General features: G+C 73.0%; 51 protein-coding genes and 1 pseudogene (1 of these 52 only partly in view). 20 read left to right on the forward strand and 32 right to left on the reverse strand.

The window, feature by feature from the left end; translation table 11 throughout:
* Positions 1 to 208 precede the first annotated feature (208 nt).
* The 4 genes from ACFZAM_RS22290 to ACFZAM_RS22305 form a co-directional block, all read right to left on the reverse strand.
* Positions 209 to 1,609, reverse strand: coding sequence for an aldehyde dehydrogenase family protein (locus tag ACFZAM_RS22290; protein WP_355333606.1), 1,401 nt, complete (start codon positions 1,607 to 1,609; stop codon positions 209 to 211).
* A 301-nt stretch (positions 1,610 to 1,910) separates the two neighbouring features.
* Positions 1,911 to 4,151 carry a molybdopterin-dependent oxidoreductase gene (locus ACFZAM_RS22295; protein WP_391048523.1) on the reverse strand — a complete coding sequence of 747 codons (2,241 nt, stop codon included), beginning with the start codon at positions 4,149 to 4,151 and terminating at the stop codon, positions 1,911 to 1,913.
* Positions 4,152 to 4,323: 172 nt separating this feature from the next.
* Positions 4,324 to 4,929, reverse strand: coding sequence for a TetR/AcrR family transcriptional regulator (locus ACFZAM_RS22300; protein WP_355333401.1), 606 nt, complete (start codon positions 4,927 to 4,929; stop codon positions 4,324 to 4,326).
* A 7-nt stretch (positions 4,930 to 4,936) separates the two neighbouring features.
* Entirely contained in the window at positions 4,937 to 5,590 is a 654-nt protein-coding gene (locus ACFZAM_RS22305; protein ID WP_391048525.1) for a TetR family transcriptional regulator, read from the reverse strand.
* A gap of 142 nt (positions 5,591 to 5,732) precedes the next feature.
* On the opposite strand from ACFZAM_RS22305, the pseudogene ACFZAM_RS22310 reads away from it, so the two are divergent.
* From ACFZAM_RS22310 to ACFZAM_RS22330, 5 genes and pseudogenes are all read left to right on the forward strand, one after another.
* Positions 5,733 to 7,147: pseudogene (locus ACFZAM_RS22310) on the forward strand (DHA2 family efflux MFS transporter permease subunit).
* A 1-nt stretch (position 7,148) separates the two neighbouring features.
* Complete coding sequence (locus ACFZAM_RS22315) at positions 7,149 to 7,958, forward strand: GDSL-type esterase/lipase family protein (RefSeq protein ID WP_391048527.1); 810 nt, start codon at positions 7,149 to 7,151, stop codon at positions 7,956 to 7,958.
* 67 nt (positions 7,959 to 8,025) lie between these two features.
* Complete coding sequence (gene hmgA / locus ACFZAM_RS22320) at positions 8,026 to 9,366, forward strand: homogentisate 1,2-dioxygenase (protein ID WP_355333410.1); 1,341 nt, start codon at positions 8,026 to 8,028, stop codon at positions 9,364 to 9,366.
* Positions 9,363 to 10,109: a UTRA domain-containing protein gene (locus tag ACFZAM_RS22325; protein ID WP_391048531.1), complete on the forward strand. Its 747-nt coding sequence runs from the start codon at positions 9,363 to 9,365 to the stop codon at positions 10,107 to 10,109. The genes hmgA and ACFZAM_RS22325 overlap by 4 nt, the downstream gene beginning before the upstream one ends.
* Before the next feature lie 14 nt (positions 10,110 to 10,123).
* Positions 10,124 to 11,392 (forward strand): type ISP restriction/modification enzyme, encoded by a 1,269-nt coding sequence (locus tag ACFZAM_RS22330; protein WP_391048534.1) that lies wholly within the window; start codon positions 10,124 to 10,126, stop codon positions 11,390 to 11,392.
* Between the two features lie 277 nt (positions 11,393 to 11,669).
* On the opposite strand, the gene ACFZAM_RS22335 is transcribed toward ACFZAM_RS22330, so the two are convergent.
* Positions 11,670 to 11,933, reverse strand: coding sequence for a hypothetical protein (locus ACFZAM_RS22335; protein WP_188283793.1), 264 nt, complete (start codon positions 11,931 to 11,933; stop codon positions 11,670 to 11,672).
* A gap of 390 nt (positions 11,934 to 12,323) precedes the next feature.
* Between ACFZAM_RS22335 and ACFZAM_RS22340 the strand changes: the two genes are divergently transcribed.
* Positions 12,324 to 13,493: a DUF5925 domain-containing protein gene (locus tag ACFZAM_RS22340; RefSeq protein WP_355333418.1), complete on the forward strand. Its 1,170-nt coding sequence runs from the start codon at positions 12,324 to 12,326 to the stop codon at positions 13,491 to 13,493.
* A gap of 134 nt (positions 13,494 to 13,627) precedes the next feature.
* On the opposite strand, the gene ACFZAM_RS22345 is transcribed toward ACFZAM_RS22340, so the two are convergent.
* From ACFZAM_RS22345 to ACFZAM_RS22365, 5 genes are all read right to left on the reverse strand, one after another.
* Entirely contained in the window at positions 13,628 to 13,894 is a 267-nt protein-coding gene (locus ACFZAM_RS22345) for a hypothetical protein (RefSeq protein ID WP_391048538.1), read from the reverse strand.
* 335 nt (positions 13,895 to 14,229) lie between these two features.
* Entirely contained in the window at positions 14,230 to 14,601 is a 372-nt protein-coding gene (locus ACFZAM_RS22350) for a GntR family transcriptional regulator (RefSeq protein ID WP_188283791.1), read from the reverse strand.
* Positions 14,598 to 15,728 carry a methyltransferase domain-containing protein gene (locus tag ACFZAM_RS22355; protein ID WP_391048541.1) on the reverse strand — a complete coding sequence of 377 codons (1,131 nt, stop codon included), beginning with the start codon at positions 15,726 to 15,728 and terminating at the stop codon, positions 14,598 to 14,600. Before ACFZAM_RS22355 ends, ACFZAM_RS22350 begins: the two co-directional genes overlap by 4 nt.
* 36 nt (positions 15,729 to 15,764) lie before the next feature.
* A complete protein-coding gene (locus ACFZAM_RS22360) occupies positions 15,765 to 17,426 on the reverse strand; it encodes a carboxyl transferase domain-containing protein (RefSeq protein WP_391048543.1) in 1,662 nt (553 codons plus the stop codon).
* Positions 17,427 to 17,493: 67 nt separating this feature from the next.
* The gene (locus ACFZAM_RS22365) at positions 17,494 to 17,940 is read right to left on the reverse strand and encodes a MarR family transcriptional regulator (protein WP_355333428.1); all 447 of its coding nucleotides are present in this window, start codon (positions 17,938 to 17,940) and stop codon (positions 17,494 to 17,496) included.
* Positions 17,941 to 18,026: 86 nt separating this feature from the next.
* Between ACFZAM_RS22365 and ACFZAM_RS22370 the strand changes: the two genes are divergently transcribed.
* On the forward strand, positions 18,027 to 18,401 hold the full coding sequence (locus tag ACFZAM_RS22370; protein ID WP_391048546.1) for a cupin domain-containing protein: 375 nt from the start codon (positions 18,027 to 18,029) through the stop codon (positions 18,399 to 18,401).
* Here ACFZAM_RS22370 and ACFZAM_RS22375 read toward each other — a convergent pair.
* The gene (locus ACFZAM_RS22375) at positions 18,394 to 19,254 is read right to left on the reverse strand and encodes an alpha/beta fold hydrolase (protein WP_355333432.1); all 861 of its coding nucleotides are present in this window, start codon (positions 19,252 to 19,254) and stop codon (positions 18,394 to 18,396) included. The genes ACFZAM_RS22370 and ACFZAM_RS22375 overlap by 8 nt on opposite strands.
* A gap of 435 nt (positions 19,255 to 19,689) precedes the next feature.
* Between ACFZAM_RS22375 and ACFZAM_RS22380 the strand changes: the two genes are divergently transcribed.
* The 4 genes from ACFZAM_RS22380 (at position 19,690) to ACFZAM_RS22395 (ending at position 25,920) form a co-directional block, all read left to right on the forward strand.
* Positions 19,690 to 20,388: a hypothetical protein gene (locus ACFZAM_RS22380; protein WP_391048548.1), complete on the forward strand. Its 699-nt coding sequence runs from the start codon at positions 19,690 to 19,692 to the stop codon at positions 20,386 to 20,388.
* A gap of 6 nt (positions 20,389 to 20,394) precedes the next feature.
* Positions 20,395 to 21,936 (forward strand): DNA polymerase Y family protein, encoded by a 1,542-nt coding sequence (locus tag ACFZAM_RS22385; protein ID WP_391048551.1) that lies wholly within the window; start codon positions 20,395 to 20,397, stop codon positions 21,934 to 21,936.
* The gene (locus ACFZAM_RS22390) at positions 21,929 to 25,249 is read left to right on the forward strand and encodes an error-prone DNA polymerase (protein WP_391048552.1); all 3,321 of its coding nucleotides are present in this window, start codon (positions 21,929 to 21,931) and stop codon (positions 25,247 to 25,249) included. Before ACFZAM_RS22385 ends, ACFZAM_RS22390 begins: the two co-directional genes overlap by 8 nt.
* Before the next feature lie 107 nt (positions 25,250 to 25,356).
* Complete coding sequence (locus ACFZAM_RS22395; protein ID WP_391048555.1) at positions 25,357 to 25,920, forward strand: 2'-5' RNA ligase family protein; 564 nt, start codon at positions 25,357 to 25,359, stop codon at positions 25,918 to 25,920.
* Here the strand turns inward: ACFZAM_RS22395 and ACFZAM_RS22400 are convergent.
* Complete coding sequence (locus ACFZAM_RS22400; RefSeq protein ID WP_391048558.1) at positions 25,804 to 27,165, reverse strand: MFS transporter; 1,362 nt, start codon at positions 27,163 to 27,165, stop codon at positions 25,804 to 25,806. The two genes, ACFZAM_RS22395 and ACFZAM_RS22400, sit on opposite strands and share 117 nt — an antisense overlap.
* 80 nt (positions 27,166 to 27,245) lie before the next feature.
* Here ACFZAM_RS22400 and ACFZAM_RS22405 point away from each other — a divergent pair, with 80 nt between their 5' ends.
* The 3 genes from ACFZAM_RS22405 to ACFZAM_RS22415 all read left to right on the forward strand — a co-directional run bounded on the left by ACFZAM_RS22405 (position 27,246) and on the right by ACFZAM_RS22415 (position 29,403).
* A complete protein-coding gene (locus tag ACFZAM_RS22405) occupies positions 27,246 to 27,929 on the forward strand; it encodes a helix-turn-helix domain-containing protein (RefSeq protein ID WP_391048560.1) in 684 nt (227 codons plus the stop codon).
* Positions 27,929 to 28,396 (forward strand): TIGR03618 family F420-dependent PPOX class oxidoreductase, encoded by a 468-nt coding sequence (locus ACFZAM_RS22410; protein WP_391048563.1) that lies wholly within the window; start codon positions 27,929 to 27,931, stop codon positions 28,394 to 28,396. The genes ACFZAM_RS22405 and ACFZAM_RS22410 overlap by 1 nt, the downstream gene beginning before the upstream one ends.
* 83 nt (positions 28,397 to 28,479) lie before the next feature.
* Positions 28,480 to 29,403 (forward strand): transglutaminase domain-containing protein, encoded by a 924-nt coding sequence (locus ACFZAM_RS22415; RefSeq protein ID WP_391048565.1) that lies wholly within the window; start codon positions 28,480 to 28,482, stop codon positions 29,401 to 29,403.
* 7 nt (positions 29,404 to 29,410) lie between these two features.
* On the opposite strand, the gene ACFZAM_RS22420 is transcribed toward ACFZAM_RS22415, so the two are convergent.
* The 5 genes from ACFZAM_RS22420 to ACFZAM_RS22440 form a co-directional block, all read right to left on the reverse strand.
* Entirely contained in the window at positions 29,411 to 30,400 is a 990-nt protein-coding gene (locus ACFZAM_RS22420; RefSeq protein ID WP_391048568.1) for a WYL domain-containing protein, read from the reverse strand.
* 173 nt (positions 30,401 to 30,573) lie between these two features.
* Positions 30,574 to 31,599, reverse strand: a complete 1,026-nt coding sequence (locus tag ACFZAM_RS22425; RefSeq protein ID WP_391048571.1) for an alpha-lytic protease prodomain-containing protein — start codon at positions 31,597 to 31,599, stop codon at positions 30,574 to 30,576.
* A 239-nt stretch (positions 31,600 to 31,838) separates the two neighbouring features.
* A complete protein-coding gene (locus ACFZAM_RS22430) occupies positions 31,839 to 32,582 on the reverse strand; it encodes a DUF1684 domain-containing protein (RefSeq protein ID WP_391048572.1) in 744 nt (247 codons plus the stop codon).
* Between the two features lie 214 nt (positions 32,583 to 32,796).
* Entirely contained in the window at positions 32,797 to 33,873 is a 1,077-nt protein-coding gene (locus tag ACFZAM_RS22435; RefSeq protein WP_391048574.1) for an FMNH2-dependent monooxygenase, read from the reverse strand.
* A 588-nt stretch (positions 33,874 to 34,461) separates the two neighbouring features.
* Positions 34,462 to 35,703 (reverse strand): DUF5685 family protein, encoded by a 1,242-nt coding sequence (locus ACFZAM_RS22440; RefSeq protein ID WP_355333465.1) that lies wholly within the window; start codon positions 35,701 to 35,703, stop codon positions 34,462 to 34,464.
* 457 nt (positions 35,704 to 36,160) lie between these two features.
* Here ACFZAM_RS22440 and ACFZAM_RS22445 point away from each other — a divergent pair, with 457 nt between their 5' ends.
* The gene (locus ACFZAM_RS22445; protein WP_188283772.1) at positions 36,161 to 36,604 is read left to right on the forward strand and encodes a cell division protein SepF; all 444 of its coding nucleotides are present in this window, start codon (positions 36,161 to 36,163) and stop codon (positions 36,602 to 36,604) included.
* Positions 36,605 to 36,757: 153 nt separating this feature from the next.
* On the opposite strand, the gene ACFZAM_RS22450 is transcribed toward ACFZAM_RS22445, so the two are convergent.
* Both ACFZAM_RS22450 and ACFZAM_RS22455 read right to left on the reverse strand, forming a co-directional pair.
* Positions 36,758 to 37,957, reverse strand: coding sequence for an acyl-CoA dehydrogenase family protein (locus ACFZAM_RS22450; protein ID WP_391048577.1), 1,200 nt, complete (start codon positions 37,955 to 37,957; stop codon positions 36,758 to 36,760).
* A 164-nt stretch (positions 37,958 to 38,121) separates the two neighbouring features.
* Positions 38,122 to 39,714 (reverse strand): MFS transporter, encoded by a 1,593-nt coding sequence (locus ACFZAM_RS22455; protein ID WP_391048579.1) that lies wholly within the window; start codon positions 39,712 to 39,714, stop codon positions 38,122 to 38,124.
* Between the two features lie 388 nt (positions 39,715 to 40,102).
* Between ACFZAM_RS22455 and ACFZAM_RS22460 the strand changes: the two genes are divergently transcribed.
* The gene (locus ACFZAM_RS22460) at positions 40,103 to 41,173 is read left to right on the forward strand and encodes a phosphatase PAP2 family protein (RefSeq protein ID WP_391048582.1); all 1,071 of its coding nucleotides are present in this window, start codon (positions 40,103 to 40,105) and stop codon (positions 41,171 to 41,173) included.
* A gap of 18 nt (positions 41,174 to 41,191) precedes the next feature.
* On the opposite strand, the gene ACFZAM_RS22465 is transcribed toward ACFZAM_RS22460, so the two are convergent.
* The 4 genes from ACFZAM_RS22465 to ACFZAM_RS22480 form a co-directional block, all read right to left on the reverse strand.
* Entirely contained in the window at positions 41,192 to 41,425 is a 234-nt protein-coding gene (locus ACFZAM_RS22465; protein WP_188285797.1) for an I78 family peptidase inhibitor, read from the reverse strand.
* 210 nt (positions 41,426 to 41,635) lie between these two features.
* Positions 41,636 to 42,913 carry a glycosyltransferase gene (locus ACFZAM_RS22470; RefSeq protein ID WP_391048584.1) on the reverse strand — a complete coding sequence of 426 codons (1,278 nt, stop codon included), beginning with the start codon at positions 42,911 to 42,913 and terminating at the stop codon, positions 41,636 to 41,638.
* A 137-nt stretch (positions 42,914 to 43,050) separates the two neighbouring features.
* Positions 43,051 to 43,752, reverse strand: coding sequence for a transglycosylase family protein (locus ACFZAM_RS22475; protein ID WP_355333479.1), 702 nt, complete (start codon positions 43,750 to 43,752; stop codon positions 43,051 to 43,053).
* 217 nt (positions 43,753 to 43,969) lie between these two features.
* The gene (locus ACFZAM_RS22480; RefSeq protein ID WP_391048586.1) at positions 43,970 to 44,599 is read right to left on the reverse strand and encodes a transglycosylase family protein; all 630 of its coding nucleotides are present in this window, start codon (positions 44,597 to 44,599) and stop codon (positions 43,970 to 43,972) included.
* Positions 44,600 to 45,076: 477 nt separating this feature from the next.
* Between ACFZAM_RS22480 and ACFZAM_RS22485 the strand changes: the two genes are divergently transcribed.
* Entirely contained in the window at positions 45,077 to 45,889 is an 813-nt protein-coding gene (locus ACFZAM_RS22485; RefSeq protein WP_355333484.1) for a hypothetical protein, read from the forward strand.
* A 196-nt stretch (positions 45,890 to 46,085) separates the two neighbouring features.
* Positions 46,086 to 46,334, forward strand: coding sequence for a hypothetical protein (locus ACFZAM_RS22490; protein WP_355333486.1), 249 nt, complete (start codon positions 46,086 to 46,088; stop codon positions 46,332 to 46,334).
* Positions 46,335 to 46,373: 39 nt separating this feature from the next.
* On the opposite strand, the gene der is transcribed toward ACFZAM_RS22490, so the two are convergent.
* The 5 genes from der to ACFZAM_RS22515 form a co-directional block, all read right to left on the reverse strand.
* Complete coding sequence (gene der, locus ACFZAM_RS22495; protein ID WP_355333489.1) at positions 46,374 to 47,840, reverse strand: ribosome biogenesis GTPase Der; 1,467 nt, start codon at positions 47,838 to 47,840, stop codon at positions 46,374 to 46,376.
* Positions 47,841 to 47,930: 90 nt separating this feature from the next.
* Positions 47,931 to 48,626, reverse strand: coding sequence for a 1-acyl-sn-glycerol-3-phosphate acyltransferase (locus ACFZAM_RS22500; RefSeq protein ID WP_391048590.1), 696 nt, complete (start codon positions 48,624 to 48,626; stop codon positions 47,931 to 47,933).
* A complete protein-coding gene (gene cmk, locus ACFZAM_RS22505) occupies positions 48,584 to 49,261 on the reverse strand; it encodes a (d)CMP kinase (protein WP_391048593.1) in 678 nt (225 codons plus the stop codon). Before cmk ends, ACFZAM_RS22500 begins: the two co-directional genes overlap by 43 nt.
* Before the next feature lie 308 nt (positions 49,262 to 49,569).
* On the reverse strand, positions 49,570 to 50,655 hold the full coding sequence (locus ACFZAM_RS22510) for a prephenate dehydrogenase (protein WP_355333494.1): 1,086 nt from the start codon (positions 50,653 to 50,655) through the stop codon (positions 49,570 to 49,572).
* A gap of 261 nt (positions 50,656 to 50,916) precedes the next feature.
* Positions 50,917 to 51,393, reverse strand: a complete 477-nt coding sequence (locus ACFZAM_RS22515; RefSeq protein WP_391048595.1) for a YidB family protein — start codon at positions 51,391 to 51,393, stop codon at positions 50,917 to 50,919.
* 136 nt (positions 51,394 to 51,529) lie between these two features.
* Here ACFZAM_RS22515 and ACFZAM_RS22520 point away from each other — a divergent pair, with 136 nt between their 5' ends.
* Positions 51,530 to 51,892, forward strand: a complete 363-nt coding sequence (locus ACFZAM_RS22520) for a DUF952 domain-containing protein (protein WP_391048597.1) — start codon at positions 51,530 to 51,532, stop codon at positions 51,890 to 51,892.
* Between the two features lie 135 nt (positions 51,893 to 52,027).
* Complete coding sequence (locus ACFZAM_RS22525) at positions 52,028 to 52,741, forward strand: DNA polymerase beta superfamily protein (protein ID WP_391048599.1); 714 nt, start codon at positions 52,028 to 52,030, stop codon at positions 52,739 to 52,741.
* 100 nt (positions 52,742 to 52,841) lie between these two features.
* Here the strand turns inward: ACFZAM_RS22525 and ACFZAM_RS22530 are convergent, their stop codons facing one another.
* From ACFZAM_RS22530 to ACFZAM_RS22545, 4 genes are all read right to left on the reverse strand, one after another.
* Positions 52,842 to 53,975, reverse strand: coding sequence for a pseudouridine synthase (locus ACFZAM_RS22530; protein WP_188285806.1), 1,134 nt, complete (start codon positions 53,973 to 53,975; stop codon positions 52,842 to 52,844).
* Positions 53,975 to 54,667, reverse strand: a complete 693-nt coding sequence (gene scpB, locus ACFZAM_RS22535) for an SMC-Scp complex subunit ScpB (RefSeq protein ID WP_391048602.1) — start codon at positions 54,665 to 54,667, stop codon at positions 53,975 to 53,977. The genes ACFZAM_RS22530 and scpB overlap by 1 nt, the downstream gene beginning before the upstream one ends.
* Positions 54,664 to 55,743, reverse strand: coding sequence for a segregation/condensation protein A (locus ACFZAM_RS22540; RefSeq protein WP_391048605.1), 1,080 nt, complete (start codon positions 55,741 to 55,743; stop codon positions 54,664 to 54,666). The genes scpB and ACFZAM_RS22540 overlap by 4 nt, the downstream gene beginning before the upstream one ends.
* An 85-nt stretch (positions 55,744 to 55,828) precedes the next feature.
* Positions 55,829 to 56,095, reverse strand: the 3' end of a protein-coding gene (locus ACFZAM_RS22545; RefSeq protein WP_391048607.1) for a hypothetical protein. Its footprint extends 450 nt past the window's final position; only the last 267 of its 717 coding nucleotides appear in the window; its start codon lies off the right edge, out of view — the gene reads right to left on this strand; the stop codon is at positions 55,829 to 55,831.

The raw sequence follows: 56,095 nt of genomic DNA on the forward strand, positions 1-56,095 counted from the left end.
ACGGATGCGGTCGGGGGCTGACGGATGCGGACGGGTGCGGATGCGGGTGCGGACGAGCGGGCGTGAGCGGGGTGGGGCAACGGGCCGGTCGGACCGGGTCGGCCGGGGTGATCCCGGTCGACCGAGTCGGCCCGAACAGGTCGGGAGGGGCGGGCGGTTCGTGCGGTTCAGGCGGGTCGGGCGGTCCTGCGGTCCTGGGGTCCTGGGGTCAGAACTGGAGGGACTTGGTCTGGAGGTACTCCGCCAGCCCGTGCGCGCCCAGCTCGCGGCCGACTCCGGACTGCTTGTAACCGCCGAAGGGCGCCAGCGGGTTGAACCGGCCGCCGTTGATGTCGACCTGTCCGGTGTCCATCCGGCGGGCGAAGGCGACGGCCTCCGCGTCGTCGGCGCCCCAGACCGCGCCCGCGAGCCCGTACACCGTGCCATTGGCGATGCGCAGGGCGTCGTCCTCGTCCTCGTACCTGATCAGGGCGACGACCGGGCCGAAGATCTCCTCCTGGGCGATCGTCATACCGGGGTCGACGTCGGCGAAGACGGTGGGGCGTACGTAGTAGCCGGTCTCCAGTCCGTCCGGCGCGTCGGGGCCGCCGACGACGATCCGCGCGCCTTCCGCGGCGCCGCGCCGGATGTAGCCGCGCACCCGCTCGCGCTGCTTGGCGTTGACGACCGGGCCGAGCCGTTCGCCGGGTACGTACTTGGCGGCTGCCGCGGTGGCCGCCTCGACGGCTTCGTCGTAGCGCGCGGAGTCGACGAGGATCCGGGTCCAGGCGCTGCATGTCTGGCCGGAGTTGGCGAAGACGTTGGCGATGCCGACGTTGACGGCGCGGGCGAGGTCGGCGCCGGGGAGGATGACGTTCGCGGACTTTCCGCCCAGTTCGAGCGCGACGCGCTTGACGGCCGCGCCCGCGGTGGCGCCGATCTGCCGTCCGACCGCAGTGGAACCGGTGAAGGAGACCATGTCCACGCCGGGGTGCTCGGCGAGCGCCTGTCCGGCGACCGGGCCGAGGCCGGTGACCAAGTTGAAGACTCCGGCGGGGAGCCCGGCCTCGTCGAGGATCGCGGCGAAGAGCTGGGCGACCAGCGGGGTGTCCTCCGCGGGCTTGAGCACCACGGTGCAGCCCGCGGCCAGCGCGGGGGCGGCCTTGGCGACGACCTGGTGCAGCGGGTAGTTCCACGGGGTGATCGCGCCGACGACGCCGACCGGCTCCTGGAACACCCGTGAGTTGCCGACCTGTTCCTCGAAGCCGTACCCGGCGGCGAGCGCGGCGAAGCTGCCCATGACGGCGGTGGGCATGTCGGTGTGGACGGCGGCGGCGAAGGCGGGCGGGGCGCCCAGCTCGGCGGCGACGGTCGCGGCGATCTCCTCGCGGCGCGCCGCCATCAGGTCGCGTACCGCGCCGAGTATCGCGCCGCGTTCCGCGGGCGGGGTGGCCGCCCAGCCGGGCAGGGCGGCGCGCGCGGCGCGTACGGCCTCGTCCACGTCCTCCGCGGTGCCCGCGGGCACCTGTCCGATGACCTTCTCGGTCACCGGGTTGACGACGTCGATCCGGCCGCCGCCCGCGGCGGGGCGCCACTTCCCGCCGATGTACTGGGCGTCGCGCGATGTCACCAGGTCCTGTGCGCCCTCTGCCGTACCGTCCACCGTTGCTGCCCTCCGGGGTCACCGCTCTGCGTCCGACGCCCAAACTAGCGCCGTTAGTTTTTTGTGGCCAGGGTGTGTCGCGTGCCGTCAGTCACGTCGCGCCGGGAACACCCGACGACCCGGGCTCCGCGCGGGGCCGGGCCGGGCCCGTGACGTCCGGCCGCCCTCCCCGGGCGACCCGCGCCCAGGGGTCCCGTGCCCCGCTGTCCGGGTGTCACACCACTCGGCGGCGCCGTGTCACCCGGCCGTGTCACGGGCGCGGCGCGGGTCAGCGGACGGCCTCCATCCGTATCGGGAATCCGTTGAGCAGGGCCGTGCCGGAGAGCGGGTCGAGCCGCGTGCCGTCGAGCAACTGATTGACGTTGACGCCCGGCTCGCGGGCCGCCTCGGTCAGCCGGGTGCCCTCGCGGTCGTGACCCCAGCCGTGCGGCACGCTGACCACTCCGGGGCGCAGCGCGTCGGTGATCTCGACGGCCGCGGTGATCTCCCCGCCGTCGCCCTTGATCAGGGCGAGCGCCCCGTCGGCCAGCCCGAGCCGGGCCGCGTCGACGGGGTGTATCTGCGCCGTGCAGCGGTTGGTGCCGCCGGTGAGCGCGGGCACATTGTGCATCCAGGAGTTGTTGGACCGCAGATGGCGGCGCCCGATGAGGACCAGCCCTTCGCCGTCCGCGCCGCGCGTCACCGCGGCCCGCAGCCGCGGCAGATCGGCGGCAACGGCCTCGGGCGCCAGCTCGACCGTGCCGGACGGTGTCCGCAGCACCTCGGGCACGCGCGGGCGCAGCGGGCCGAGGTCGATGCCGTGCGGCCGGTCCAGGACCCTCGCCAGGGTGAGGCCGTCGGGGTCGGCGCCGAAGCCGTCGCCGTACGGGCCGAGGCGCAGCATCATGTCGAGCCGCCGCTCGTATCCGGTGCTCCCGCCGAGCGCGGCGGACAGCTCCGCGACGTCCCGGCCGTGGACCGGCGAGTGCGGGTCGCCGGTCTCGGCGGTGAGCTTGCGGACCACCGCCTGTTCGTCCACGAGCGCGGGGTCGGCTCCCTGCTCCCGGGTCTGTCCCAGGACGGCGAGGATCAGCCGGGCGTGGATCTCCGGTTCGTCCAGCAGTCCGTCCTCCAGCGGCACCGCGGGCGGGCTGTAGCGGACGGTGTTGCGGACCGCGAGCGTGCTGAAGGCGAAGTCGTAGTGCGCGCTCTGCGCGGGCGGGGGCGGCGGCAGCACCACATCGGCGTGGCGCGAGGTCTCGTTGAGGTACGGATCGACGCTGACCATGAAGTCCAGGCCGTCCAGGGCGCGGTCGAGCCGCAGGCCGTCGGGGGCGGACAGCACCGGGTTGGCCGCGACCACGACGAGGGCGCGCAGGCGGCCGTCCCCGGGAGTGTCGATCTCCTCGGCGAGGGCGGCGGCGGGCAGTTCGCCCTTGACCTCGGGGTGTCCCGAGACCCGGCTGTGCCAGCGGCCGACACGGAATCCCTTGCCGGGGCCGGGCGGTCGGGGTGCCCGCGCGGTGGCCGCGAGCGGGAACATGGCGCCGCCCGGCCGGTCCAGATTGCCGGTCAGCGCGTTGAGCACGTCGACCGCCCAGCTCGCCAGGGTGCCGAATTCCACGGCGGTGCTGCCGAGCCGCCCGTAGACCACGGCGCGCTCGGCCGCCGCCAACTCGCGTGCCAGGGCCCGGATGTCGTCGGCCGGGATGTCGCAATACGCGGCGACCGCCTCCGGCGCGAAATCCGTCACCAGGTCGCGTACTTCGGCCACGGCGCTGAGCCACGGGGTCAGTTCGCCGGGGTCCGCGAGCCCTTCGGCGAACAGTGTCCTGACCATGGCGAGCAGCAGGGCCGCGTCGGTGCCGGGCCTGGGCGCCACATGGCGGTCGGCGGCGCGGGCGGTCCTGGTGCGGTGCGGGTCGATGACGACGAGTCTGCCGCCGCGCCGCCGCAGCGCCTTGAGCTTGCCGGGGAAGTCGGCGGCGGTGGCCAGACTGCCGTTGGACACCAGCGGGTTCGCGCCGATGAGCAGCAGATGGTCGGTGCGGTCCAGGTCGGGCACCGGGATCGCGTTCGGGTCGCCGAAGAGGTAGCCGCAGGACACGTGCTTGGGCATCTGGTCGAGCGTGCTCGCGGTGAAGACGCGGCGGGTGCGCAGCGCGCCGATGAGCTGCGCGGGGTAGAGGCCGCCCGCCATCGTGTGCACATTGGGGTTGCCGAGGACGACGCCGACCGCGTCACCGCCGTGCGCGCCGGTGACCGCGCCGATCCCGGCGGCGACGGCCGCGTACGCCTCGTCCCACGTCGCCTCGGTCAGCCGGCCCTCGCGGCGCACCAGGGGGCGCCGCAGCCGGTCGGGGTCGGAGTCGAGCGCGCCGAAAGCGGCGCCCTTGGGGCAGATGAAGCCCGCGCTGAACACGTCGTCCCGGTCGCCGCGGGCATGCGTCACCCGTCCGTCGTCGACGGACAGCGTGAGGCCGCAGGTGGCCTCGCAGAGCGGACAGATGCGCAGGGCGGTTCGGGTCATCGGGGACTCCCCTGGACGGGCGGCGACGTTGGCGCGCGGTCGTCTTCGACATTACCCGGCGGTACTGACAACGACCCCTGGAGCGGGCATCGGGCCCTCGCGAGGGCGGGTGCGGGAGATCCGGGAAGGGGCGGGGAGGCCAGGGGACCTGGGGGCCTGGGGGCCTGGGAGGTCAGTCCAGGACGGTCGCGAGATAGGCCCGGATCAGCTCCTTCGTCTCGGAGATCACCCCGGGGTCGCCCGACGGGTCGGTGCGGAAGGCGAGTTGCAGCGCGGCGTCCGCCGTCTCGACGGCGATCACCAGGGCCAGCCGCAGCCGGGGTTCCGAGGGGTCGACCGAGAGCCGTTCCCCGAGCAGCGCGGGCAGCCGGTCGGCGAGGTCGTGGTTGGTCTCGCCCGGCACGCCGAAGTCGACCAGCGCGAAACCGGGCGCGGTGCGCTTCATGGCGGTGTACTCGTCGACCAGGATGTTGACTGCCGTGCGCCAGTCGGGGTCGGTGCCGGGCTCCGCGAGACGCGCGGCCGTACGGTCGAGGAATTCGTCGAGGTTGCGGTGGGCGAGGGCGTCCGCGAGGGCGCGCTTGTCGGAGAAGAAACGGTAGACCGACCCGATGGGGACGCCCGCGCGGGCGGCGACGGCGCGGGTGCTGAGACGCTCGTAACCGCCCTCGTCCAACAGCCGGGCGCAGGCGTCGAGGATGCGTTCCAGGCGTTCGGTGCTGCGCTGCTGCACCGGTGCGCGGCGCAGTCCGCTGTCGGCGCCCACGGCCCGTGGCACGGCTCCCTCAGCCCTTCGCGGCGAGCGCGTCGAAGAGCTTGCGCAGGTCGGCGAGGGCTTCCGCCAGGGCGGCCGGCGGGTCGTCGGCCCTGACGATCGCCATCGCGCTCTCGCTGAGTCCGCCGTAGAGCATCGACGTCAGCGGGTCGGCGGGGCGCTGCGAGATCGCGCCCGCCTTGATGGCGTACTTCACGCCGCGCAGGGTGAGTTGGCGGCAGTTGACGCCGAGGTCGCGCATCGCCTCCCAGCCGAGCGCGCCCGGAGCGTCGAAGAGCGTGATGCGCTGGACCTCGGGGTCCAAGGACGCCTCCAGATAGGCGCGGCTGCCCTCGTAGACCGCCTCCCACGGGTCGGCGACCTGGAGATACGCGGTCGAGATCCGGTGGGCGAGACGTTCCTGCTCGCGGGTGTAGACGGCGCTGAAGAGCTGCCTCTTGCCGGAGAAGTGGTGGTACAGGGCGCCTTTGGTGACACCCGCCCGCTCGCAGACCGCGTCCAGCGAGGTGGCCGCGTAGCCCTCGGCGGCGAACAGCGCGCGGGCCGCGGTGAGCAGGTCCTCGACGGTGGCGTCCGACCGCTCGCGCTGCGTGGGGCGTGCCGCCGCCCTGCGGGCCGGGACGGTGCCCGTCCCGCTTCCGGTGCCTGTGCGCGGTGCTGCCACGGCGGCGCCCTCCTGTCGTTCGCGATGCCCTCCCCACCCTAGGGCCTGCCCACTCTTGACACGCACATACCTTCGGTATGTATTTTCATACCGTCAGTATGTACTCCCAGTATGTTTCTCGCTGCCAAGGCAAGGACGGCCCATGTCCTCCCCCGCTTCCACCCTCCCCGCACCGCCCGGCTCAGGACGGACCCCGGACGTCAGACCGGGGCGCGTCCTGCTGCTCAGCGCGGGCGCCACCTTCATCGCGTTCCTCGACGCCACCGTGGTCAACGTCGCTTTCCCCGACCTGGCCGAGAGCTTCCCCGCCGACCGCGTGTCCGACCTGTCGTGGGTCGTGAGCAGCTACGCGGTGCTCTTCGCCGCGCTGCTCACCCCCGCGGGACGGATAGCCGACGCCTTCGGCCGCAAGCGCGTCTTCCTGCTGTCGCTCACCGGCTTCACGGTCGCCTCCGCCTTGTGCGCCGCCGCGCCCGGCCTGCCCTGGCTGATCGCCGCCCGCGCCCTCCAGGGCGCCGCCGCGGCCGGGATGATCCCGGCCGCGCTCGGGCTGCTGCTCGCCACCACGCCCCCGCCGGGCTCGCGGCGGCGATCGGCGTCTGGGGCGCCGCGGGCTCGATGGCCAGCGCCGCCGGGCCGAGCCTGGGCGGTCTGCTGGTCGACGCCTTCGGCTGGCGCTCCGTTTTCCTCATCAATGTGCCGGTGGGCATCCTCCTGGTGGCCGCGGGACTGCGCGGCCTGCCGGAACGCGTCGGCGCGGAACGGCGGTTGCCCGACCCGCTGGGCACGCTCGCCGTCACCCTGGGCATCGGCCTGCTGGTGCTCGGCCTCAGCAAGGGCAGCGACTGGGGCTGGGCGTCCGCGGCCACTGTGGGCAGCACATTGTGCGGCGCGGCACTGCTCGTCGTGGCGCTCGTCCGTTCCACGCACCAGGTGACGCCCGCCGTCGAGACCGGCCTGTTCCGCGACCGCGCCTTCGCCGTCGCCTCCGCCGCAGCCGCTTTCGCCGGGGCCGCGCTCTTCGCCTGGATGCTCTGCGGACCGCTGTTCCTCACCACCGTGTGGCACTACTCGGTCCTCAAGGCGGGCTTCGCCCTCACACCCGGCGCGCTCACCTCCGCGGTGGCCGCCCTGGTGGTCGGCAAGCGCGCCCGGCCGCACCATCTGCCCGCCGTCGTGGCCGTGTCCATGGCCGCCTTCGCCGCGGTGAGCGTCTGGACCTGGTGCCAACTCGGCGCCGACACCCGTTTCCTGGCGCTGTGGCTGCCCATGGGCCTGATCGGCGGCGCCGCCTTCGGGGCCACGCTCACCGCCCTGTCCACCGCCGCCGCGACATCGCTGCCGCCCCGGCAGTTCGCCTCGGGCGTCGGCATGACCACCACCGCGCGGCAGTTGGGCGGCGCGCTCGGCGTCGCCGCGACCGCCTCGGTCATCGCCGCCCACGGCCTGGACGGGACGCGGGCGTTCCGCGAGGTGTTCCTCGTCTGCGCCGCGCTTGCCGCCGTCGCCGCCGTGGTCGGCCTCGGCCTGACCCGCACCCTTGCCAAGGAGTCCTGAGATGACGCAGTACGGCGACGCCGTTCCCGTTCCCCTCCCCGATCCCGATCCCGATCCCGCTCAGAGTCCCGTCCCCGCTCCCGGTCCCGATCCCGTCCGCAGCGCGGTCAGCGCCTTCTCCGCCACCTATGCGGCCGATCACCCGGCGGAGGCCGCCGACCCCCACTGCCTGTCACCCGAGGAGAGCGACCGGCTGCTGCGCGGCGCGCCCTGGAAGCGCTTCGCGGTCGTCGGCGACAGCATCGCCGAGGGCCTGGGCGACCCCGTGCCCGGCTACCGCACCGTGCCCTGGGCCGACCGCACCGCGGAGGCCCTGCGCCGGGTCGTGCCGGAGCTGACGTATCTCAACCTCGGCATGCGCGGTCTCACCGCGGGCCAGGTACGCGCCGACCAGGCCGAGCGCGCCGCGCGCTTCGCGCCCGACCTGGTCGCGATCGTCTGCGGCGGCAACGACCTGCTGCTGCCCGGCTTCTCCCCCGAGGTGCTGGAGAAGGAGCTCGACCTGCTCTTCTCCCGGCTGGCCGCGCCCGGCAGGACCCTGTTCGCGTACGCGCTGGTGAATGTCGCGGCAGCCGTGCCGGAACTGCGCGGCGGCCCGCTGGAGAGCGGCGTCGCCGTCCTCAATCAGGTGACCCGGACGGTCGCGGAGCGCTACGGCGCGGTGGTCGTCGAGATGTACGACCATCCCGCCGTCGCCGACCGCGACCTGTACAGCGCCGACCTGGTGCACGCCTCGGCGCGCGGCCACGCGGTCTCGGCCGCGGCCACCGTCCGGGCCCTGGCAGCGGAGTTTTCCACAGGCTCGGGCTGAGGGTTGCCGCCGTGATTCCTATGGTTCAGCATAGGAATCACGGACGAGACCCCACCGGGAGCAGACCATGAACGCCACGAACGCCGTGAACGGGCCGGGCGGCGCCGACGCCGAGGACGGCAAGGACCTGCCGTACTCCTCGGGCTTCGGCAACGAGCACAGCAGCGAAGCCGTGGCGGGCGCGCTCCCGGAGGGGCGCAACTCACCGCAGCGCGCCCCCTTCGGGCTCTACGCGGAACAGCTCAGCGGCACCGCGTTCACCGAGCCGCGCGCCCGCAACCGACGGAGCTGGCTCTACCGGATCAGGCCCTCGGCCGCCCATCCGCCCTTCCGCCGGGTCCCCAACGGCCAGGTGCGCAGCGCCCCGTTCCTCGACGTGGAGCCCGACCCCAACCGGCTGCGCTGGGGCCCGCTGCCGATGCCGCAGGAGCCGACGGATTTCGTGACCGGCCTGGTCACGGTCGGTGGCAACGGCGATGTGCTGCGCCGTGAGGGCATCGGCATCCACTGGTACGCGGCCAACCTCTCGATGCACGACCGGGTGTTCTCCTCCTCGGACGGCGAGTTCCTGATCGTGCCGCAGCGGGGCGCCCTGCTGCTGCGGACCGAGTTGGGGCTGATCCGCGCCGATCCGGGCGAGGTCGCGCTGATCCCGCGCGGCGTCCGCTTCCGCGTCGAGCTGCCGGACGGCACGGCGAGCGGCTACGTCTGCGAGAACTACGGCCAGCCCTTCCAGCTCCCCGAGTTGGGCCCGATCGGTGCGAACGGACTCGCCAACGCGCGGGACTTCCGCGCCCCGGTCGCCGCCTACGAGGACCGGGACGAGCAGACGGAGGTGGTCAACAAATTCGGCGGCAATCTCTGGGCCGCGGTCTACGACCACTCGCCGCTCGACGTGGTCGCCTGGCACGGCAGCCATGTGCCGTACGTGTACGACCTGCACCGCTTCAACGTGCTGGGGTCGCTCAGCTACGACCACCCCGACCCGTCGATCTTCACGGTGCTCACCTCGCCCTCGGACACGCCGGGGCTCGCGGGCGCGGACTTCGTGGTCTTCGCCCCCCGCTGGCTGGTCGGCGAGGACACCTTCAGGCCGCCGTACTTCCACCGCAATGTGATGACCGAGTTCATGGGCCTGATCGAGGGGGCGTACGACGCGAAGGCCGAGGGCTTCGTGCCCGGCGGCGCCTCGCTGCACAACATGATGTCGGCGCACGGACCTGACCGGGCCACCTTCGACAAGGCGAGCGCCGCCGAACTGGCGCCGCAGCGCGTGGACGACGGGCTGGCGTTCATGTTCGAGACCCGTTGGCCGGTCGTGCCCACCGAGTTCGCGCTGAACGGGAGGCACCGGCAGGGGGGCTACGACCGGGTGTGGGAGGGGCTTGCGAGAAACTTCCGGCCGTGACGTCCTTCGCCCCCGACTCCCTCGTCCTGAACCGCAAGCTGCCGCTGTGGTACCAGGTCTCGCAGTCGTTGCGCGCCTCGATACTGGGCCGCCACGCGCAGGTCCCGCTGCGGCTGCCCACCGAGGACGAGTTGGCCGGGCACTACGGGGTGAGCGTCCTCACCATGCGGCAGGCGCTCAAGGAGCTGGAGGACGAGGGCCTGATCAGCCGGCACCGCAGGCGTGGCACCTTCATCGAGCCGACGGCGCTGCGCGGGGCGCCGGTGAAGCTGCTCGGCTCGGTGGACGCGATCGTGGCGCAGCAGTCCGGCGGCCGTACGGCGGTGCTGCGCTACGGTTCCGAGCCGCTGCCGCCGGGGGCCGCCGAGCACTTCCCCGACCTCGACCGGGCCATGGCCTACCGCAGGCTGCGCTGCGACGAGAGCGGTGAGCCCACCAACTGGGCGGAGAATTTCGTACGTCCGGAACTCGGCGCCCGGATCGACCTCGCCGACCTGGAGCGGTGGCCGATGACGAAGGTGCTGCGGGACGTGCTCGGCGTGCGGATCAGCCGGATCACCGACACCGTGGAGGCGCGGCTGGCCGATCCCGAGACGGCGCGGCTGCTGCAAGTGCCGCTGCTGAGCCCGATATTGCACTACACCGGGGTGACCTACGACGAGTCGGGCCGGGCGGTGGACGTGGTGCGCATCCATTACCGGGGTGACCGCTTCTCGTTCACGGTGACGATGGAGGCGCCCTGAGGGTCGTCAGTAGCATGCGTGCGGTGAGCAATGACGCGCCTTTGCTGCACGACGTGATGCCGTGGTCCGTACGCCCGTTGCGGATCGGCCGCGGCTGGCCGATGGCCGCGGAGCCTTCCTGTCTGCGTGCCCGGTGGGCGCTGTTCACCGGCACCGCGGACCAGGACGCCCGGTCGGCGCTGCTGCATCCGACGCGGGCCAGGAATCTGCACACGCCCGTCGCGCAGTTGCCGGGCCACCGCACCCCGACCACCGCGCTGGCCGGCGAGACCGGTCGCTGCCCCGAGCCGGTGCGGGTGCAGCACGGCCCGTACGACCGGCAGTGGCTGATACCCGACCACCGGCTGATCGACGTGGCGCGGGCCGAGATATGGCGGACGGCCGACGACCGGCAGGTCTTCGCACTGGAACAGGCGTATCAGGCGCGGCCCGCGTCAGTGGCGGAGTCCGGGGCGCCGGAGCCCGCTGTGGTGTTCTGCGCGCTCCTGCCCGACGGGCGCTCCCCTGCCGGGCGGCCGGGCTGGATACGGCCGCTGTTCCGGCAGCCGGGCGGCCGGGACCCCAACATCGCGCCGGGGCTGACCGCCCTGCTCTCCGCGCGGCTGGGCACCGAGGTCGCCGCCGCGGACGTGCTGGCCTGGATCGGCGCGGCGGCGCGGCCGAGCCCCGGCGGCGCCCTCGTACCGCTGCCCCGTGATCCCGCGCTCTGGCAGGAGGGGCTGGCGCTCGGGCGCCGGACGCTGTGGCTCCAGACCCACGGGGCGCGGTTCGCCGATGCCGCCGAGGGACGCGACGCCGGTCGGCTCCGGCTGCCCGGAGGAAGCCGCCCTTACGTCCGCTCGCCGCTGCCGGACACCCCGGCCGCCGGGGAGTTGTCGTACGACCCGGACGAGCGGGCGCTGCTGATCGGTGACGGCCGGATCTCGCCGGTCTCACCGGCCGCCTGGGAGGTCACCGCGGGTGGGGTGCGGGTGATCGAGGCGTGGTTCGAGCGGCGTACGGCGCCGGGTGCGCCGGGGACCCTGGAGGCGCTGCGACCCGCCGCGTGGACGCGGGCCACCACGTCGGAACTGCTGGAACTGATCAGTGTGCTGACGCTGCTGGCCGGTCTGCGCGCGGACCGCGAGGGTCTGGCGCGCCGCCTGGCGGTGCGCGGCGAGACGGTCACGACGGCCGAACTGCGGGCCGGCGGCGTACTGCCGGTGCCCGCCGCCAGGCGCAGGCCCGCCTCCGTGCTGGAACACCACGAGGAAGGGCCGGACGGGCAGTTCGCCCTGCTGTGACCAGCCGTTGTGACCAGCCGTGCCGTGAACGACACTGCCGTAAGCGGTCCTGCTGCGGCCGGGTGAAGGGTGTCCGCGCGACCTGGTGTCGCGGCGGACCGTCCGGTGGGGAGGGACGGCCGCGGCGGGCACACACCGAAGCGCCGCGCGAAGCAGCGCCGAGCCGGGACGGTGTGGCCGCCGGACGATCCGAGCACCTGGCCGGTCCGCGGCCCCGACCGAGGTCAGGGGACGGCGGGACCTGGGAGTCCGAGTCCTGGGAGAGGGCGGAGCGGACTCAGCCTCGGTTGCCGAACAGCGATCTCCGCAGCCGTCGCAGCGGCGCGAAGAGCGACACCCTCGCACCGCGGTTGGCCTTGGTGTGCACGGTGTTGCGCGAGGTCAGCTCCTGCATCAGCACAGTCGCTTCCTCTGTGTCGCGCTGGGGCAGGGCAGGCCCGGCCAGTATCGCGAGGTGCCGGTCGAGGCGCGCACTGGACGCGCCTGTACCGCAGTTGATGGCAGGCACTCGTGGCCTGCTGTGCATCGCTATCTGTTCCATTACTCTCCCCACCCTTACGAGGGCACCCGGCTCGGGCAGGCTAACCCTATCGCCCCGCCACGTCACGTGCGCATCCTGGACTCTTTCGCGACGCCGTATTCACCTTCTCCTCAAGGGCGTTGACATTCCAAGGGCATGTGCCCAGCTCGGCCGCCCGATCGGCGGCGACCGCTGTGACCTGGCAACAGTGCCGTTCCCGTGGGTCTCCCCCGCCGCCCCGCCGGGGACACCCACGAGCGTGGACGTACGCTTGTACGAGAAGTTCAAGCCGCCCGGCACCTCGCTCGCCAAATACTGACAAGACGGTATGAATCCACCAACGGCGTGGTGGGAGGCCCGGCATGGAAAAAGACTGGGCGAATCGGGCCCGCGTGCCGGATCATGGGCCGCATGTCCGCGACACCCAGTGAACCGAGGAGGCAAGTGCCGCCCACCACCGGAACCGGCAAGGGACCGGCCGCCAAGCCGACCGCCGCCACCGCCCCGCACCAGGCACTCCCCGTCCATCTGCGACTGGACGACAGCGACTCCCCGTCCGATGTCGTGGACGCCCTCTTCCTGGGCCGGTTCACCTCGGGCGAGCAGCCGTTCTCGCGCGGCGCCTCGCTGGAGAATGTGAAGTCCGGCCTCACACTGCTGCCGCCGGACGCGGTGGTACTGCGCCAGGCCCGCGACAAGGACCGCAGCGCCACCCTCGCCGAGGGCGACGGCTGGACCGTCCTCATCTCCCGCTGGAACCGGGGCGCCGACGTCACCGTGGCCGCCGTCACGGACGAACTGGCCGAGCAGGTGCTGAAGTCCTCCGTCGACGACGCCGAGGACGAGCCGGAGCCGCAGCCCGAGAACGTCACCATGGGCTTCTGGTACGTCTCGCCGCGCCGCGGACCGCACCGCACCACCCGGCAGATCTCCGCCGCCACGTGGGAGGAGCTGCGCGGGAACTACACCGCGCCGGTCGCCGACTCGATGGACGGCCTGATGAAGCTCACGGCCGACGACATCACCGGCCGCCTGCTGCTGCTCCACGGCCCGCCCGGCACCGGCAAGACCTCGGCGCTGCGCACTCTGGCCCGGTCCTGGCGCGACTGGTGCCAGGTCGACTGCGTGCTCGACCCCGAGCGGCTCTTCAACGACGTCGGCTATCTGATGGACATCGCCATCGGCGAGGACGACGGCACGGCGGGCGGTCGCTGGCGGCTCCTGCTGCTGGAGGACTGCGACGAGCTGATCCGGGGCCAGGCCAAGCACCAGACCGGCCAGGCGCTGTCCCGGCTGCTCAATCTCACGGACGGGCTGCTCGGCCAGGGCCGCAATGTGCTGGTCGGCATCACCACCAACGAGGATCTGGAACGCCTGCACCCCGCGGTGGTCCGGCCGGGCCGCTGCCTGGCCAGGATCGAGGTCGGCCCGCTGACCCGTGACGAGGCCGTCAACTGGCTGGGCACTCCCGAGGGCATCGGCCGCGAAGGCGCCACCCTCGCCGAGCTGTACGCGCTCCGCCGCGGCAGCACGGCCGCCCTGCCCGTCCCCGCCCAGGCGTCGGACGGCCTCTACCTCTAGCAGCTCCGGCGGTTTCCCCGCCCCGGACGCCGCCAAGGCCGATGAGGCGTCCGGGAACCGCGCGGCCCGCGGGTGAGAAGACGCACAAGGAGACGCGCGAGTGCCGGACGCCGCCTTGGAGACGTCCGCTGTTGTCATGACTCCGACAGCACCGACGCCATCGTGGCCCGAGTGGCGGAGGAACTCGCGGCAACGCCCGGCGAACGCTCCGAGCAGACGGTGTACGCGGCGGGCGGTCTCGCCATGGCCGTCCGTACCGCGTCGGCCTGGGCGGCGAGCGAACCCGGCCGCGCGGCGGCTGCCCAGCCGATCGTCCAGCACCGACCGGCCGCCACGGCGTCGGCCCGCGGCCTCACGCTGCCGCCCGCCGCACTGCCCGCCCAGTTCCTCGACCACGGCACCGGCTACCTGATCGCCGCCGCCGTACTGCGCGCGCTCACCGACCGGCTCACCGCGGGCACCGGCGCCGGATGCCGTCTGCGTCTGGCCCTCGCCACCACGGCCGCCTGGCTCCTCGACGGCATCCCGGCGACCGATCCTCCACCACCTGCGGACCATCGCGATCACTCCCCCCGTCTCGCCGAAGCCGACTCCCCCATGGGCCGACTCCGTTACGCACTCCCGCCGATGCACTACGACGGCTCCCCCACCACCTGGTCACGCCCGCCCGGCCCCCCGGCCGCCGACCCGCCACGCTGGCGCCCCTCCGAGAGCGAGAACCTCCGGGGTCCGGGCTCTAGGTCTCGTCGACGGCGCGCAGCGCCTCGTCCACCGCGGCCCGCGCGGCGTCCCGGTCGAGCCCGAGGCGGCGCGTGCGTGCCACGTACTCCGCCGCCGCGGCGGCCACTTCCCGTGCGCGGGCGTCGGCTGCGGCGATGTAGGTGCCGTGCCTGCCGCGGGTCTCGATCACCCCGTCGGCCTCCAGCGCGCGGTACGCCTTGGCGACCGTGTTGGCCGCAAGCCCCAACTGCTCGGCGAGTCCCCGTACGGTGGGCAGCTTGTAGCCGACCGGAAGGCGTCCCTCGCGGGCCTCTTCCGCGATCTGCCCGCGCAGTTGCTCGTACGGGGCGGTGGCCGCGTCCGCGTCTACGGTGATCTTCAGGCTCATATCCGGGATCCTGGCACAGCGGACGGCGGCAGCGGCACCGCTCGGCCGCTGCCGGCCGGGTCGTAGGCGATCGGGTCCCCGCTCTCGTGCAGGTGGAGCAGGAACGGCTGCCCGCCCCGGTAGGCGTCGATGCCCGCTCGGCAGTACGCGACCATGTCGTCGGGCAGGGCGTCCAGCGGGTACCAGCCCAGCTCGGAGCACTTGTCGGGCTCGCGGTTGACGGGCTCGCCACCGCTGCCGTATTCGGCCGTGAAGAACCAGCCGATCCTGGCCGCGCCGTCCGGTGCGCGGTGCTGCATGACCAGGGCGACCGCCAGCTCCTCCGACGCCAACTCGATGCCGATCTCCTCGCGGGCCTCGCGGATCATGCCGCTTCTGACGTCCTCGCCGTCCTCCAGGTGTCCGGACGGCGCGTTCAGCAGACCGTCCGCGTAGCCGGTGCCCGAGCGGCGGGCGAGCAGCACCTCGTCGCCGCGGAGCAGCAGCAGATGGACGTCGACGATCTCCTTGTGCCGTTGGGGCGCGGGCGGCCGGAGCACCGCCGCGTACCGCTCGTCCTCGACCTCACGGCCCCACAACGCGGCGTCGTGCCCGAGCTGTTCGATCACCAGTCGGCCGCCGAGCGGTGCGGTCAGCTGGACGAGTTCCGCGGCCCCGATGCCGACCGGGCTGATCGCGCCCCAGCGTCCTTCGACCAGTACGAGCCTGCCGCCCGGCCGCAACAACCCCACCCAGTGCCGCAGTACGGCCGCCGGATCCGGCAGGGTCCACAGCACGTGCCGGACGAGGACGACGTCGAATCCGGCAGGGTCGACCGGCGGCCGGGCGGCGTCGCCGACCAGCACCCGCGCCCCCGTACCCGTCAGCTTCTCCTCGGCCCGCGCGACCATCTTTGTCGATGAGTCGACAGCGGTGATCCGGTGTCCCGCCTCGGCCGCGAGCAACGCGAGGCTTCCCGTGCCGCAGCCGAGGTCGAGCACGTCGGACGGCGTCCCGGGCAGCCACGAGCGCAGCCGTATGGCCCAGGCGTCCCTGACCCTCGGGTCGCGCAGGCCGTGGTCGGGCTCGTCGTCGAAGCGGTCGGCTTCGCCGTCCCAGAAGTCGCGGTTGTCCGTCTCGGTGCTCATGGGAAAAGCCTGCCACCCACCACTGACAATGGCCCCTCAGACCCCGCCCAGCCTGCGATAACGCGCTCTGCGGGCGGCTGTTCGCCGCTCGGGGTCCATCGCGCGGAGGTCCGCGAGACGCGCGCCGAGGACGTGGGCGAGACGAGTGAGGAAGGCGTCCGGGTCGTCGGCGGCGTCCGGGTCCTCCGGGACGACGGCGTCCGCGATGCCGTGGGCGAGCAGCGCGGCCGAGCCGATGCCCTGCTGTTCGGCGAGTTCGACGGCGCGGTCCGTCGTGCGGTGGAGGATCGCGGAGGCGCCTTCGGGCGGGAGCGGGGACAGCCAGGCGTGCCGGGCGACGAGCACCTGATCGGCGGGCAGCAGAGCGAGCGCGCCGCCGCCCGCCCCTTGGCCGAGGAGCAGGCACAGCGTGGGCGCGGGGAGTGTGACGAGGTCGGCGAGGCTGCGGGCGATCTCGGCGGCGAGACCGCCTTCCTCCGCCTCGCGGGAGAGCGCGGCGCCCGCCGTGTCGACAACGGTGAGGAGGGGCAGGCCGAGTTCGGCGGCGATCCGCATCCCGCGCCGTGCCTCGCGCAGCCCGGCGGGTCCCAGCGGCGCGGGTCCGGCTTCCGCGGGGCGGCGGTCGTGGCCGAGCACCACGCACGGCGAGGGTCCGAAGCGGGCGAGTGCCAGCAGCAGACCGGGGTCGCGCTCTCCCGCGCCGGTGCCGCTCAGCGGTGTCACATCGGTGGCACGGGCCAACAGGTCGTGCAGTCCGGGGCGTTCGGGTCGGCGGCTGCGGCGCAGCGAGTCGGCGGTGTCGGCGGTGTCGGCGGGAAGTGACGCGCTCGTGGGAAGCGACGCGTCCACGGGTAGCGGCGTGTCCTCTCCTTGTCCTCTCTCTTCCTGCCCTGCGGGCGCGGGCGGAGATAGGAGTGCGGGCGGAGATACGAGGGCGGGCGTGGACACGGACGGAGGCGCGGGCACGTGCCGGGGCGTGGTCAGGGGCCGGTGCGAGAGCGGGCCCTGCTCGCCGCAGAGCACGTCGAGCGCCGTGGCCGCCGCCGCGGCGAGCGCGCCCGCGGGCAGCACCGCGTCGATCAGACCGTGGGCGAGCAGATTCTCGGAGGTCTGCACTCCGGCGGGGAACTCCTCGCCGTAGAGCGCCAGGTGCACCCGTGGTCCCAGGAAGCCGATGAGCGCGCCGGGTTCCGCCGAGGTGACATGGCCGAGCGATCCCCAGGACGCGAGCACCCCGCCGGTCGTGGGGTGCCGCAGGTGGACCAGGTAAGGGAGTCCGGCGGCTTTGTGGTCGGCGATGGCGGCGGTGACCTTGACCATCTGGAGGAAGGCGATGGTCCCTTCCTGCATGCGGGTGCCGCCGGAGGCGGGCGTGGCCAGCAGCGGGAGCCGTTCGCGGGTGGCGCGTTCGACCGCCGTGACCAGCCGGGTGCCCGCGGCGACTCCGATGGACCCGCCGAGGAAGCCGAACTCCCCTGCCATCAGCGCCACTCGGCGCCCCCGGATCCGCCCCTCCCCCGTCACCACCGACTCGTCCAGGCCGGTACGGGCGCGGGCGGCGAGCAGATCCGCCCGGTAGTCGCCCGCTTCGGGCAGGTCGGCCACGGTCACCGGTTCGTCCCAGCGGCGCCAGGTGCCGGGGTCGAGGACGGTCCCGATGATCCGGAGGGCGGTGGGCCGGCGGTCTGGGTCGCTCATGGCGCCACCCTGCCACGGCCGGTGCGGCCGGGCCGCGTTCTCCTCCGGCGGTCGGCCGCGTGCCGCGCTACCAGCTCGGACGGATGGGGCCGGTGGGCGCGAGGCGGACCAGTTCGTCGCGCAGCGCGAGCAGCCGCTCCTCGCCGAGGAGTTCGATCCAGGGCTGGACGGCTTCCGCGGCGGACTCCTCGGCGGCGCGGGTGCACCGCCACCCCTGCGGGGTGAGCACGACCAGCCGGGCCCGCGCGTCGTCGGGGTGCGGGCGGCGTTCGACGTATCCCTTGCGCTCCAGCTCGTCCACGATCTGACTGGCCGCCTGGCGGGTGACGCCGAGGTGTTCGGCGATCTCGGTGACGGTCGCGCCGGACGGGGCCAGCCGGGAGAAGACAAAGCCGTGCGTGGGGCGCAGGTCGGTGTAGCCGAGGGCCACGACGCCGTTGTGGATGTCCTCGACGAGCGAGCCGGTGGCGGCGAGGAGCGCCGCGCTCAGGCTCATGGCATCGGAATTCTTCACAGGAACACCTTGACACAGTGCGCAAGCTGCTTGAACATATAGGCAAGGAGCTTACGCAAGTTACTTGCCTAACACCGGAGGTTGTCATGCCTTTCATCACCGCGGCCGACGCCGTCGCACATGAGATCCACGGGGTGCGCTTCGTGTCCTACGCGGCGCCCGCACTCGGCAGCGAGGAACTGTGCGCCTGGCGCAGCGAGGTCCCGGCCGGGACGTCGGGACCTCCGCACACCATCACTCGCGAGGAGGTGTTCCTGGTCCTGTCCGGGTCGGTGGAGCTGTCCGTCGACGGGGAGACGCGCTCCCTGACACCGGGAGATGCCGCCATCGCACGGCCCGGCTCCTCCATAGGTCTGTCCAACCGCACGGAGGAGCCGGCCACCTTGTGGGTCACCACGAGCATCGGCCTGCAAGCCACGCTGGCCGACGGCTCGCGCATATCACCGCCATGGGCTAACTGAACGCCGACAGACAGGTGGTCGGGGTCGCGTGCGCCGGATCGAGCGCGTTCGCCGCCTCGTGGAAGGCGATGCGGTCGGTCAGGCCGATGGCCACATGCTCGGACACGTCGACCGGGCACAGGTTCTGGAGCACGACGTTGTGCACGTCGGGCCCGGACAGCGCCTGGGTCGTATACGGCGTGACGACCTCGTCGTAGATGGTCGAGATCACCGTGTAGTGCACGCCGGGCACGGTGTCGCCGCCCGCGTTCAGGTGCTGCTGGAAAGGCGATCCGGCCACCTGGTCGGCGAGTCCGGGGGTGATCCCGTGGAGCGCGTCGGCCGCGCCGGGGAAGTACGGAAGCAGCTTGGTGAGTCCGTCGAGCGTGGTCCCGTGGTTGTCGGGGGCCAGTGCGACCAGGGCGTTCACCTTCGCCGCGCCGCCGAGGAAGCGCAGGTAGTAACGCGGCATCATGCCGCCCTGCGAGTGCCCGACGATGTCGACCTTGGAGGTGCCGGAGGCGGCGAGCACCCGGTCGGTGAAGTCGGAGAGCTGCTGCGCCGAGTCCGCGATCGGACCGAGGCCGCCGATCAACGGCACGCCGGGCAGCATCCCGTAGTCGAACGAGTAGACGCAGTAGCCGCGCTGCACCAGGTAGGGGGCGAAGGCGAGCCAGTTGTCGGTGCCGTTGCCGAAGGTGCCGTGGACCAGGACGACAGGACGGGGGTGTTGGGCCGAGGGGCGGCAGGAGAAGTTGTTCCACCCGCTTGACGGTGCCGAGTTGGCAGATGCGGAGGCGGTGGCAGCGGGCGCCACAACCATCGCGGCAGCCAGCGAAAGCGCGGCCAAGAGCCGTCGCCAGGGCAGCCTCATGTGATCTCCTCGCAGTTCGGGAAAATGGACACACGCAGGCCCTGTGATCCGGATCACGAGGTTGCTGAACACCCGTTAAATTACGCGCGAGTAAGTACGGGCGGCTAGTTACGCGTGAGTAAAAAGTCGGCGCGTCGTTATCCGCCGGTCACAAAACCCACGACCCTCCACGGCGTCGCGGCGGAAGTGACGGCTTCCACCAGCGTCCGCGAGTAGGGCAGGCGGCGGGCGGACGTCGGCCACCGGAGTGACGACGGCCGAGCGGGCCGAGAACGGCGTCGCGACCGCCCCCGCCCGGGCGGCCAGGGGCGGGCCGAGCGGCCGCGGTCGAGCGGATGCAAAGGACATGCGTATCGACCGTACGACACCCCTCACGTGCAGTGATGGTGGTGCGCCGACTTGCCTTGTTCGAACGCGCGTGCGAATGTCGGGGGCATGGGTGCAGTGCTGGCGGCAGACGGTCGGGCGGGACACGGGACGGTCGCCGGACCGGGGTCCGTGTGGGGTCCGCTGCTGCCCGAAGGGCGGCTGCGGGCGGGCACGGTGACCGCTGTCGGCGGGGACAAGGGGCTGCTGCTGGCGTTGGCGGCGCAGGCGGTGGGACGGCGTCCCGGGGCCGGCTGGGCCGTGGTGGGGCTGCCGTCCTTGGGGGCGCTGGCCGCGCGGGACGCGGGTCTGGACGCCGGGGCGGGCCTGTGGGTGGACGCGCCGGGGGGCCGGTGGGCGCAGGTGGTGTCGTTGCTGGTGTCGACGGTGCCGGTGATCCTGCTCGGCGCGCCGGGGTCGGCGCCGGGGCGAGTGGTGCGACGGGTGGCAGGACAGGTGCGGGCCCACGGGGCCGTGTTGCTCGTGGCCGGTCCGTGGGACGGCGCCGATCTGCGGCTGCGGGTGACCGAGGCGCGGTGGGACGGGCTCGGTGCGGGCCACGGTGTGCTGCGTCATCGCCGCGTGGTGGTGGAGGTGTCCGGGCGCGGCGCCGCGGGCGGTGCCCCGCGCCGGGCGGAGCTGTTGCTGCCGGGCCCGACCGGGATGGCGATGCCCGTGGCGGAGCCCGAACCGGTCGCTCCGCCCGCGGATCAGGTGCGGGCCGGGGCCGCGCCGGGCCGGGGCCGGGCGCTGCGCGTGGTGGGGTGAACGGGCGTGCGAGTGCTGGTGTCGTGGGTCCCGGACTGGCCGCTGATCACCACGGGGCTGCCGGACGGGGAGCCGGTGGCGGTCGTGTCGGGGGACGGACGGGTGGTGGCGTGTTCGGCCGCGGCGCGGGCGGCCGGGGTACGCCGGGGGATGCGGGTGCGGCAGGCGCAGTCCCGCTGCCCCGGGCTGCGGGTCGCCGAACGGGATCAGGCGGCCGAGACGCGCGGGTTCGAGCCGGTGGTACGCCGGTTGGAGGCGGAGGTGATGCCGCGGCTGGAGGTGATCCGTCCGGGCATGGTGGCCGCCCCGGCCCGCGGTCCCGCGCGGTACTGGGGCGGCGAGGCGGAGCTGGCCGCGCGGGTCGCCGCGGCGCTCTCCCGGCTCGGCCACCCCGTGCAGAGCGGGGCCGCGGATACGACCTTCGCCGCGGCGCTGGCGGCCCGCGCCCGGTCCGGGGTCCTGGTTCCGGCCGGGGAGACGGCCGGTTTACTCGCCCCCTATCCGGTGGGCGTGCTCGGTCGGCCCCGGCTGGCCGAACTGCTGGTCAGGCTCGGGATCGGCACGCTGGGCGGTTTCGCGGCGCTGCCCTCGGACCAGGTGTCCGCCCGCTTCGGCGCCGACGGGGCGGCGGCGCACCGCACCGCGTCCGGGCGTGAGCCGCGGCTTCTGAACGCCTCGGGCGCGGAGCCCGACCACGCGGTGCGGTGGGGCTTCGACCCTGCCGAGGAACGCACCGAGCCGTTGGCGTTCGCGGGGAAGGCATTGGCCGAACGGTTGCAGGAGCGGCTGACGTCAGCGGGCGTCGTCGGAGCACGAGTGGAGGTGGAGGTGGGCCTGGCCGACGGCCGCAAGTTGCGGCGGGCGTGGCGGCACGAGGGACGGCTGTCGTCGTTGGCGGTCGCGGAGCGGGTGCGCTGGCAGGTGCAGGCGTGGACCGATGCCGGGGATCTCGCCCCGGCCGCCGACGGGGCCGGGGGCGCGGTCGGAGTGGTGGAGCTGGTGCTGCGGCCCCGGCAGCTCAGCGCGGCCACCGGCCGTCAGACGGTGCTGTTCGGCGGGGGCGCCACGCTGGACGATCTGGAGCGTGCGGCCGGTCAGGTGCAGGCGCTGCTCGGGCACCGGGCGGTCACGCGGGTGGAGTTGACCGGGGGCCGCGGCCCGGCCGACCGGGTCCGCAAGGTCCCGGTCGGCGACATCGCCACGCCCCCGGCCGGTGGCGGGCCGTGGCCCGGCAGGCTGCCCGCCCCGCACCCGGCCACGGTGTACCAGCCGCTGCTGCCCGCCCGGTTGCTGGACGGCGCCGGGCAGGTGGTGAGCGTCTCGGGACGGCTGGCGGTCTCCGCGCCTCCGGTCCGGCTGACCGTGGACGGGCTCCCCGGCGTGCTGGAAGTGACCGCGTGGAGTGCGCCGTGGCCCGCGCTGGAACAGTGGTGGGACCGTGACCGTGCGCGGCGGATCGCCCGGATGCAGATCACCACCGCCGCGGGCGGGGCATGGCTGTTGCAGATCTCCGCGGGCCGGTGGTGGGCCGAGGCCCACTATGGCTGACCGCCGCACCGGTCGTCTGCTGCGCCTGCCCGCCGCCGCTCCGCGCACGGCGCGCCCAGCGAATCCGGCGCACGCGGCGGACCCGGCGGACCCGGCACACACCGAATACCGGGAAGAGCGGAGCCGGTTGCCGTGGGCGGAGCTGCATGCGCACAGCTCGCTGTCGTTCCTCCAGGGGGCCAGTGATCCGGGGGCGCTGGTCACGGAGGCCGTGCGGCTGGGCATCGAGGTGCTGGCGCTCACCGACCGGGACGGGCTGTACGGGGCCCGGCGGGTTGCCGAGGCCGCCCGCGGTACCGGGCTGCGGACCGTGTTCGGCGCCGAACTCACCCTCACCGCTCACGGGCTCGGGCACCCCGTCGTCCTCGCCCGGAACCTCGACGGGTTCCGCCGCCTGTCCGCGGCGATCACCGCGGCCCAGCTCGCCGGGTCCAAAGGCCGTCCGGTGTACGACCTCGACGTGCTCGCCCGCGCCGCCGCCGGCGGCGACTGGGCGGTCCTGACCGGCTGCCCGCCCGCCGACGCGGGCGAGGACGGTACGGAGATCGGACAGCTCGCCTTCCACCTCGACCGGCTCGGCGAGGTGTTCGGCAGCGGCAGCGTGCACGCGGAACTCATCGACTGGAATCTTCCCGTCGACAGCGTGCGCGCCGACGCCCTGGTGGTGGCCGCTCACCGCACCGGCACCCCCGTGGTCGCCACCAACGCCGTCCACTACGCCGCGCCCGCGCAGGCCCGGCTCGCCCAGGCCCTCACCGCACTGCGACGGATCGAGACCCTCGACCAGGCCACCGGGCATCTGATGGCCGCGCCGACCGCGCACCTGCGGACCGGGGCGGAGATGGAGGAGCGGCTGGCCCGCTACCCCGGAGCGTACGAATCGACCATCGCCCTGGGCCAGTCGTGCGTCCTGGACCTCGCCGAGCTGCGGCCCGAACTGCCGCGCTTCCCCGTACCGCCCGGTCACGACGACAGCTCCTGGCTGCGGCGACTGGCCGAGCGGGGCTGCGCGGCCCGCTACGGAGCCCGTGACGATCCGGCGGCGGCGACCGCGTGGCGGCAGCTCGACCACGAACTGGGGGTGATCGGCGATCTGGGCATGGCCGGGTACTTCCTGATCGTCCACGACATCGTGCGCTTCTCGCAGGAGCAGGGCATCTGGTGCCAGGGCCGGGGCAGCGCCGCCAGCAGCGTGGTCTGCTACGTCCTGGGCATCACGGCGGTGGACGCGCTCAAGCACGGGTTGCTCTTCGAACGGTTCCTGTCGATGGAGAAGTCGGGGCCGCCGGACATCGACATCGACTTCGAGAACCACCGCCGCGAAGAGGTCATCCAGTACGTCTACACCCGCTACGGCCGTGACCACGCCGCGCAGGTCGCCAACCTCATCAGCTACCAGCCGAAGCTGGCGGTCAGGGACGCGGCCCGAGTGCTCGGTTACCCGGCCGCCGCCGTCAACGCCATGACCCGGTCCCTGCACCACCGGCCCGGCCGCCCCCACACCCCCGACGGCGCGAGCAGCGACACAAACACGGCCACGAGCACGGCCACAAACACAAACACAAACACGGGCACGGGCACGGGCACGGGCACGGCCACGACAGCCGATCCGGACATCCCCGCCGACGTCACCGACCTGGCCGCTCAGCTCAAAGGTCTGCCACGGCACCTGGGGGTGCACTCCGGCGGCATGGTGCTGACCGCGCAGCCGATCGGCGAGGTCATGCCGGTCGAATGGGCCACCATGCCCGGCCGGTCCGTCCTCCAGGGCGACAAGGACGACGTCGCCGCCGCCCATCTGGTCAAGATCGATCTGCTGGGTCTCGGCATGCTCGCGGCCCTGCACACCGCCTGTGACCTGATCGCCGGACACCACGGCGTACACCTCGACATGGCGACGATCCCGCAGGACGACCCGCGGGTGTACGCGATGATCGCCCGCGCCGACACCATAGGGGTCTACCAGGCCGAGAGCCGCGCCCAGATCAGCACCCTGCCGCAGCTGAAACCGGCCTGCTTCGAGGACCTCACCGTCGCCGCCTCGATCATCCGCCCCGGGCCGATCCAGGCCGGGAGCAAGCACCCGTATCTGCGGCGCAGGGCGGGCGAGGAACCCGTCACCTACCCCCACCCGCTGGCCGAAGCGGCGCTGAAGAAGTCCCTGGGGGTGGTGTTGTGGCAGGAGCAGGCGATCCGGCTCGCCACCGACTGCGCCGGGTTCACCCCGGGCGAGGCCGACCGGCTCCGCAAGGACCTCGCCGCCAAACACGCCACCGAGAAGGTCGCCCGGCTGCGCGACCGGCTGCTGACCGGCATGGCGCGGCGCGGGATCGGCCCGGACGCCGCGGAGCGGATCATCACCATGATCTCGTCGCTGAGCAGTTACGGCTTCCCCGAGTCCCACGCGCAGTCCATGGCGGGCATCATCTACGCGTCCGCCTGGATCAAGCACTACTATCCCGCGGCCCTGATCGCCGGGATCATGGCCCACCTGCCGATGGGCTTCTACGACTCCCAGACCCTCATCCAGGACGCCCGCCACCACGGCATCGCCGTCCGGGGCGTCGACATCAACGCCTCCGGCGTGCACGCCACCCTCGAACCCGACTCCGCGCGGCCCGACGGACACCCGGCGATCCGCCGCGGGCTCACCAGCGTCCGCGGACTGTCGCAGGACGCCGCCACGGCCCTCCTCACGGCCCGCGCCGAGCGGCCGTTCCGGGACCTGGACGACGTCGCCCGACGCGGCGGCCTGGGCGCCCGGCTCCTCGAACAGCTCGCCACCGCCGGCGCCTTCGCGTCCCTGGGCACCGGCCGCCGCACCGCGATCTGGCGCTCCGGCGCCCACACCGCGCACCAGCAGCCGGTCCTGCCCGGCTTCGACGCCCTGCCCGACGCCCCCGAACTCCCCGCCATGACCGCGGGCGAGACCACCCTGGCCGACCTCACCGCCACCGGCGCCACCGCGGGACCGCACCCCGTCCACCATCTGCGCCCCTACCTCGACCACCTCGGCGCACAGCCCACCAAGGCCATCCGCACCTGGCCCGCACAGCGCCGCATCCGCGTCGGCGGCATCGTCAAATACCTCCAACGCCCCCCGACCGCCAACGGCATGGCCTTCGCCGTCGTCGAGGACGAGACCGCCATGGCCAACCTCGTCATCACCCCACCGGTCTGGGCCCTCATCCGCCGCACCATCCTCGACGCCCCCGCCGTCCTGCTCGACGGCCACATCGAACGCGAACACGACGTCACCAACCTCGTCGTCCACACCGCCCGCCCCCTCGGCGAGGGCGAGCCGAAGGCGTAGGACCGCGACGGGTGTTGGGGGACGGTGGGTGTCGGGTGACGGTGGGTGTTGGGTGACGGTGGGTGTTGGGTGGCGGTGCGAGGGACGGGCGGGGGACGATGCCAGGTATGGGTCAGAAGGGAACGTCGGGGCGCGCGGCGGGTACGACCGCGTTGGTGGCTGTGGTGCCGGAGGCGGAGAAGGTGGTGGGCGCGGCGCGGGAGCGGTACGACCCGGCCGCGGCGGAGGGGGTGCCCGCGCACCTCACGGTGCTGTATCCGTTCCTTCCGGCCGAGCGGATCGACACGGGGGGGCGGGCTGCGCTGGGTGAACTCTTCGCGGGCCACGCGCCGTTCGAGATGCGCTTCCCCCGCTTCGGGCGGTTCCCGGATCTGCTGTGGCTGGCGCCCGAGCCCGAAGGACCCGTGCGGGCGCTGACCGCGGCAGTGGCGACCCGGTGGCCGGAAGCCCCGCCGTACGGAGGCGCGTTCGGTGATCCGGCCCCCCATCTGACTGTCGCGCAGGGGCAGTCGGACGAGGTGTACGCCGCGGTGGAGGCGGAGTGCGTCCCGGCGCTAGCGCTGCTGCGGACGCGGATCGCGGAGGTCCGGCTGGTGGTCTTCGACGGCGTCCGCTGGACGCAGGACGCCGTGTTCCCCCTGGGCGGAGCCCCCCACGGCGGGGCTCGCTGAAACAGAGCCCACTGAAACGGCGTCCGCCAAACCCTCGGCCCTCACCGAACCCGCGTCCGCCGAACCCTCGCCCCCGCCACGCAGCAGCAGAAGCCACGCGGCCAGCAGCCCGAGGACCCCGACGGCGGCGAGTTGGAGCCGGAAGTCGACCAGGGCGACCAGCCCCGCGCCGAGGGCGGCGGCCAGCGCCGTGGGGCCGAAGATCACCGTGCTCGCGGTGGCCGCGACCCGGCCGACCAGTTCGGGAGCGGTGCGCTGCTGGACGGCGGTGAAGGCCGCGACGATGACCCAGGGCAGCCCGACCCCGATGGCGAGGGTCGCGACGAGCACGACGGGCAGTGAGGGGACGGCGCGCAGGGCGGCGCCGGTGGTGAAAAGCAGCAGGCCGACGGCGGCGAAGACCCGTTCCGGCAGGCGGCGCATGACCGCGCCCGCGACCACTCCGGCGACGATCGACCCGGCGCCCTGCACCACGTAGAGCACCGCCACGAAGGCGGGCGGACGGTGCAGCCCGGCCTCGGTCATCTCGTAGATCGCGGAGCTGCTGAGCCCGGACAGCACCATCGCGACCGCTCCGACGGTCACCAGCGGGCGCAGCAGGGGGTGGTCGCGCAGGCAGCGGATGCCCTCCGCGGCCTGTTCGCGCCAGCCCTCGGCCGGTGGGACCGGCGGGAGTTCACGGGTGCGCAGCATCGCGAAGGCCGCCGCCGCGAGGACGAAGGTGACGGCGTCGAGGACGGCGACGGCCCCGCCGCCGTAGCGCAGGAAGAGGCCCGCGCCGACGAGCGGGGCGAGCAGCTTCATGGCCTCGTTGACGGTCATCCGCAGGCCGTTGAAGTCGCCGCGCAGGTCGACGGGGACGGCGGCGGTGACGAGACCGGCCTCGGCGGCGTCCGACAGCACGGAGGCGGCGCCGACCACCGCGAGGACCACGAACAGCAGCCATGCCTCGCGGCCGGACCGTACCGCGAGAAGGACCGGGAGCAGGACGGCCAGGGCCGCGTTGGTCCAGATCAGCAGCGAGCGGCGGCGCACCCGGTCGGCGAGGGTGCCGAGCACGGGCCCGGCCAGAGCGGGCGCCCACACGCAGAAGGTCACGGCCGCCGCGAGGCTGCTGGAGCCGGTCAGCGTCTTCACCCAGATACCGGCGACGAGCAGCATCGCCGAGTCGCCGAAACCGGAGACCAGGACACCGCCCAGATACGTCGCCGCGTCACGGTCCCCCAGGACCTTGCGCACCGTCATGACTCCCAACATATTGCTTGGGAGTCAGCGACGGCAACCGCCTGCCCGCTTCCCGCGGCCGTGGACGGTCTAATGGGCACATGACGGCGACCGATCCCCTCCTCAGAGCCCTCGCCCACCCGGTGCGGCTGCGCATCGTGTCCCTGGTCTGGAACGCGCCGCTGTCCGCCGCGGAACTCGCCCGCGAACTGGGCGTCTCGCACGCCCTGGCCAGTCAGCATCTGCGCAGGCTGGACGCGGTCGGCCTGGTGGAACTCGCCGAGGTGCGCGCCAACCGCGGCGGCAGGGAACGCCGTTACCGCGCGGTGCACGGCTCCCCGCTCTCCGATCAGCGGGACGAGGGGGCGCTGCTGATCGCCGAGGCGCTGGCCCACAATCTGCGCGACCGGGCGGGCCGCCGCGCGCCGGGCGCCGCGGGGGTGACCTCGGACGCGGAGCTATGGGTGGCGCCCGAGGTCTGGGACACCTTCCGTGTCCGACTGGCCGCGCTCTTCGACGAGCTGCACGACGCGGCGCGAGCACCGCATTCGCCGGGCACGGTCGGAATCGGCGCGACGGTGATGGCGTTTCCCCTCACTGAACCCGACGCCGGACCGGGACCCGCACAGCCCGACCACAAGCACGAGCCAGCCCGCGAGCGCGACCACGACGAGCACCAGCACCAGCACCAGGACCAGCACCAGCACGACCACGCACCCGCGCCCGAGGCCGCACCGGCCACCGCCCACCACCCCGAAGCCCCACGATCAGAACCGGAGCGATGATGAGCCGTCAGGAAACCTCCGCCCACCCGCTGTTCGACCTCCTCCAGCGGCAGCTCAACGGCGTCCTCGTCACGCTGAAGCGGGACGGCCGGCCGCAGTTGTCCAACGTGACCTTCCACTACGACGACTCGACCCGCACCATCCGCGTCTCGGCGACCGACGACCGCGCGAAGACCCGCAATCTGCGCCGCGACCCGCGGGCCAGCTTCTACGTCTCCACGCCCGACCTCGGCGCGTACCTGGTCGCCGAGGGCGACGCCGAACTCACCCCGGTGGCCGCCGATCCGCACGACGCGACCGTGGAGGAGCTGGTCGACCTGTACCGCGCGCTCCGGGGCGAGCACCCGGACTGGGACGAGTACCGCGCCGCGATGGTCGCCGACCACCGCCTGGTGATCAAGCTGCGCGCCGACCGCGCCTACGGGTGGGGCCGCGAAGAGGGCGCCACCAGCGGCCCGTTGGCCTGAGGCCCGGCGCCGCGACACCGATTGCCACGGACGGACGGCCGAACAGGTTGAATTCCGGCGGGAATTCCCGGCAGAGTTCCCTCATGGACGAAAATGAGTTCGATTTCTACCGGACGCAGAGCGTGGCCAGCGATCCGGGCGGCACGGACGTCTTCGCCGGGCTGCCCGCCGACCCGGGGGTCCTCGCCGAGACGGTGCGCAGTCTGCTCGTCCACCGGGAGGAGACGCACCTGTTCGGGTACGAGCTGCCGCGCGACCGCAAGGACGCCGAGGCGGAGACCCGTTACGCCGCGGACATCCTCGCGGTGGCGCGCGGCCTGTGCGACGCGCCGCTCGACCGCCCGCGCCGCCCGGAGGAGCGATTCGCCGGTACCTGCCGGGACTTCGCGCTGCTGCTGTGCTCCGCGCTGCGCGAGAAGGGCGTCCCCGCCAGGGTCCGCGGCGGCTACGCCACGTACTTCACACCGGGTTTCCACGACGACCACTGGATCACCGAGTACTGGGACGCGGACCGCGCGAGCTGGCGGCTGGTCGACGCGCAGATGGCCGCGCCCGAGCTGATCAGCGCGCACGGCATCGACTTCGACCCGTTCGACGTGCCGCGCGACCGGTTCGTGGTGGCGGGCCGGGCGTGGCAGGACTGCCGGTCGGGCGCGGCGGACCCGCGGACGTACGGGGTCGAACTCCTCGGTCTGCGAGGGTGGTGGTTCGTGCAGCACAATCTGCTGCTCGACCTGGCGATGCTCAACAGCACCGAACTGCTGGTGTGGGACGGCTGGGGGCTGGCCGACCCGCCGATGGACCAGCCGTTCGACGCACTCGGCGCCGACGACGTGGCGCTGCTCGACGCGGTCGCCGAACTCAGCGCCGCGGGCGGCCCCTTCACCGGAATCCGCCGTCTCCCGCGCGAGCACGAGGCGCTGCGGGTGCCGCCGGTGGTCAGCTCGCACACCACCTACCTGGGCGAACGGAGTGTGACGCTCCGTCAAGCGGTCGCTTCCGACTGAGCCTTGCTCACCCCGGCCCCGAGGACGCCTCCGTCCCGTCGGCCACCCCGCGGTCCGCCGCCCGCGTCAGCCGCCCCGCCACCACCCGCAGATACTCGGCGAGTTCGGGCGGCTCCCGCACCTCGAAGTCCACCCCGAGCATGCCGACGAACATCGCCAGCGCGTCCAACGACTCGAAGCCGGTGGTCAGTTCGCAGGTGTCGGCGTCGATCGGGTCGACCGCTCCGAAACCCGCCCAGATCTGCCGGACGGTCGAGGCGGGCGCGTGCAGCACCACGCGCGCCTGGAAGCGGTACGCGTGCGAGGTGACGCCCTTGGCCACGTACTCCGCCGCGTCCTCGGGCAGTTCGCGGGGCGTGAAGCGCGGGCCGGTGGGCGGCTTGGGCTCCATCCGGTCGACGCGGAAGGTCCGCCAGTCCGCGCGGTCGACGTCGTAGGCGAGCAGGTACCAGCGCCATCCGTGGTGGACGAGCCGGTACGGTTCCACGGCCCGGCGGCTGGCCTTGCCCGCGTAGTCGCGGTAGTCGAAGCGCAGCAGCTCCCGGTCCCGGCACGCGGCGCCGATCACGGTCAGCACCTCCTGGCCGACCGTCGGGCCGGCGGCGCGCGGCCGTACCGTGACCGCCTGCATCGCCTGGACGCGGTGCCGCAGCCGGGACGGCAGCACCTGCTCCAGCTTGGTCAGCGCGCGTACCGACGTCTCCTGGATCCCCTCGACGCTGCTGCCCGCCCCGGTGCGCAGGCAGAGCGCGACCGCCACCGCCTCCTCGTCGTCGAGCAGCAGCGGCGGCAGCGCGGCGCCCGCGCCCAGCCGGTAGCCGCCCGCGGTACCGGGCGCCGCGTGCACGGGATAGCCGAGCGCCCGCAGCCGCTCGACGTCACGGCGGACCGTGCGCGCGGTGACGTCCAGCCGCTCGGCGAGGTCGGGCCCCGTCCAGTCGCGGCGTGACTGGAGCAGCGAGAGCAGGCGCAACAGCCGCGCCGAGGTTTCCAGCATGCCGTCCAGTCTGTACGAACCGGCGCCCCCACCGCGCGGGGTGCGGTGGGGGCGCCGGACGGTGGAGCTGTTGAGCGGGTGAACTGCCTTTGCCCGCAAGGCTTCCGCCCGCTCGGCCGATTCACGCCGACTCGCGCGGGCCTCGCTTACTCGCGCGGGTTTCGGCGGACGGCTCAGTAGACGCTGACCCCGTACGCGCTCAGCGCCTCCGTGACGGGCTGGAAGTACGTGGTCCCGCCGGAGGAGCAGTTGCCGCTGCCGCCGGAGGTCAGGCCGATGGCCTTGGTGCCGTCGTAGAGGGAGCCGCCGCTGTCGCCGGGCTCGGCGCAGACGTTGGTCTTGATCAGACCGTAGACGATCTCGCCGTTGCCGTAGTTGACGGTGGCGTTGAGGGCCTGGACGGTGCCGCTGTGGATGCCGGTGGTCGAGCCGCGACGCGTGACGGACTCGCCGACGTAGGCGTTGGCGGCGCTGGTGATGTCCTGGCTGCCGACGGTGCCGTCATGGGCGACCGTCGAGTCGTAGCGGACGATGCCGTAGTCGTTGGTCGGGAAGCTGGTGCCCGTCGTCGGGCCGATGTAGGTGCCGGAGGTGGTGTAGTACGCGGGCTTGCCCTCGGTGCAGTGACCCGCGGTCAGGAAGTAGTACGTGCTGCCGCTGCGGACGTTGAAGCCCACCGAGCAGCGCCACTGGGTGGTCTGCACCGCGTCGCCGCCGGAGAGCAGCGTGTTGAAGGTGCCCTCGACCCGGTTGATGCGCACGGCGTCGCCGAAGCCGGCCGTGGACTTCTTGAGCTGGTCGAGCTGGGAGGCGGTGACCCGGCTGTCGATGCTGACTTCCAGGGTGTTGCTGCGCGGGTCGACGGACCAGGCGGTGCCCGCGACGTCGGCCGCCTTGGTCGCGTCGCCCGCCTTGGCGAGCTGCGCGGCGCTGTGGGTGACCAGGCGCGGGGTGGCGCCCGCGGCGCGGACGCTGTCGGCCGCGGCCTGGGTGGTGACGTTGACGACGGTGGTCTTGCTCGCCGCGTCGTAGTAGGTACCCGCGGTGCTGTTCGCGCCGAGGTGGGTCGCGAGGGTGGCGGCCGCGTCGGGCGTGGCCTTGGGGGTGGGGGTGGCGCTCGCCGACGGGAGTGCGACGGCGGTGGCGGCGATCAGGCCGGAGGTGACGGCCAGAAGCTGTATGCGCCGGGTGGTCTTCACTCGTTTCCTCCTGTGGGGGTGGGAGGTTGCGGGGGGATTTGTCGGTGTACTGTCAGACTCGATCCGATATTCGAACGCCTCATACGCCTGACAAGCACTCACAGGAGTATTCAGATCCCACAGGCAACACACAAGGGGGCCTTTCGGCCGGGTAGTTCGGCCGAATGTCCGTACGGCGCCTGACACAGCGCTGCCCCGGCGGTCCAAAAACCGCCGGGGCAACCGGATGTGACGCTGTCTCAGTTGGTGAGAACTGCCCGCTCCCCCGCTTCCAGCGCGAAGGCCAGGGTGTTGCCCGGCGGCGGGAACGGGCAGATGAAGGCGTCCGCGAAAGCGCACGGCGGCAGCGTCGTACGGTTCAGGTCCAGCGTCAGCGAACCGTCGGCGTCCGGCGCGGGCGCGTGCAGGAAACGGAACCGGAAGGTGCTGGTTCCGCTGGTCGCGTCCGCGATGACGCCCCACAGCCGGCCGTCGTCCTCGACCGTCACGGCGAGCGTGTGCTCGGTCCCGTCCACCGTGAACGCCAGCTCGCCGCCGAGGCCGAGACCGCGCTCACGGCCGTCCGCGTTCGGTACCCGGACGGTGCGGTCGGCCTCGAACGGGCGGAAGACCGCGGGCAGCACCCAGCGCTCGTCGGGGTCGAAGGCCGCGATCCCGGCGAAGGCCAGACGGGCGGGCGACCGCGGGTCCCAGACCCGTACGGCGAGCAGGCCCTCGCGGACGATCGCCAGCAGTTTCCTGCCGTCCGGCAGGAACACCGGCTCGCCCTCGGCCTCCAGCACGGTCGACACGCCGTCCGCCTCGTGCACCACCGCCCCGCCGTCCTGCCGCCACCGGCCCGGCAGTCCGGGGATCGTCCCGTCCCCGGCCACGTCGTCGAGCCAGTACGTACCGATCAGGGCCAGCGGACCGTACGGCGCCGCGACGGTCTCGGCCCGCCGCTCGTGCCACCGCTTCCAAGCAAGAACCGTTTCTGCGCTCATGCCGACCAAGCCTTCCATACGGGCCGTGCGAGCCGGACGCGCTCGCACGGCGGTGACCTGCGGGGAGTGTGCCGTGAGGGGGTACGAGGAGTGTCGCGGGAGAGGGCGCGCGGAGTCATGGGACAGGACGTGCGAAGCCTCGGAAGGAGGCGCGCGGAGTCTCGGGAGGAGGCGCGCGGCGACGCACCGCCGTCCGACCGGTGAGACGGGCGGTTCACCGGAGGTCCGGTAACGGGCGGTGCAGGCCCAGGTGTTCGCGCAGTGTCGCGCCCGGGTGGAAGGAGCGGAACAGACCCCGGTGCTGGAGCAGCGCGGTGGTCCCGTTCACGAAGCGCTCCAGATCGCGTCGGGGCTCCACCGGCCGGACGCGGAAGCCGTCGACCGCGCCCGCCTGCTGCCACGCGGCGATCAGCTCGGCCAGGTCGACGGGGCCGCCGCAGAACAGCACGCCGCCCGCGCCGTCCGGCACCAGGGTGATCTCGGCGCCCGGCTCCGGGCCGATCTCGCCGCCGCCGAGGTCGACGGAGAGTTCGGCGAGCACCAGCAGCCGGTCCGGGTCCCGCCCCGCTCCGACCGCCAGCCGCCGCAGTTCGTCCCGTACCAGCCCGGCTGTCTCGGGACCCGCGGCGCGGACGAAGGCGAGGTCGGCGTACCGGGCCGCGACGGCGCGGGCGGCGGGTTCGGTCGCGTCCACCGCCGTGACCGGCCGCCCCTGCCGCACCCGCGGGCCGGGCGCGCCGCCGTCCCACTCCCGCGCGACCGCCTCGGCGACGGCCGCCGTCTCCCGCCACATCGCCTCGGCTCTCGCTTTCGGCGTGAGCGCGGATCTCGGACCGGATCTCAGGTCGGCCGTCCCCCCGGCCTTCCCCCCGGCCGTCCCCCCGGCCCTCGACTCGGACCTCCGACCGGACGCCGGACCGGACGCCGACTCAGGCACCGGCTCTGGCACCGCCCGGGGCGTCCAGCCGGCCCGGCCCCGGCTGGCCGAATCCAGGGCGCCGACCGCCGCCGCGACACCACGCGGCCCGGCGCGGGTCACGGGCACCGCGGGGACGAGCCCGATCCGGCCGGTCTCGGCGGCCACCGCGGTGAGTACGGCGAGCGGATCGGCGTCGGCCGCGCCGTCCAGGGTGACGAAGTCCAGCGCGCCGCCCTCCGCGAGCCGGGCCAATTCCCCGTACGAGGCCACCTCGTAGCGGTCGGGGACGTCGATCGCGGCGGCGAGATGCAGCGAGCGCGTACGACGCCGGACGGCGGGTGCGGGCGGCGCGGCGGCAGCGGCGGCGGTCACGGAGGCACCCCGCGACGCGGAGGCCGGGGAAGAAGAGGAAGAAGGCGAGGGAGAGGAAGGAGAGAAGGCAGCAGGCATGCGAAGGCTCCGTGGACACGCGGAAGGGGCACGGGAGTCGTCTTCACACAGGCCGCCGCGTCCCTCAACGCGGCTGGGCCCGTCAAGGGCCTTGACACGAGGCTATGCCGACGCCGTCACCCGCTGTCAAGCATGTCCAGGTGCTGGACCACGCGTCTCAGCGTGGTTGACGGATGCCCTGATGGGCTGCTGCACTGTGGGCATGCGTAGCTGTCGGCTCGTCACTCGCGGCCACATCGACTTCGGTCGGGTGTGGTCGGCGTCGTGTTGTTGTAGCTGACCTTTCTCCGACGGATCGTCCCGTCCTCACACACGCGCGCACGCAGCCCCGCCGTTTGACCGCCCTCCCTCGGGCGCTCCCCTCGCAGGTCACCCCCGCGGGCCGTCCCGCCCACCGGGCTCCCGCTACGGGCCCGACCTCATTCGTAGAGTTCATTCGTAGAGCTCATTCGTACAGCTCACCCGAACACCTCACCCGTACAGCTCATCCGCACGCCCCGCCGTACAGCCTCAGCAGTCGCACCCGCAGTCGCAGCAGTCACAGCAATCGCAACAATCACCGCAGTCCGAGCAACCGTCGCAGTCGCAGTCGCAGTTGCTGCACCAGGAATCGCGGCGCTGCCCGCTCCACGGGTCGTCGTGCTCGCGGCAGCACAGCTCACAGGTGCAGCACATCCCGGCGTAGACCAGGCAGCCCATGATCAGTCCGCGCCTGCGCGGCGGCTCGGGCGGCGGGAAGCCGCCGGGAAAACCGGGGCCGCCGGGCGCGTTCGGCCGCTGGCCCGGACCGTGCGGAGTGCCGCCGGGCGCGCCCGGCGCGTAGGGGTTGCCCGGCGGGGGCGAGGCGGCGGACGGCGCCGCGCCCTGGTGCGCGCAACCGCCGGTGCCGAAGGCCCTGTCCACCGACCGTCCCAATTCGTGGACGAGCAGCACATGGGTGAGCTTGCCCGAGGCGGACCCGGCGAAGTCGGTGTCGCGGAGCGCGAGCCGTATGCCGTGCAGCGCGTCGTCGCACAGCCGCCGCGCCTCGGCGAGGTCGGTGCCGGTCGCGGTGAGCGGGTTCCAGGCGCCGGAGCGGGTGTCCTCGGCCAGGTCCTCGACCGCGTCCAGGAGGTGGGCGAGCCGTCCGAAGAGCCGTCCGGCCTCCGCCAGCGGTTCCCGGTTGGCGGGCCGCCCGGCGAGTACGGCGGTGTGCGCGAAGGCCGCGGCGGTCGCCGTCTCGGTGGGCTCGGTGACGGTCAGCAGCGAGGTGCCGAGTCCGGCCGCCGCCTCAATCCCGCCCTGCCGCCCGACCGCGTCGAGCAGCACCGCGGTGTCGAAGCCCAGGCTGTCGCCGGTACGCGCCCCGGCCCGGTCCCAGCGGCGGGCGACCGTACGGGCCGCCGCGGCGACCGGCCGCCGGGCGAACGCCCCGTCGGCGTCCTCCACATGGTCACGCATCTTCGCCGAGGCGAGCACCAGCGAGACGGCCGCGGCCAGCCGCGCGCCCTCCCCCATGGCGACCGGCGCCGTCCGCATCCCGCGCAGCGGGCACGGCCCGGCCTTGCGGCGCAGGCTGTCGGCGTCACCGGACACGGCCGTCTGCGCCTCGACGAGCACCGACACGACGAGTCCGTCGTAGTTGGTGGCGATTCTCGCGAACTGGCCGTGCCCGTCCCGCAACGCGAGACACAGGCCGCACAAGTGGGCCGTCCAGGAGGCCGCGAGCCCCTCGGACATGCGGTGCCGACACGGCCTGATGATCCCGAACATCGCGTGCTCCCCCGTTGAACTCGCCCGCCCGCAGGGCCGACCCCTGCGACCGGCGGACATATTATCCGCAGCCGGGGGCAGGGGTCAGTCGCCGGCGGCAGCCGTACGGGCCCGTCCGGGCCCACGGTCGGCCGCCACCACGACGCGCGGATCGCGTACGACGGTTCGGGGCCGGCCGGTGGGCGCCGGATACGAGCGGACTTACGACGACACGTACGGCCGTGCCTACGAGCGCGCGTACGGCCGGACGGCCCCGCATGTCACCCGGAAGTGGGGAGCGCTCCCAACGAAGTGTCAGGGGCCATATCCCTGGGCCTGCCTGACGATCCGCCACTATCGTGTGCACCAGTACCGTCACAAGACGCCTGACTGGCGGCAATCCGCTTGGCACATCATCCACATCATGGACGACCATAGGACTGCGGACGGTACTGACCGTGTGAGAGAGGAGGCGTCCATGGGATCGGTTCGACGGGCGAGTGCTTGGCTGGGCCTCGTTGACGACAACGGCGGCGAGGGTTACTACGACGAGGAGTACGCCGACTACGGCGAGGGCTCCGAGCGGGCTGACACGTGGGTGACCGACCCGCGGGTGCGGGTCGCCACCGAGACCGCCGAAGAGCAGGGCCGCAGGATCGCCACCGTGACCCCGGACGGTTTCCGGGACGCGCGCGGCATCGGGGAGCTGTTCCGCGAGGGCGTCCCGGTCATCGTCAACCTCACCGGCATGGAGCCGAGCGACGCCAAGCGCGTCGTCGACTTCGCCGCCGGTCTCACGTTCGGGCTGCGCGGCTCCATCGAGCGCGTCGCCACCAGGGTCTTCCTGCTGACTCCCGCCGACTACATGGTCATGAACGCCGACGCCAAGCGCGGCGGCGACGGCTTCTTCAACCAGAACTGACACTCTGGTTCGACCAGAACCGACACTCTGGCCGCCGCTCTATCACCCGCCCGCCGGTCCCGCCCCTGCCGGGGGCCGGGGGTTGTCTCCCCGGGGACAGCCCCCGATCAGGACCGGGCAGGGCGCTCACCGGGCGGGTACGGCCGCACCGCGTCATCCGCGGAAGGCGTCGAGTCCGGTGAGCGCCTTGCCCAGGACGAGCTGGTGCATCTCGACCGTGCCCTCATAGGTGAGCACGGACTCCAGGTTGGTGGCGTGCCGCATCACCGGGTACTCCAGTGAGATCCCGTTGGCGCCCAGGATCGTCCGGGCGGTGCGGCAGATCTCGATCGCCTCGCGGACGTTGTTGAGCTTGCCGAAGCTCACCCGTTCCGGCCGCAGCCGTCCGGCGTCCATCCGCTGTCCCAGGTGGTGGGCGAGCAGGATGCCCTTGTGCAGTTCGACCGCCATGTCGGCGAGTTTGGCCTGGGTGAGCTGGAAGCCGCCGATCGGCCTGCCGAACTGCTCGCGCGTCGTCGCGTACGACAGGGCGGCCTCGAAGCTGCTGCGCGCGGCGCCCATCGCGCCCCAGACGATTCCGTAGCGCGCGTGGCTGAGGCAGCTCAGCGGTCCTCGCAGACCGGTGACCTCGGGGAGTACGGCGTCGGCGGGCAACCGGACATCGTCCATGACGAGTTCGCTGGTGACCGAGGCGCGCAGGCTCCACTTGTGGTGGATCTCCGGCGCGGAGAAGCCGGGGGTGTCGGTGGGGACGACGAAGCCGCGGATGCCGCCGGGCGCGTCCGTCGTCTGGGCCCAGACGACGGCGACACCGGCCACCGAGCCGTTGGTGATCCACATCTTGCGGCCGCTGAGCACCCAGTCGGAGCCGTCCCGCCTGGCGTGGGTGGTCATGGCGGCCGGGTCGGAGCCGTGGTCGGGTTCGGTGAGGCCGAAGCAGCCGATCACCTCGCCCGCGGCCATCGACGGGAGCCAGCGCTGCTTCTGTTCCTCGGAGCCGTAGCGGTGGACGGCGTACATCGCGAGCGAGCCCTGGACCGAGACCAGCGAGCGGATGCCGGAGTCGGCGGCCTCCAGTTCCAGACAGGCCAGGCCGTACTGGACGGCGCTCGCGCCCGCGCAGCCGTAGCCGGTCAGCGTCATGCCGAGGGCGCCGATCGCGCCCAGCTCACGGGCGAGTTCCCTGATGACGGGCAGTTCGCCGCGCTCGTACCAGTCGGCGACATGCGGCAGCACGCGGTCGGCGGCCCATTTCCGTAGGGTGTCGCGGACCGCGCGGTCCTCGGGCGTGAGCAGGTCGTCGAGGCCCAGCGGGTCGTACGGGTCGAAGGGCGGGGTTGCGGCTCCGGGCATGACGGGGGACCTCCGGCACAGAAGGACACGGAAACTAGCGGCGGTAACCTACGGCTCGGCGCCGACGTTACGTTTCAGTCTGCCGTGCGTCCAGACCGCTCGGCCCGCCGCGCGCCGGGACCTTCGCGCACCCCGTGGCCCGGCCGCCGGGGGCCGGACGCGGCTCACTCCCCCGGCGCGCCGGACCGTACGGCCGCCGCGGGCTCCTGGCGGGCCGGGAGCACCAGATCGCAGGTGGCCTGCCCCTTGTCCGCGCCGCATTCCATGACGCGTGGCAGCCGCAGCGCGGCCAGCGCCCCGGTGAGCAGCAGCCCCGCGCTCACCAGCAGGGTCATGTGCAGCCCGGTGACGAAGGAGTGCCGGGCCGCGTGCCGCAGCGCCGCGCCCGAGCCGCCGCCGAGTCGGTCGGCGACGTCGTACGCCTCACCGAGCGAGTGGCCCGCGGCGGTGCTGTCGGCGGCGCTTACTCCCGGGGTGCGGGCGACGCCCGGCGCATAGGCGGCGTTCATCACACTGCCGAGCAGTGCGATGCCCATCCCGGCGCCCAGTTGGTACGAGGTCTCGCCGATCGCCGCCGCGCCGCCCGCCTGGTGCGCGGGGGATTCGCTGAGCATGGACTCGTAGGCGCCGAAGAGGGTGGCCTCCAGGCCGAAGCCGAGCAGGACGAAGGCGGTGGTGAGCAGGACCGGCCGGTCGCTCTGGCCCATGGCGGTCAGCGCGAGTACGGCGACGGCGGTGAGCACGAAGCCGCCGCAGACCATGCGGCGTGGACCGAAGCCGCGCAGCATGCGGGAGCCGGTGAGTCCCGCGGCCATGGCGGCGAAGGTGAGCGGCAGCAGGCGCAGTCCGGTCTGGAGCGGGCTGAGGCCGAGGACCAGTTGCAGGTACTGCACCGCGATCAGTTCCAGGCCGACCAGGGCGAGCATGGCGAGCACGATGCAGCCGACCGAGGTGGAGAAGGCGGGCTGGGAGAACATCCGGACGTCGATCAGCGGGTGCTCGCGGCGGCGCTGGCGGCGTATGAACCAGACCAGCAGGCCCACTCCGGCCAGCAGCGGGACGAAGGCGGCGGCGTCCAGCGGGCTCGCGCCGCCGCCGAGCCGCTTCATGCCGAGGACCACGCCGAGGACGCCGAGGGCGGCGGTGACCGCGCCGAGCACGTCCCACGGGCCGTCGGTGCTGCCCCGGGACTCCGGCAGGAGTATCCGGCCGAGCGGCAGCATCACGGCCATCAGCGGGATGTTGATCAGGAAGACCGAGCCCCACCAGAAGTGCTCGACGAGGAAGCCGCCGAGTACCGGGCCGACGGCGGCGCCCACCGCGGCGACCGCGCTCCACACGCCGATCGCCGTCGCGCGCTCGCGGCGGTCGGGGAAGACCTGTCGAAGTATCGACAAAGTGGCAGGCATGATCATCGCGCCGCCGGCGCCGAGCAGCGCGCGGGCGGCGATCAGTACGTGGGGCGTCGGCGCGAAGGCGGCGAGCGCGGAGGCCACGCCGAAGAGGGCGTAGCCGATCAGCAGGACCTTGCGGCGGCCGATGCGGTCGCCGAGTGTCCCGAAAAGGATCAGCAGAGAGGCGGCGATCAGCGGATAGGCGTCCACGATCCACAGCAGGTCCTGGGCGCCGGGCCGCAGATCCTCGGTGAGGGCGGGGACGGCCACGTGCAGCACCGTCGCGTCGAGAGCGACGATCAGCAGGCTGACGCAGAGGACGAACAGAATGGTCCACCTGCTGACCGGCCTCGTCATACGCATACCTCCACGAACGAGTGAGTCGTCAGCGTACGCGAGACCACTCGCTGGTCACGGGCTCACAACACCCGGTCACCGCCCCCGCGGGACCCCCTCGGACACCCGTCGCGCGCCCCGGCGCCGCCCGTGCGCGGCCCCGTTCGATCACGTCGGCCCGGGTATGGACGGGGAAACTGCGGAGAAAGGTGAGGGAAATAAGCAATAAATAAGAAGGCCGCACCTTGCCGACCCTGTGAGTATCAACACCCGAACATAAACTCCAGCCACTCCCGCATTCCGCCCGAATCACCGGCTGCCAAAGGGCTCCCTGAGACGCACTCCACATCACATCGTCATTACAAAGCAGCTCGTACGGCCGAACTATGCCGTCACACGCTGTAACGTCGATTGAGTGCGAACCGATGAGAAGCGCCTCCGTACGGCGGAGCGCCCGACCACCCGCGACCTGCCGCGGATGAGCCGAACACGCGTGTGGCTGTTCGGTTCGACGCTGGCGGTCTACGTGGCGATCGTCGTGGGCGTCCTCACCACTTCCAAACTGGTGACGCTGGACTGGCAGGTCATGCTCTGGCGTCCCTACAAACAATGGCCGCAAATCCACGCGTTCCTGGATTATTTCGTCGTCCTCGGCCAACGAGGTCCCACCGCGGTGATGGTGCTCGCGTGGCTGGGGTGGCGTGCGTGGCGCCACCGCACGCTGCACCCGCTGCTGGTCCTCGGCACCTCACTGCTGTTGCTGAACATCACCGTGGGAGCCGTGAAATACGGTCTCGGGCGGCTCGGTCCGCACTACGCGACGACCGTCGGCTCCGCCGAGATGTTCGCCGGCGGCGATATATTTCCCTCGGGTCACACCGCCAACGCGGTCGTGACCTGGGGCGTTCTGGCGTATCTGGCCACGACTCCGCGCGCCCGCAGGCTGGGGTCCGTGGTGAGCGCGCTGCTCGCGCTCGGCGTGGGCGCCACGACGGTCTACCTCGGTACGCACTGGGTGAGCGACGTGCTGCTCGGCTGGGCGGCCGGTCTGCTGATCCTGCTGGCGCTGCCGTGGTTCGAGCCCGCGATGGCACGGGCCGAGGACTTCCTGGCCTACGCCTGGGCCCGGATGCGCACCGGTTCCGCCGAAGCGGTCCTCCGCCCGGAGGCCGTGAGCCCGGTGCTGGTCGCCCAGCGCTCCCCGGCCTCCGCGCAGGACCAGGACCCGGACGCGGAGCAGGAGGAGCACGCGCCGAGCCGCGCGACGGTCGGCGCGGTCGCCCGGGGCGTCACCGCGGCGGTCACGGCCACCACGACCACTCCGGTCGCCGCCGCCCCGCACGCGCCCGGCAGGCCGCCCACCGGACGCAACGAGCGCACACCGCTCACCCCGGTCGGCAGCCGCCGTCCGCCCGTCGAGCGTCCGGCCAGGCCCACGACCCCGCTCGCGCACCAGCAGGTGCGCGGCCGGGGCATCGCGGGCTGAGCCGGGCGGCTCGGCCCGTCAGCCGACCCAGCAGCGCTGGACACGGCCCCCTTCCACGGTGAAGTTCAGCCGCCCGACGACGTACTCCATGGTCACGATCGCGCCGGGCGGCAGGCTGCGCACCGTCTGCCAGCCCCGCTGCTCGGCCAGGCGCTCGGCCTCCCGCGCGTCGAGGCCGGTGTAGGCGTCGGGGTCATCGGCCGGGCTCCGTGGGGGCCGCGGATCCTGTGGGGTCTGAGGGTTGTGAGGCATACCTTCACGGTAGGCGTCCCCGGGCCGGAACGACCTTGATCATCACGTTTCTGTCACAGATCGTGCCCTACGGTTCGCTCCGTCCCCGTGAATACCCGCAGGTCACTGAATTACCTGTCCACACAACTCCCGCACAGCATCTTCGCAATGCCTCCGGTTACTCGCGGGTCCATGAGCATGAAGAGATAGGAATTGGGTAGACGGTCGTCTTTAACTGACGATGTGTTGCCTTCGGCGTCCGGCCTTCCTGACCGCGGCCCCCGTCATGTCCCCCGCGGACAGCAGGGCGCCCATCGTCCGCCCGACCGACGCGCGGACCGCGGCGCGCGGACGGGCGCCGCCGCGCGCCCGGTCGTCCAGCAGCCGCTGGAAGAGGTCCACATGGCGCCGGGCGATGACTGAGGGGTCGTAGTGCGCCGAGGAGGCCAGCGCGGCGCGGCCCATCTCCCGGCGGCGCTCGTCGTCCTCGATGAGCGACAGCAGCGCGGCGGCGATCGCGTCGATGTCGCGCGGCGGCACCAGCAGACCGTTCACGCCGTCGTCGACGATCTCCCGCGGCCCGAGCGGGCAGTCGGTGGAGACCACGGGAAGCCCCGCGCACATGCCCTCCACCAGCGTCATGCCGAAGGACTCCAGGGTCGAGGTGACGGCGAGCACCGACGCCTTGGCCAGCTCCGGTTCGATCGGCGAGACCGCGCCCATCAGCTTCACGTTGTCGCGCACGCCCAGTTCGGTGACGAGCGCTTCGAGCTTCGCGCGCTCGCGGCCCGAGCCGTACAGCCGCAGCGTCCAGTCGGGGCGGCGGTCGCGGACGAGGGCGAAGGCGCGGATCAGGTCGTCGTAGCGCTTGGCGGGGGCGAGCCGTCCGGCGGCGACCACGACGGGCGCGGTGCAGTCGGAGGGTGCGGCGCCGGTGGGCGGCACGCTGTTGGGGACGGCGGCGACCCGGACGCCCGGCATACGGCGGCGGTAGACGGCCGCGTCGGCCTCCGTGGTGGTGGTGACGGCGTCCAGGCCCGGGTAGTGGCGGCGCAGGGTCAGCACGAGCCGCGTGGAGTGCGTGTCGAGCGTCAGGTGTTCCTGGGCGACCCGGACGAGGCCGCGCGGCGCCTGGCGGGCGAGGTGCACGTTGAGGCCCGGCCGGGTGCCGACCACCACATCGGTGTCGAGTTCCGCCAGGCACGCGCCGATGCGTTCGTCGGTGATCGGGCTGTAGAGGGCGTGCCGCCGGTCGGTGGACGGGAAGATCGCCGACGGCCGCTGGTGGCGCGGGTCGTCGAGGACGCCGTCCTGGGCGCCTTTGCGGATGTCGACCAGATATCTCAGCCGGATCCGGGGGTCGTACGTGAACTCGGGCCGGTCGCGGTCGCGGAAGACCGAGACGATCTCGACCTCGTGCTCGTCGGCCAGCCGCGCCGCCAGATTGCGCACCGTGCGAATGGTGCCGCCGATGCCGTACGTGCTGTGTATCAGGAAGGTGATGCGCATGGGCGTGCCCGTGTTCCTGTTCCCCCGCTGGACGCGGGTCGGTCGGCCCGCGCGACCGACCGTAGCAACCGTGGCGCGTCCCTTTGCCGGACGCGCCACGGAGGGGTGAACGGGGTTGACTCGGGTGGGCCGCCGCGTCAGTTGACGGTGAGGACGGTTCCCGCGATCAGCCGGTCGGGGTCGGGGCCGATGAGGTCCTTGTTGAGCTGGTAGAGGTACTGCCAGCCCCCTTGGGTTCCATAGGAACGGGCAATGGCCGACAAGGTCTCGCCGCTCTTGACGGTGTGCACGATGTGGCGGTGGCCGGTGAAGCCGTTGCGCCGCGCGCAGACCGGCCAGGCGTTCCAGCCCTGCACCTTCAGCACTTCCTCCGCGACCGAGATCTGCTCGGCGGGGGTGGCGAGGTCGGCGCGCCGGGCATAGGCGCGACCGCCGAACAGCTCCCAGGTGGGCTGCCAGAACTGGAGGCCGCCGTAGTAGCTGTTGCCGGTGTTGATGTGCCAGTTCCCGCTGCTCTCGCACATGGCGATCCGGTCCCAGACGGTCGGGGACCCGGCGGCGGCCCGCGCGGCCTGGAAGGCGATGGCCGCCTGTACCGACGGCACCGACTGCGGGGACCCGCCGGACCGCTCGGGCTGCTGCGGCTGTCCCGGCCGCTCCACGGGCGGTGGGACGGCCGGCGCGCCCTGGGCGGCCGTCGCGGGTGGCGCGGCGGCCACCGGCAGCAGCACGGCCGCACCGAGCGCGGCCAGCGTGGCGGCGGCGCGTGCGACGGCCACGGCGACGCGCACCGAGGCACGCGGGGAGACGATATGACGATAAGACGACTGATCGCTCATCGGGCCACGCTAAGCACGGCCGCACCCCGGATCGGGGGCATCGCGTCCGTACGTCGCGCGTACCCCACCCGGTCGGACCACAACGGGGTGGGGCACACGGGGGAACGCGGCGGGTCCGGTTTACGGCGGCCTTACGACGCTCCGGCACCGAACGAGCGCGGTCCCGAGGCGCCCCGGCCGGGCGGGCGCCCGAACCGCCCCTCCGGCGGACGGTCCGTCACCAGTGCGGCCACCACGCCGGAACGACCGGGCCCTGACCCCGCTCCGCCGGGCCGCGCACGACGGCGATCAGGGCGGTGCGTGTCGCGTTGCGGTCGGCCCGGCCCTCGGCGGCCGACTCGTAGCGCGGCATGGTCCGCCGTACGACCTTCGCCGGCTCCCGCTTCTTCGGCTCGGCGGCGGGCTTGACGGTCTTCCTGACGGGCTTGTCGAGGGACTTGCCCGTCGACTTCGAGGACGGCGTGCCCGCGGACGGCGTGCCCGCGGACGGCGCGTCCCCGTAGGCTCCCGCGCGGCGCGAGCAGACGGGCCAGGCGCCCCAGCCGCTGGCGCGCTGGAGCTTTGTCGCTATGGCGATCTGCTGCTCGCGGCTGGCGAGGTCCGCGGTCGGCGCGTACGCGGTGCCGCCGTAGGACCGCCAGGTGCCGGGGGCGAACTGGAGTCCGCCGTAGTAGCCGTTGTGGGTGTTGATGTGCCAGTTCCCGCCGCTCTCGCACTGCGCGATACGGTCCCACACCCCGTTGTCGGCCGCCGACGCCTCTCCCGCGGCGGCCAGCACGCCCAGCGGCGCCAGTGCGGCGACGCCGGTCAGGAGCGCGGTGTGCCGGTACTTGCAGTTCAAGACCATGGATTCCCTCTCCACGGACCCGGGCGTCCCCCTTGCTGCGTCACGACGGGCGCCGCTCCCCCACGGATGCGGCGCCCGTCCGAACCCGGGCGGTGCGATTTGCACACGGCGGGCGAATCTAGGCAGCCGCACCCCCTCGCACCAAACAATTGCCGTCCGCCGCAGGCCAGTTGAGGGTTACCGGCGGTAAGAAGACGAGGTTTACGGGTGATTGGCGCGTACGTATCGTCGTAAATGAGGATCTAAACGGCGCGCTCCGTGAGTAGCCTCACAGGCCCAACTTTCGTCACCCACACGGCCGTTCGACGCTGCGTGAGCGATTCGCCGGGAATCTCACCCTCGGCGACCGGTAACGGAATACATCCCCCCGCAAAGCGTGACTCCCACCACAGATCATCCGTTGTCACTATGCGCCGGGACAGGTCCGGCGTTCCGGCCGGATTCGTGACCGCACCACCGCACTTCAAGGAGACTCCCGTGCCGCCCATGCTCGACGTGAGTGACGAGGTACGAGCCGAGATCGGCGACGAGGAGACCCAGCGGCTCCTCAACGGCGCCAACGCTCCTGGCACGTACGACTGCACGTCCTGTCGCACCCCCGGGGACACCGGGCAGGAGCGGACCAGCACCGTGCTCTTCGTGGGCGACGAGACGGCGGTCCTCGCCTTCGCGCACGCCGCCTGCATCCCCTCGCAGGTCGTCCCGGTCACCGAGGAGCAGTTGCAGGGCGCCGTCCGCAGCATCGGCGGCCCCGAGACGGCGGCGGGGCCCTCGATCGGCGGCCAGGCCGACGCGCCGCCCGTGGAGACCGCGCCCCGGCAGGCGGTGCTCGGCATCACCTGCGGTCTGATCATCGTCGAGGAGACGCTGCGCCCGGCGCTCGTGATCGAGCCCACCGGGCCGGTCGCACGGGTCGGCGCCACCGGCGCGGGCGACGACTTCCTGCCGCTGCTGATCGAGCAGGGCTTCATGCCGCAGCTCGACCTGGAGGTGCCGCCGTCGCCGCTGTCGGGCTGGTCGGTGCTGCTGGCCACCGGGCGGCTGCACGCCGTGCTCCAGCCCGGCGCGGGCGGCACCCCCGGCACCGCGTGGTGGCAGGCGCACCAGCCGCTCCAGGTCAGCGACGGCTGGCGGAACGCCGTCAACCGGACCAACGAGGTGTACGTCTACGCCGCCCCGGCCGGTTCCATCGGCCGTCAGCCGCGCGAGGACCTGATGCGGGACGCCCTGGCCAGGGCGTGCTCGCGGGGCCTGCTGGTGGCCGCGACGATGCCGCTGTCGGGGACCTGAGCCACCCGTCTCACCGGAAACGAGGGGCGTGTACGGGACACCGTGCGCGCCCCTTCCGTGCGCCCACTGCCGCCCGGGTCAAAGATCTGCAATTCAACCGACTGGCCCGCATCCCGGACAACACCGGCTCGTTGGCACATACGTGCACACCTTTGACACCTCCTCCCGGGCCCCTTTCCAGCGCTACATCCCGTCCATGCGCAGCGCGCTGGACGCGACCGGGGGCGGTGCCACAGAAACACCCATCTACGACGCGCTCTACTCGGAGTACCAGCGGCTCTTCCGCACGCTGCCCGGCGACCGGACCGGCGAGGAGGCGTTGCAGTTCAACGGCTTCACCACCTGGCACGCGGAGCAGCCGGCGTACGCCCCCGGCAGGCACCGCGGCAACGGCCCGGCGGCGCTGCCGCCGGGCCGTCCCGACAATCGGATGCCCGGGCTCTGACCCCGGGAGCCCCCGGCTCGCGGGGGCCCGTGCGCGCCGCTACTTCTTGCGCCCGCGCTTCTCGCGGACCCGCACCGACACCTGGATCGGCGTACCGGCGAAGCCGAACTCCTCGCGCAGCCGACGCTCGATGAAGCGCCGGTAGCCCGCCTCCAGGAAGCCCGAGGCGAACAGCACGAACCGCGGCGGCTTGATGCCCGCCTGCGTCCCGAACAGGATGCGGGGCTGCTTTCCGCCGCGGATCGGGTGCGGGTGCGCGGCGACCAGCTCGCCCAGGAACGCGTTGAGGCGGCCGGTCGGCACTCGGGTCTCCCAGCCCGCGATGGCCGTCTCGATCGCCGGGACCAGCCGCTCCATGTGCCGCCCGGTGCGCGCCGAGACGTTGACCCGCGGCGCCCACTGCACCTGCACGAGGTCCTTCTCGATCTCGCGCTCCAGGTAGTAGCGCCGCTCCTCGTCCAGCAGGTCCCACTTGTTGTACGCGATCACGACCGCGCGGCCCGCCTCGACGGCCATGGTGATGATCCGGGTGTCCTGCTCGGCCAGCGTCTCACTGGCGTCCACCAGGATGACCGCGACCTCGGCCTTCTCCAGCGCCGCCGCCGTACGCAGCGACGCGTAATAGTCCGCGCCCTCGGTGAGGTGGACGCGGCGGCGGATGCCCGCGGTGTCGATGAACTTCCAGGTGACACCGCCGAGCTGGATCAGCTCGTCCACCGGGTCGCGGGTGGTGCCCGCGACCTCGTTGACGACCACCCGGTCCTCGTTGGCCACCTTGTTCAGCAGGGACGACTTGCCGACATTCGGGCGGCCGATGAGCGCGATCCTGCGCGGGCCGCCGACGACGTCGCCGAAGGTCAGCGCGGGCGCCTCGGGCAGCACCCCGATGATGGCGTCGAGCAGATCGCCGGTGCCGCGGCCGTGCAGCGAGGAGACCGGGTAGGGCTCGCCGAGGCCGAGGTTCCACAGCGCGGCCGCGTCGGCCTCGCCGGACGGTCCGTCGACCTTGTTGGCGGCCAGCACGACCGGCTTGCCCGCGCGGCGCAGCAGCCGTACGACCGCCGCGTCGGTGTCGGTGGCGCCGACGGTGGAGTCCACGACGAAGACCACCGCGTCGGACGCCTCGATGGCGAACTCGGCCTGCGCCGCCACGGAGGCGTCGATGCCGAGGACGTCCTGCTCCCAGCCGCCGGTGTCCACGATCTTGAAGCGGCGGCCGTTCCAGTTCGCCTCGTACGTGACGCGGTCGCGGGTGACGCCCGGCTTGTCCTCCACGACCGCCTCGCGGCGGCCGATGATCCGGTTGACCAGCGTCGACTTGCCGACGTTGGGACGGCCGACCACGGCGAGCACCGGCAGCGGGCCGTGCCCGGCCTCGGCCAGGTCGTCGGCCACCTCTTCGAGGTCGAAGCCCTCCTCGGCGGCAAGCTCCATGAACTCGGCGTATTCGGCGTCGCCGAGCGCGCCGGTCCCGCCGTGCTCGGTCTGCTCGTCTGCGTGGTCCATGAGGTATCTCCGTCGATCAACTGTGGCGGCTGCGGTAACCAGTGTGGTGCAGCCGGTGCGGTTCGGCCTGCGCGTTTTCCGTCTGCGCGGTCAGCGGCCGGTGGCTTGCTTGGCGTGCGCCAGGTGGGCGGTGAGCCGCTCCTGGATGCGCAGCGTGGCGGCGTCCATCGCGCTGCGGGTGCGGCGCCCGCTGCCGTCGCCCGCCTCGAAGGGCTCCCCGAAGACGACGTCGATCCGCGAGCGCAGCGGCGGCAGTGCCGGGACCGCCCGGCCCTTGGCGGTGCTGCCGAGGACGGCGACCGGCACGACGGGCGCGCCGGAGCGCACCGCGAAGTACGCCAGACCCGAGCGCAGCTCGGCGAAGTCGCCGTCGCCCCGGGTGCCCTCGGGGAAGATGCCGAGCATCCCGCCGCGCTCCAGGACGCCGAGCGCGGCGGTTATCGCCGTACGGTCGGCGGTCTCGCGGTCGACCTTGAGCTGCCCGATGGAGCGCAGGAACGGGTCGAGCGGCCCGACGAAGGCTTCCTTCTTCACCAGGAAGTGCAGCGGGCGCGGCGAGATGCCGATCAGCATCGGGCCGTCGATGTTGTGCGAGTGGTTGCCCGCCAGGATGACCGGGCCGTGCGCCGGTACCCGCCAGGCGCCGAGCACCCGGGGCCGCCACAGGCCGTTCATCAAGACGATGCCGATCCGGCGTCCGACGGCCGCTCCGCGCGGTCCCGGCGCCGTGCCCTGCTCTGCGGTCACCTGGGCGCCCGCTTCTCCTCGACCAGAGTGACGATGCACTCGATGACCTGGTCGAGGGTGAGGTCGGTGGTGTCGACCTCGACCGCGTCGGCGGCCTTGGCCAGCGGGGAGGTCTTGCGGCCCGAGTCGGCCGCGTCCCGCTTGATGAGCGCGGCCCGGGTGTCCGCGACGCTCAGCGCGCCGTTCAGCTCACCGCTGCGGCGGGCGGCGCGGGCCTCGGCGGACGCGGTGAGGAAGATCTTGACGGTGGCGTCAGGGAAGACGGTCGTGCCGATGTCCCGGCCCTCGACCACGATGCCGCCGGGGGACGCGGTGGCGGCGGCGCGCTGCAACTCGACCAACCTGGCCCGTACCTCGGGGACCGCGCTGACGGCGCTGACCGCGGCGGTGACCTCCTGGGTGCGGATCGGGCCCGAGGCGTCCACGCCGTCCACGGTGATGCCGGGGGCCGCCGGGTCGTGGCCCGCGACGATGGCGGGCTTGCCCGCGCAGTCGGCGACGGCCACCGGGTCGTCGACGTCGATGCCGTTGCTCAGCATCCACCAGGTGATCGCGCGGTACTGCGCCCCGGTGTCGAGGTAGCTCAGCCCCAGCTTCGCCGCGACCGCCCTGGACGTGCTGGACTTGCCGGTACCGGAAGGGCCGTCGATGGCGACGATCACCGGATTTTCCACAGCGGGTGGCCTTCCTCGTGCGCGGAGCGGGGGGCGGGCGGGCCGGCCGAGGGGCCGGATGCCATTCCCCCAAGGTTACCGGCCGCCCGCGCGCCGGAACGCCACGGGTTTTCCCTGCCGGGACGGGCACGGGGCCGGGGTGCCGGGCCGGGTGCCCGTCACGCTCGCGCCCGGGTGTGCCGGGTGAGCCATGTGCGCCCTGTGCCCGCGTACGGTCCTGCGGCTGACCCGTCCGGCACGCGTCCGATCCGTACCGCCGGAGCCCGGCCGCGCCCTGACCGTGCCACCGCCCGGCCCGCGCCATACGTCTACTGCCGGATCGACCAGCCGCGTTCGCGCAGTGCCACGGTCAGGGCGGGCGCGGTGCGCGGCTCGACCATGAGGTGCACCAGACCGGCCTGCTGTCCGGTGGAGTGTTCGATGCGGACGTCCTCGATGTTGACGCCCGCCGCGCCCGCGTCGGCGAAGAGGCGGGCCAGCTCGCCCGGCTGGTCGCCGATGAGGACGGCCACGATCTCGTACGCCTTGGGCGCCGTGCCGTGCTTGCCGGGGACCTTGGCGCGGCCCGCGTTGCCGCGCCGCAGGATGTCCTCGATGCCCGCCGCGCCGCCGCGCCGCTTGTCCTCGTCGGCGGACTGGAGGGCGCGCAGCGCCGCGACCGTCTCGGTCAGGTCGACGGCGACGTCGGCGAGGACGTCGGCGACCGGTCCGGGGTTGGCGGCCAGGATGTCCATCCACATGCCGGGCTCGGAGCCCGCGATCCGCGTGACGTCGAGGATGCCCTGGCCGCACAGGCGTACGGCGGTGTCCTCGGCGTGCTCCAGGCGGGCCGCGACCATGCTGGAGACGAGCTGCGGGGTGTGCGAGACCAGGGCGACCGCCCGGTCGTGGGCGTCGGCGTCCATGACGACGGGGACGGCGCGGCACAGCGCGACCAGTTCGAGGGCGAGGTTGAGCACCTCGGTGTCGGTGGCCGGGGTCGGGGTGAGCACCCAGGGGCGGCCCTCGAAGAGGTCGGCCGTCGCGGCCAGCGGCCCGGAGCGCTCGCGGCCCGCCATGGGGTGGGTGCCGATGTAGTGGGTGAGGTCGCAGCCCAGCGCCTCCAGGTCGCGGCGCGGGCCGCCCTTGACGCTGGCGATGTCGAGGTAGCCGCGGCCGAGGCCGCGGGTCAGCGCGTCGGCGAGGGTGGCCGCGACGTGGGCGGGCGGCACGGCGACGATCACGAGGTCGACCGGGCCTTCGGGCTCCCCCGTGGTGCCCGCGCCGAGCGAGGCCGCGGTGCGCGCGGTGCCCGGGTCGTGGTCGGTGAGGTGGACGTCCACACCGCGCGCGGTGAGCGCGAGGGCGGCGGAGGTGCCCATCAGGCCGCTGCCGACGACCAGGGCGGTCCTCACTGGGCGACGCTCCCGGAGGCGTCCCGCTCGGGTCGGCCGCTCCCGCGGACCGTTCGTACCGCCACGTCACTGCTCCCTCGGCTGCTCACGTACCTGCCGACCAGGGTAGTCACCGGGGGCGGGGCGCGAGACGGACGCCCGCACTGCGAGACGCGCGCCGCGGGCGTACGGGCGCCACGGACGTACGGGCGGCGCGGGCGTACGGGCAAGGCCCCCGTGGCGGCCGGGTACGCGAGCCGGACCGCCACGGGGGCGGGGACATTACTTGCCGAGGCCGCCGAGCTTGCCGAGCTGCCTGCTGATGACGTCCTGGAGGGACTCCCCCTGCGGGACCTCGCCCTCGGGCGTCAGCTTGTCCACCGCCTCGGGGAGGCTGCCCGCGAGGTGGTCGGCGGCCTCCCGCGGGGAGACGCCCGCGTCCTGCGCTGCCTTCTGGAGGGCGTCGTCGGGAAGCGCCTGGGCGATCTGGTCGCCGGTGACGGGCTTGTTGTCGCCCTGGCCCACCCACGATCTGGCCTGCTCGCCGAGGCCGGACTTGTTGAGCATGCCCAGCAGCCCTTCGAGGGGGTTGCCCGAGGCGCCGTTGGCCGCGGCGGCGCCGGTGCCACCGGCCGCGCCCTTGCCGCCGAGCTGGCCCAGCAGCGAACCGAGGAGGCCGCCCGCGCCGCCGGAGGAGGAGCCGCCCTTCGCGCCGCTGAGCAGAGTGCCGAGAAGGCTTCCGAGGTCGTTTCCCGCCATGGTCTCGTCCCTTTCAGGAGTCGGGCCGTCGGCGCGCGTCACGTCGCCCGGCACCGAACACGGACAATGTCCCGCAAACCCGTCTCCGCCGCCACTTGCCACCGCCTCACCTGCCCGGACCAGGTAGAACTTCCCCATGCTCTTCCACTTGGTGCCGCTGGACGACTGGCTGCACGCGCCCGAGCGCCCGTACGCCCCCGCCTCCCTGGACGAGGAGGGTTTTGTGCACTGCTCGCCCGACGAGGCCGTGACCCTCGCGGTGGCCGACGCCTTCTACCGGGAGGTGGCGGGGCCGCTGATGGTGCTGCTGATCGAGGAGGCCGCGCTGCGCGCCGAGGTCCGCTGGGAGGCGGCCGATCCGGCGCCGCCGCCCGGCGTTCCGGAGGGCACGGCCTTCCCGCACGTCTACGGCCCCATCGACCGGCCCGCGGTGACCGGCATGCTGGAGGTCGTACGGGATTCGTACGGCCGTCCGCTCGGGCTGACGGCCTGGTCGTAGTCCCGCTACGGCCCTCGGGATCTCCCCCGCCGCAGCGGTACCGTGGGCCCCGCCCTCACCGTCCGCAACGTGATCACCGCACGAAGCAGTGGAAACTCCGGCGCTTGGTCGGACTTCATGGCGATAATCGCCCTCATGCGCGATCCGCTGGGGCACGACCTTGTCCGGGACCACACGGTCTATGCCTGCGTCATGGGCTCGCGCGCCTTCGGTCTGGCCACCGACGGCAGTGACACCGACCGGCGCGGTGTGTACGTGGCGCCCACCGAATTGTTCTGGCGTTTCGACAAGCCGCCGACGCATGTCACAGGACCGCGGCACGAACAGTTCTCCTGGGAGCTGGAGCGATTCTGCTCGCTCGCGCTGCGCGCCAACCCCAATCTGCTCGAATGCCTGCACTCACCGCTGGTGGAGTACGCCGACCCGACCGGGCTCGAACTCCTCGACCTGCGCGACGCGTTCCTCTCCCGCCGCGCCGACGCCACCTTCCGCGGCTACGCCGCCCAGCAGCTCGGCCGCCTCGAAGCGGACATCCGCACCCACGGCCAGCCGCGCTGGAAGCACGCCATGCACCTGCTGCGGCTCCTGATGTCCTGCCGCGACCTGCTGCGCACCGGCCGCCTCACCATCGACGTCGGCGACCAGCGCGAGCGCCTGCTGTCCGTCAAGCGCGGCGAACTGAGCTGGGACGAGGTCCGCGCCTGGATGCGCACGCTCCACGAAGAGACCGACACCGCCGCCGCCCGCTCCCCCCTCCCCCCCGACCCCGACCGCCCCCGCATAGAAGCCTTCCTCACCCGCGTCCGCCGCACCTCAGCCACGTTCCCACTCCCCCCCAAGCCCGCGTAGCTCACCCGCGCGGGCGCCCGTCCATCTGGACGGACGCCCGCGCGGGTCCGCACCTCCAGGCCCGGCGGGCCGGCGGGGCCGGGGGGCGGGGGCGGTGGGGTTAGAGCTCGACCTCGTGCATCAGCATGCCGACCTCGGTGTTGGTCAGGCGGCGGAGCCAGCCGGACTTCTGGTCGCCGAGGGGGATGGGGCCGAAGCTGGTGCGGACCAGTTTGTCGACGGGGAAGCCCGCTTCGGAGAGCATGCGGCGGACGATGTGCTTGCGGCCCTCGTGGAGGGTGACCTCGACGAGGTAGTTCTTGCCGGTGTTCTGGACCACGCGGAAGTGGTCCGCGCGGGCCCAGCCGTCCTCCAGCTCGATACCGCTCTTGAGCTGCTTGCCGAGGTCGCGCGGGAGCGGCCCCTGGATCGCGGCGAGATAGGTCTTCTGCACGCCGTAGCGCGGGTGGGTCAGCCGGTGGGCCAGCTCGCCGTGGTTGGTGAGCAGGATCAGGCCCTCGGTCTCGGTGTCGAGCCGACCGACGTGGAAGAGCCGGGTCTCGCGGTTGGTGACGTAGTCGCCGAGGCACTGGCGGCCGTCGGGGTCCTCCATGGTGGAGACGACACCGGCCGGCTTGTTGAGCGCGAAGAAGAGATACGACTGGGTGGCGACGGTCAGCCCGTCGACCTTCACCTCGTCGTGGTCCACGTCGACCCGCAGGCCCTGCTCGGTGACGATCCGCCCGTTGACCTCGACGCGGTGCTGTTCGATCAGCTCCTCGCACGCCCGGCGCGAACCCATTCCGGCCCGCGCGAGCACCTTCTGCAGGCGCTCGCCCTCCTGCTCGGCGCCGGGGAAGGTCTTGGGCGTCTTGATCTGCGGCTTGCTGTGCCGCTCCCGGTTGCGCTCCTCGATCTGCGCGTCCAGCTCGCGCGGCCGGGCCGGCACCGGCTTGCGGCCGCGGTTGCCGGTCGGCTTGTTGCTGCCGGGCTTGGTACGCGGCATGCCGCCGGGCTTGTTCGCACCCGACTGGCCGGTGCTGCCCACGTCGTAGCGGCGCTCCTCGGGACGCGGCGTGCCCTTGGGCCGCTGGCTCTGGCCCTCACCGCGGCGCGCGTCCCCCGAGCGCCCGTCGCCCGAGCGGCCGTCGCCGCGCCGGTCGGCACCGCCACGCCGGTCGGCGTCACGGGGCCTGTCGCCTCCGCCGCCCCGCGGGTTCCGGTTGCCGCCGCTGTTCCTGTCGCTGCTTCGCATCAAGTGTCCGTTGTCGAGGTGTCGTCCGGCGCGTCCGGATCGAACGACGGAAGCCCCTCCTGGGACTCCGCCTCGATCGCTTCCGCCTCCGGCAGGAACGGTGCTAGCTCGGGCAGCTCGTCGAGGCTGCGCAGGCCCATACGTTCCAGGAAGTAGTTCGTCGTCCTGTACAGGATCGCACCTGTCTCGGGTTCCGTCCCACCTTCCTCGACCAGCCCCCGCTGGAGGAGGGTGCGCATGACGCCGTCGCAGTTGACTCCGCGGACCGCCGAGACGCGCGAACGGCTGACCGGCTGCCGGTACGCGACCACCGCCAGCGTCTCCAGCGCGGCCTGCGTGAGCCGGGCGTGCTGGCCGTCGAGGACGAACTTCTCCACGGCGGGCGCGAAGGCGGGCCGGGTGTAGAAGCGCCAGCCACCGGCGACCAGCCGCAGGTCGAAGCCGCGTCCCTCGCGGGTGTAGTCGTCGGACAGCTCGCGCAGCGCCCTGCCGACGGCCCGCCGCGGCCGTTCCAGGACCTTGGCCAGGTGCTCCTCGGTGGCCGGTTCGTCGACGACCATCAGCACCGCCTCCAGGGCGGGCTTCAGCTCCAGCTCGGCGGTCGCGGCGGCGAGCAGGCCCGCGGGCGCCGCCGTATCGCCTGCCGCGCCGGCCGCGGCAAAGGCCCCGGTGATATCCGACACGTCCGTCATTCCTCGGCCTCTCCCTGCTCGTGCTGCGGATCACGCACCGGCACTGACTCCGGAACCGGCACCGGTTCCGGCTTGCGCGCCGGAGCCGCCGCCTCCTGGTCGAACTCGTCGGTCACCAGCGGCGCCGCCGTGTCTTGTTCCCCGCCCGTCCAGCGGACCTGGAGCAGCCCCAGGGCCTCCTCCTGGTCCAACGCGACCGCCTTCTCCCGGTACAGCTCAAGGAGCGCGAGGAAGCGCGCCACGACCGTCAGCGTGTCCGGCGCGTCCTCGGTCAACTGCCCGAAACTGGCCACGCCGAGCTCCCGCAGCAGCGCGATCACCCGCTCGCCCTGCTCCCGGACGCTCACCAGCGGGGCGTGGATGTGGTCGACGTACACCTGCGGCTTGGGCTTGGGCAGCATCGCCTTCACCGCGAGCCGCGCGAAGCGCTCGGGGCCGATGCTGAGGACGACCTCGGGCAGCAACTCCGCGTGCTGCGGTTCGAGGCCGACGGTACGGGGGTAGCGCAGCGCCTCGTTGTCCAGCCGCTCGGCGAAGATCGCCGCGATCCGCTTGTACGCCCGGTACTGGAGCAGCCGGGCGAAGAGCAGGTCCCGTGCTTCCAGCAGCGCGAGGTCCGCCTCGTCCTCGACCTCGGCGGACGGCAGCAGCCGGGCCGCCTTCAGGTCCAGCAGGGTGGCCGCGACCACCAGGAACTCGGTGGTCTGGTCGAGGTCCCAGTCCGGGCCCATGGCGTGGATGTACGTCATGAACTCGTTGGTGACCTTCGACAGCGCCACCTCCGTGACGTCCATCTTGTGCTTGGAGATCAGCCCGAGCAGCAGGTCGAACGGCCCCTCGAAATTCGCCAGCCGTACGGTGAAACGGTCCCCTCCGGCCGGAGCCGGAGCCGGCTCGGCCTCAACGGCCTCCACGGCTTCGACCGCCGCCGCGGGCCCGGTCTCTTCCACCGCCTCTTCCACGGCCTGTTCCGCCACCGCGACAGGCGGCTCCGCTGTCACGGCAGGCGTCGGTTCCGCCTCGGCGGCGGCGCCGAGCCCGAGGCTGCGGCGGGGAGTGGCGGGTGAGGTCGGCATCGGGGTCCAGGGTACGAAGTGGTCTGTGCAGGCTACTCGCCGCAGCAGGCCATGCCCCGTTCCCCGACCGCGCGCCGTCGGGGCGTCAGCGGCCCCGCAGACGGCGTACGAGGATGCTCGCGTCGCCGCGCGACTCCAGATCGGCCAGCACCACGGCGACGGCCTCGCGGACGATCCGGCCGCGGTCGATGGCGAGCCCGTGCTCACCGCGCAGCACCAGCCGGGCGTGTTCCAGATCCATCAGCTCCTCGGCGGAGACATAGACGGTGATCTTCTCGTCGTGCCGCTCGCGCCCGCTGGGACGGCGGTTCTGCCGGGCGGCCTTGCGCCGCGCCTGCTGGGGCTGCGGCTG

This window comes from Streptomyces sp. NPDC008079, from assembly GCF_042957385.1.
GTDB lineage: Bacteria > Actinomycetota > Actinomycetes > Streptomycetales > Streptomycetaceae > Actinacidiphila.

Excerpts from the sequence above, each read along its gene's own strand:
- ACFZAM_RS22295 (WP_391048523.1), bottom strand. The coding sequence starts at position 4,151 with ATGACCCGAACCGCCCTGCGCATCTGTCCGCTCTGCGAGGCCACCTGC.
- ACFZAM_RS22315 (WP_391048527.1), top strand. The coding sequence starts at position 7,149 with ATGACGCAGTACGGCGACGCCGTTCCCGTTCCCCTCCCCGATCCCGAT.
- hmgA (WP_355333410.1), top strand. The coding sequence starts at position 8,026 with ATGAACGCCACGAACGCCGTGAACGGGCCGGGCGGCGCCGACGCCGAG.
- ACFZAM_RS22330 (WP_391048534.1), top strand. The coding sequence starts at position 10,124 with ATGCGTGCGGTGAGCAATGACGCGCCTTTGCTGCACGACGTGATGCCG.
- ACFZAM_RS22335 (WP_188283793.1), bottom strand. The coding sequence starts at position 11,933 with ATGGAACAGATAGCGATGCACAGCAGGCCACGAGTGCCTGCCATCAAC.
- ACFZAM_RS22340 (WP_355333418.1), top strand. The coding sequence starts at position 12,324 with ATGTCCGCGACACCCAGTGAACCGAGGAGGCAAGTGCCGCCCACCACC.
- ACFZAM_RS22350 (WP_188283791.1), bottom strand. The coding sequence starts at position 14,601 with ATGAGCCTGAAGATCACCGTAGACGCGGACGCGGCCACCGCCCCGTAC.
- ACFZAM_RS22355 (WP_391048541.1), bottom strand. The coding sequence starts at position 15,728 with ATGAGCACCGAGACGGACAACCGCGACTTCTGGGACGGCGAAGCCGAC.
- ACFZAM_RS22360 (WP_391048543.1), bottom strand. The coding sequence starts at position 17,426 with ATGAGCGACCCAGACCGCCGGCCCACCGCCCTCCGGATCATCGGGACC.
- ACFZAM_RS22370 (WP_391048546.1), top strand. The coding sequence starts at position 18,027 with ATGCCTTTCATCACCGCGGCCGACGCCGTCGCACATGAGATCCACGGG.
- ACFZAM_RS22375 (WP_355333432.1), bottom strand. The coding sequence starts at position 19,254 with ATGAGGCTGCCCTGGCGACGGCTCTTGGCCGCGCTTTCGCTGGCTGCC.
- ACFZAM_RS22380 (WP_391048548.1), top strand. The coding sequence starts at position 19,690 with ATGGGTGCAGTGCTGGCGGCAGACGGTCGGGCGGGACACGGGACGGTC.
- ACFZAM_RS22390 (WP_391048552.1), top strand. The coding sequence starts at position 21,929 with ATGGCTGACCGCCGCACCGGTCGTCTGCTGCGCCTGCCCGCCGCCGCT.
- ACFZAM_RS22395 (WP_391048555.1), top strand. The coding sequence starts at position 25,357 with ATGGGTCAGAAGGGAACGTCGGGGCGCGCGGCGGGTACGACCGCGTTG.
- ACFZAM_RS22400 (WP_391048558.1), bottom strand. The coding sequence starts at position 27,165 with ATGACGGTGCGCAAGGTCCTGGGGGACCGTGACGCGGCGACGTATCTG.
- ACFZAM_RS22405 (WP_391048560.1), top strand. The coding sequence starts at position 27,246 with ATGACGGCGACCGATCCCCTCCTCAGAGCCCTCGCCCACCCGGTGCGG.
- ACFZAM_RS22410 (WP_391048563.1), top strand. The coding sequence starts at position 27,929 with ATGAGCCGTCAGGAAACCTCCGCCCACCCGCTGTTCGACCTCCTCCAG.
- ACFZAM_RS22415 (WP_391048565.1), top strand. The coding sequence starts at position 28,480 with ATGGACGAAAATGAGTTCGATTTCTACCGGACGCAGAGCGTGGCCAGC.
- ACFZAM_RS22420 (WP_391048568.1), bottom strand. The coding sequence starts at position 30,400 with ATGCTGGAAACCTCGGCGCGGCTGTTGCGCCTGCTCTCGCTGCTCCAG.
- ACFZAM_RS22430 (WP_391048572.1), bottom strand. The coding sequence starts at position 32,582 with ATGAGCGCAGAAACGGTTCTTGCTTGGAAGCGGTGGCACGAGCGGCGG.
- ACFZAM_RS22440 (WP_355333465.1), bottom strand. The coding sequence starts at position 35,703 with ATGTTCGGGATCATCAGGCCGTGTCGGCACCGCATGTCCGAGGGGCTC.
- ACFZAM_RS22445 (WP_188283772.1), top strand. The coding sequence starts at position 36,161 with ATGGGATCGGTTCGACGGGCGAGTGCTTGGCTGGGCCTCGTTGACGAC.
- ACFZAM_RS22450 (WP_391048577.1), bottom strand. The coding sequence starts at position 37,957 with ATGCCCGGAGCCGCAACCCCGCCCTTCGACCCGTACGACCCGCTGGGC.
- ACFZAM_RS22455 (WP_391048579.1), bottom strand. The coding sequence starts at position 39,714 with ATGCGTATGACGAGGCCGGTCAGCAGGTGGACCATTCTGTTCGTCCTC.
- ACFZAM_RS22465 (WP_188285797.1), bottom strand. The coding sequence starts at position 41,425 with ATGCCTCACAACCCTCAGACCCCACAGGATCCGCGGCCCCCACGGAGC.
- ACFZAM_RS22470 (WP_391048584.1), bottom strand. The coding sequence starts at position 42,913 with ATGCGCATCACCTTCCTGATACACAGCACGTACGGCATCGGCGGCACC.
- ACFZAM_RS22475 (WP_355333479.1), bottom strand. The coding sequence starts at position 43,752 with ATGAGCGATCAGTCGTCTTATCGTCATATCGTCTCCCCGCGTGCCTCG.
- ACFZAM_RS22480 (WP_391048586.1), bottom strand. The coding sequence starts at position 44,599 with ATGGTCTTGAACTGCAAGTACCGGCACACCGCGCTCCTGACCGGCGTC.
- ACFZAM_RS22490 (WP_355333486.1), top strand. The coding sequence starts at position 46,086 with ATGCGCAGCGCGCTGGACGCGACCGGGGGCGGTGCCACAGAAACACCC.
- der (WP_355333489.1), bottom strand. The coding sequence starts at position 47,840 with ATGGACCACGCAGACGAGCAGACCGAGCACGGCGGGACCGGCGCGCTC.
- ACFZAM_RS22515 (WP_391048595.1), bottom strand. The coding sequence starts at position 51,393 with ATGGCGGGAAACGACCTCGGAAGCCTTCTCGGCACTCTGCTCAGCGGC.
- ACFZAM_RS22520 (WP_391048597.1), top strand. The coding sequence starts at position 51,530 with ATGCTCTTCCACTTGGTGCCGCTGGACGACTGGCTGCACGCGCCCGAG.
- ACFZAM_RS22525 (WP_391048599.1), top strand. The coding sequence starts at position 52,028 with ATGCGCGATCCGCTGGGGCACGACCTTGTCCGGGACCACACGGTCTAT.
- ACFZAM_RS22530 (WP_188285806.1), bottom strand. The coding sequence starts at position 53,975 with ATGCGAAGCAGCGACAGGAACAGCGGCGGCAACCGGAACCCGCGGGGC.
- scpB (WP_391048602.1), bottom strand. The coding sequence starts at position 54,667 with ATGACGGACGTGTCGGATATCACCGGGGCCTTTGCCGCGGCCGGCGCG.
- ACFZAM_RS22540 (WP_391048605.1), bottom strand. The coding sequence starts at position 55,743 with ATGCCGACCTCACCCGCCACTCCCCGCCGCAGCCTCGGGCTCGGCGCC.